Origin of the sequence: Hydrogenimonas thermophila (genome assembly GCF_900115615.1) — a bacterium.
GTDB lineage: Bacteria > Campylobacterota > Campylobacteria > Campylobacterales > Hydrogenimonadaceae > Hydrogenimonas > Hydrogenimonas thermophila.
This window is the reverse complement of record NZ_FOXB01000002.1, coordinates 57,672-115,342: the sequence shown is the minus strand read 5'-3', so window position 1 is coordinate 115,342 and position 57,671 is coordinate 57,672. Positions and strand designations below refer to the sequence as shown.

At 33.5% G+C, this 57,671-nt stretch carries 63 protein-coding genes and 10 tRNA genes (2 of these 73 cut by a window edge); 7 read left to right on the top strand and 66 right to left on the bottom strand.

Annotation, left to right across the window (positions count from 1 at the left end; genetic code table 11):
• The 18 genes from rplK to BM227_RS01205 form a co-directional block, all read right to left on the bottom strand.
• Window positions 1-234 carry the 5' portion of a 50S ribosomal protein L11 gene (rplK, locus tag BM227_RS01290; RefSeq protein ID WP_092910259.1) on the bottom strand. It extends 192 nt beyond the left edge of the window, so the window shows 234 of its 426 coding nt (coding positions 1-234); it begins with the start codon at window positions 232-234; its stop codon lies beyond the left edge, outside the window.
• A 21-nt stretch (window positions 235-255) separates the two neighbouring features.
• Window positions 256-786, bottom strand: a complete 531-nt coding sequence (gene nusG / locus BM227_RS01285) for a transcription termination/antitermination protein NusG (RefSeq protein ID WP_092910256.1) — start codon at window positions 784-786, stop codon at window positions 256-258.
• An 11-nt stretch (window positions 787-797) separates the two neighbouring features.
• Entirely contained in the window at window positions 798-977 is a 180-nt protein-coding gene (secE, locus tag BM227_RS01280; protein ID WP_092910253.1) for a preprotein translocase subunit SecE, read from the bottom strand.
• Between the two features lie 17 nt (window positions 978-994).
• A tRNA-Trp gene (locus tag BM227_RS01275) sits at window positions 995-1,070 on the bottom strand.
• A 30-nt stretch (window positions 1,071-1,100) separates the two neighbouring features.
• Window positions 1,101-1,259, bottom strand: coding sequence for a 50S ribosomal protein L33 (gene rpmG / locus BM227_RS01270; protein WP_092910251.1), 159 nt, complete (start codon window positions 1,257-1,259; stop codon window positions 1,101-1,103).
• Between the two features lie 52 nt (window positions 1,260-1,311).
• Complete coding sequence (gene tuf, locus BM227_RS01265) at window positions 1,312-2,511, bottom strand: elongation factor Tu (protein WP_092910249.1); 1,200 nt, start codon at window positions 2,509-2,511, stop codon at window positions 1,312-1,314.
• A gap of 178 nt (window positions 2,512-2,689) precedes the next feature.
• Window positions 2,690-2,764: transfer RNA gene (locus BM227_RS01260), tRNA-Thr, on the bottom strand.
• Window positions 2,765-2,854: 90 nt separating this feature from the next.
• Window positions 2,855-2,931: transfer RNA gene (locus BM227_RS01255), tRNA-Gly, on the bottom strand.
• 15 nt (window positions 2,932-2,946) lie between these two features.
• Window positions 2,947-3,032, bottom strand: a tRNA-Tyr gene (locus BM227_RS01250).
• 36 nt (window positions 3,033-3,068) lie between these two features.
• A tRNA-Thr gene (locus BM227_RS01245) sits at window positions 3,069-3,145 on the bottom strand.
• A gap of 68 nt (window positions 3,146-3,213) precedes the next feature.
• Window positions 3,214-3,570 (bottom strand): hypothetical protein, encoded by a 357-nt coding sequence (locus BM227_RS01240; protein WP_092910246.1) that lies wholly within the window; start codon window positions 3,568-3,570, stop codon window positions 3,214-3,216.
• Window positions 3,571-3,644: 74 nt separating this feature from the next.
• Window positions 3,645-5,333, bottom strand: coding sequence for a nitrite/sulfite reductase (locus BM227_RS01235; protein WP_092910243.1), 1,689 nt, complete (start codon window positions 5,331-5,333; stop codon window positions 3,645-3,647).
• A 130-nt stretch (window positions 5,334-5,463) separates the two neighbouring features.
• Window positions 5,464-6,732, bottom strand: a complete 1,269-nt coding sequence (locus BM227_RS01230) for a DEAD/DEAH box helicase (protein WP_092910240.1) — start codon at window positions 6,730-6,732, stop codon at window positions 5,464-5,466.
• Between the two features lie 245 nt (window positions 6,733-6,977).
• Window positions 6,978-7,065: transfer RNA gene (locus BM227_RS01225), tRNA-Ser, on the bottom strand.
• 56 nt (window positions 7,066-7,121) lie between these two features.
• A tRNA-Ser gene (locus BM227_RS01220) sits at window positions 7,122-7,209 on the bottom strand.
• A 20-nt stretch (window positions 7,210-7,229) separates the two neighbouring features.
• A tRNA-Cys gene (locus BM227_RS01215) sits at window positions 7,230-7,303 on the bottom strand.
• Between the two features lie 13 nt (window positions 7,304-7,316).
• Window positions 7,317-7,403: transfer RNA gene (locus tag BM227_RS01210), tRNA-Leu, on the bottom strand.
• A gap of 81 nt (window positions 7,404-7,484) precedes the next feature.
• Window positions 7,485-7,559: transfer RNA gene (locus tag BM227_RS01205), tRNA-Gly, on the bottom strand.
• A gap of 267 nt (window positions 7,560-7,826) precedes the next feature.
• Between BM227_RS01205 and ilvD the strand changes: the two genes are divergently transcribed.
• On the top strand, window positions 7,827-9,506 hold the full coding sequence (ilvD, locus tag BM227_RS01200; protein ID WP_092910237.1) for a dihydroxy-acid dehydratase: 1,680 nt from the start codon (window positions 7,827-7,829) through the stop codon (window positions 9,504-9,506).
• Between the two features lie 4 nt (window positions 9,507-9,510).
• On the opposite strand, the gene BM227_RS01195 is transcribed toward ilvD, so the two are convergent.
• The 44 genes from BM227_RS01195 to BM227_RS00980 form a co-directional block, all read right to left on the bottom strand.
• Window positions 9,511-11,286: a polysaccharide biosynthesis protein gene (locus tag BM227_RS01195; RefSeq protein WP_092910234.1), complete on the bottom strand. Its 1,776-nt coding sequence runs from the start codon at window positions 11,284-11,286 to the stop codon at window positions 9,511-9,513.
• Window positions 11,276-12,262: an MraY family glycosyltransferase gene (locus BM227_RS01190; RefSeq protein WP_092910231.1), complete on the bottom strand. Its 987-nt coding sequence runs from the start codon at window positions 12,260-12,262 to the stop codon at window positions 11,276-11,278. The genes BM227_RS01195 and BM227_RS01190 overlap by 11 nt, the downstream gene beginning before the upstream one ends.
• 33 nt (window positions 12,263-12,295) lie before the next feature.
• Window positions 12,296-14,431, bottom strand: coding sequence for an STT3 domain-containing protein (locus tag BM227_RS01185; protein WP_092910229.1), 2,136 nt, complete (start codon window positions 14,429-14,431; stop codon window positions 12,296-12,298).
• A gap of 4 nt (window positions 14,432-14,435) precedes the next feature.
• Window positions 14,436-15,254, bottom strand: a complete 819-nt coding sequence (locus tag BM227_RS01180) for a glycosyltransferase (RefSeq protein WP_092910226.1) — start codon at window positions 15,252-15,254, stop codon at window positions 14,436-14,438.
• 8 nt (window positions 15,255-15,262) lie between these two features.
• Window positions 15,263-16,159, bottom strand: a complete 897-nt coding sequence (locus BM227_RS01175) for a glycosyltransferase family 2 protein (RefSeq protein ID WP_143089671.1) — start codon at window positions 16,157-16,159, stop codon at window positions 15,263-15,265.
• On the bottom strand, window positions 16,152-17,297 hold the full coding sequence (locus BM227_RS01170) for a glycosyltransferase (RefSeq protein ID WP_092910220.1): 1,146 nt from the start codon (window positions 17,295-17,297) through the stop codon (window positions 16,152-16,154). The genes BM227_RS01175 and BM227_RS01170 overlap by 8 nt, the downstream gene beginning before the upstream one ends.
• Window positions 17,294-18,382, bottom strand: coding sequence for a hypothetical protein (locus BM227_RS01165; protein WP_092910217.1), 1,089 nt, complete (start codon window positions 18,380-18,382; stop codon window positions 17,294-17,296). Before BM227_RS01165 ends, BM227_RS01170 begins: the two co-directional genes overlap by 4 nt.
• Window positions 18,379-19,428, bottom strand: coding sequence for a glycosyltransferase (locus BM227_RS01160; protein ID WP_092910214.1), 1,050 nt, complete (start codon window positions 19,426-19,428; stop codon window positions 18,379-18,381). The genes BM227_RS01165 and BM227_RS01160 overlap by 4 nt, the downstream gene beginning before the upstream one ends.
• Window positions 19,425-20,444, bottom strand: coding sequence for a glycosyltransferase (locus BM227_RS01155; protein ID WP_092910212.1), 1,020 nt, complete (start codon window positions 20,442-20,444; stop codon window positions 19,425-19,427). Before BM227_RS01155 ends, BM227_RS01160 begins: the two co-directional genes overlap by 4 nt.
• Window positions 20,428-21,075, bottom strand: coding sequence for a class I SAM-dependent methyltransferase (locus BM227_RS01150; RefSeq protein ID WP_092910209.1), 648 nt, complete (start codon window positions 21,073-21,075; stop codon window positions 20,428-20,430). Before BM227_RS01150 ends, BM227_RS01155 begins: the two co-directional genes overlap by 17 nt.
• Window positions 21,072-21,809 carry a class I SAM-dependent methyltransferase gene (locus tag BM227_RS01145; protein WP_218147897.1) on the bottom strand — a complete coding sequence of 246 codons (738 nt, stop codon included), beginning with the start codon at window positions 21,807-21,809 and terminating at the stop codon, window positions 21,072-21,074. Before BM227_RS01145 ends, BM227_RS01150 begins: the two co-directional genes overlap by 4 nt.
• An 11-nt stretch (window positions 21,810-21,820) precedes the next feature.
• Entirely contained in the window at window positions 21,821-22,990 is a 1,170-nt protein-coding gene (locus tag BM227_RS01140) for an oligosaccharide flippase family protein (RefSeq protein ID WP_092910206.1), read from the bottom strand.
• Window position 22,991: 1 nt separating this feature from the next.
• Complete coding sequence (locus BM227_RS01135) at window positions 22,992-23,816, bottom strand: glycosyltransferase (RefSeq protein WP_092910203.1); 825 nt, start codon at window positions 23,814-23,816, stop codon at window positions 22,992-22,994.
• A 151-nt stretch (window positions 23,817-23,967) separates the two neighbouring features.
• Window positions 23,968-24,741 carry a glucose-1-phosphate cytidylyltransferase gene (rfbF, locus tag BM227_RS01130; protein ID WP_092910200.1) on the bottom strand — a complete coding sequence of 258 codons (774 nt, stop codon included), beginning with the start codon at window positions 24,739-24,741 and terminating at the stop codon, window positions 23,968-23,970.
• A 7-nt stretch (window positions 24,742-24,748) separates the two neighbouring features.
• Window positions 24,749-26,050 (bottom strand): Vi polysaccharide biosynthesis UDP-N-acetylglucosamine C-6 dehydrogenase TviB, encoded by a 1,302-nt coding sequence (gene tviB, locus BM227_RS01125; protein WP_092910197.1) that lies wholly within the window; start codon window positions 26,048-26,050, stop codon window positions 24,749-24,751.
• Between the two features lie 203 nt (window positions 26,051-26,253).
• Window positions 26,254-26,799: an AmmeMemoRadiSam system protein A gene (gene amrA, locus BM227_RS01120; protein WP_092910194.1), complete on the bottom strand. Its 546-nt coding sequence runs from the start codon at window positions 26,797-26,799 to the stop codon at window positions 26,254-26,256.
• Window positions 26,799-27,548: a tRNA (5-methylaminomethyl-2-thiouridine)(34)-methyltransferase MnmD gene (locus BM227_RS01115; RefSeq protein ID WP_092910192.1), complete on the bottom strand. Its 750-nt coding sequence runs from the start codon at window positions 27,546-27,548 to the stop codon at window positions 26,799-26,801. Before BM227_RS01115 ends, amrA begins: the two co-directional genes overlap by 1 nt.
• A gap of 1 nt (window position 27,549) precedes the next feature.
• Complete coding sequence (locus tag BM227_RS01110) at window positions 27,550-27,852, bottom strand: hypothetical protein (RefSeq protein WP_092910188.1); 303 nt, start codon at window positions 27,850-27,852, stop codon at window positions 27,550-27,552.
• Window positions 27,846-28,361, bottom strand: a complete 516-nt coding sequence (gene luxS, locus BM227_RS01105; protein WP_092910185.1) for an S-ribosylhomocysteine lyase — start codon at window positions 28,359-28,361, stop codon at window positions 27,846-27,848. The genes BM227_RS01110 and luxS overlap by 7 nt, the downstream gene beginning before the upstream one ends.
• A gap of 10 nt (window positions 28,362-28,371) precedes the next feature.
• The gene (locus BM227_RS01100) at window positions 28,372-28,797 is read right to left on the bottom strand and encodes a hypothetical protein (protein ID WP_092910181.1); all 426 of its coding nucleotides are present in this window, start codon (window positions 28,795-28,797) and stop codon (window positions 28,372-28,374) included.
• A 57-nt stretch (window positions 28,798-28,854) separates the two neighbouring features.
• Entirely contained in the window at window positions 28,855-29,817 is a 963-nt protein-coding gene (locus tag BM227_RS01095) for a thiamine pyrophosphate-dependent enzyme (RefSeq protein WP_092910178.1), read from the bottom strand.
• A 12-nt stretch (window positions 29,818-29,829) separates the two neighbouring features.
• Entirely contained in the window at window positions 29,830-31,050 is a 1,221-nt protein-coding gene (locus BM227_RS01090; protein ID WP_092910175.1) for a 2-oxoacid:ferredoxin oxidoreductase subunit alpha, read from the bottom strand.
• A gap of 12 nt (window positions 31,051-31,062) precedes the next feature.
• Complete coding sequence (locus BM227_RS01085) at window positions 31,063-31,449, bottom strand: 4Fe-4S dicluster-binding protein (protein ID WP_092910172.1); 387 nt, start codon at window positions 31,447-31,449, stop codon at window positions 31,063-31,065.
• Window positions 31,450-31,459: 10 nt separating this feature from the next.
• Entirely contained in the window at window positions 31,460-32,017 is a 558-nt protein-coding gene (locus tag BM227_RS01080; RefSeq protein ID WP_092910170.1) for a pyruvate flavodoxin oxidoreductase subunit gamma, read from the bottom strand.
• 99 nt (window positions 32,018-32,116) lie between these two features.
• Window positions 32,117-32,761: an HAD family hydrolase gene (locus BM227_RS01075; RefSeq protein WP_092910167.1), complete on the bottom strand. Its 645-nt coding sequence runs from the start codon at window positions 32,759-32,761 to the stop codon at window positions 32,117-32,119.
• Window positions 32,758-34,254 (bottom strand): peptide-binding protein, encoded by a 1,497-nt coding sequence (locus tag BM227_RS01070; RefSeq protein ID WP_092910164.1) that lies wholly within the window; start codon window positions 34,252-34,254, stop codon window positions 32,758-32,760. The genes BM227_RS01075 and BM227_RS01070 overlap by 4 nt, the downstream gene beginning before the upstream one ends.
• A complete protein-coding gene (locus tag BM227_RS01065) occupies window positions 34,251-34,658 on the bottom strand; it encodes a rhodanese-like domain-containing protein (RefSeq protein WP_177201935.1) in 408 nt (135 codons plus the stop codon). The genes BM227_RS01070 and BM227_RS01065 overlap by 4 nt, the downstream gene beginning before the upstream one ends.
• 34 nt (window positions 34,659-34,692) lie before the next feature.
• Window positions 34,693-35,082: a 30S ribosomal protein S9 gene (gene rpsI / locus BM227_RS01060; protein WP_092910158.1), complete on the bottom strand. Its 390-nt coding sequence runs from the start codon at window positions 35,080-35,082 to the stop codon at window positions 34,693-34,695.
• 1 nt (window position 35,083) lies between these two features.
• On the bottom strand, window positions 35,084-35,509 hold the full coding sequence (gene rplM / locus BM227_RS01055; protein WP_092910309.1) for a 50S ribosomal protein L13: 426 nt from the start codon (window positions 35,507-35,509) through the stop codon (window positions 35,084-35,086).
• A 106-nt stretch (window positions 35,510-35,615) separates the two neighbouring features.
• A complete protein-coding gene (locus BM227_RS01050) occupies window positions 35,616-36,110 on the bottom strand; it encodes a FixH family protein (RefSeq protein WP_092910155.1) in 495 nt (164 codons plus the stop codon).
• Window positions 36,097-36,606: a hypothetical protein gene (locus BM227_RS01045; protein ID WP_092910152.1), complete on the bottom strand. Its 510-nt coding sequence runs from the start codon at window positions 36,604-36,606 to the stop codon at window positions 36,097-36,099. The genes BM227_RS01050 and BM227_RS01045 overlap by 14 nt, the downstream gene beginning before the upstream one ends.
• A 290-nt stretch (window positions 36,607-36,896) precedes the next feature.
• On the bottom strand, window positions 36,897-37,157 hold the full coding sequence (locus BM227_RS01040) for a DUF4006 family protein (RefSeq protein WP_092910149.1): 261 nt from the start codon (window positions 37,155-37,157) through the stop codon (window positions 36,897-36,899).
• A gap of 10 nt (window positions 37,158-37,167) precedes the next feature.
• The gene (locus BM227_RS01035; RefSeq protein ID WP_092910147.1) at window positions 37,168-37,992 is read right to left on the bottom strand and encodes a cbb3-type cytochrome c oxidase N-terminal domain-containing protein; all 825 of its coding nucleotides are present in this window, start codon (window positions 37,990-37,992) and stop codon (window positions 37,168-37,170) included.
• A complete protein-coding gene (locus BM227_RS01030; protein WP_092910144.1) occupies window positions 37,989-38,204 on the bottom strand; it encodes a cytochrome c oxidase, cbb3-type, CcoQ subunit in 216 nt (71 codons plus the stop codon). Before BM227_RS01030 ends, BM227_RS01035 begins: the two co-directional genes overlap by 4 nt.
• A gap of 9 nt (window positions 38,205-38,213) precedes the next feature.
• Window positions 38,214-38,879: a cytochrome-c oxidase, cbb3-type subunit II gene (gene ccoO, locus BM227_RS01025; protein WP_092910141.1), complete on the bottom strand. Its 666-nt coding sequence runs from the start codon at window positions 38,877-38,879 to the stop codon at window positions 38,214-38,216.
• Window positions 38,880-38,890: 11 nt separating this feature from the next.
• Complete coding sequence (gene ccoN, locus BM227_RS01020; protein WP_092910138.1) at window positions 38,891-40,354, bottom strand: cytochrome-c oxidase, cbb3-type subunit I; 1,464 nt, start codon at window positions 40,352-40,354, stop codon at window positions 38,891-38,893.
• A gap of 200 nt (window positions 40,355-40,554) precedes the next feature.
• Entirely contained in the window at window positions 40,555-42,555 is a 2,001-nt protein-coding gene (locus tag BM227_RS01015) for a TonB-dependent receptor (protein ID WP_092910135.1), read from the bottom strand.
• 141 nt (window positions 42,556-42,696) lie between these two features.
• Window positions 42,697-43,824 (bottom strand): glutamine-hydrolyzing carbamoyl-phosphate synthase small subunit, encoded by a 1,128-nt coding sequence (gene carA / locus BM227_RS01010; protein WP_092910132.1) that lies wholly within the window; start codon window positions 43,822-43,824, stop codon window positions 42,697-42,699.
• Complete coding sequence (locus BM227_RS01005; protein WP_092910129.1) at window positions 43,824-44,375, bottom strand: DUF507 family protein; 552 nt, start codon at window positions 44,373-44,375, stop codon at window positions 43,824-43,826. The genes carA and BM227_RS01005 overlap by 1 nt, the downstream gene beginning before the upstream one ends.
• A gap of 76 nt (window positions 44,376-44,451) precedes the next feature.
• On the bottom strand, window positions 44,452-44,979 hold the full coding sequence (locus BM227_RS01000; protein ID WP_092910126.1) for a MotE family protein: 528 nt from the start codon (window positions 44,977-44,979) through the stop codon (window positions 44,452-44,454).
• The gene (locus BM227_RS00995) at window positions 44,976-45,419 is read right to left on the bottom strand and encodes a flagellar FliJ family protein (protein WP_092910124.1); all 444 of its coding nucleotides are present in this window, start codon (window positions 45,417-45,419) and stop codon (window positions 44,976-44,978) included. Before BM227_RS00995 ends, BM227_RS01000 begins: the two co-directional genes overlap by 4 nt.
• Before the next feature lie 29 nt (window positions 45,420-45,448).
• On the bottom strand, window positions 45,449-46,702 hold the full coding sequence (locus tag BM227_RS00990; protein WP_092910121.1) for an adenylosuccinate synthase: 1,254 nt from the start codon (window positions 46,700-46,702) through the stop codon (window positions 45,449-45,451).
• Between the two features lie 55 nt (window positions 46,703-46,757).
• Window positions 46,758-47,612 carry an ATP phosphoribosyltransferase regulatory subunit gene (locus BM227_RS00985; protein WP_092910118.1) on the bottom strand — a complete coding sequence of 285 codons (855 nt, stop codon included), beginning with the start codon at window positions 47,610-47,612 and terminating at the stop codon, window positions 46,758-46,760.
• Window positions 47,609-48,721 (bottom strand): pyridoxal-phosphate-dependent aminotransferase family protein, encoded by a 1,113-nt coding sequence (locus BM227_RS00980; protein WP_092910115.1) that lies wholly within the window; start codon window positions 48,719-48,721, stop codon window positions 47,609-47,611. Before BM227_RS00980 ends, BM227_RS00985 begins: the two co-directional genes overlap by 4 nt.
• 241 nt (window positions 48,722-48,962) lie before the next feature.
• Between BM227_RS00980 and BM227_RS00975 the strand changes: the two genes are divergently transcribed.
• Complete coding sequence (locus tag BM227_RS00975) at window positions 48,963-50,564, top strand: methyl-accepting chemotaxis protein (RefSeq protein WP_092910113.1); 1,602 nt, start codon at window positions 48,963-48,965, stop codon at window positions 50,562-50,564.
• A gap of 9 nt (window positions 50,565-50,573) precedes the next feature.
• Complete coding sequence (locus BM227_RS00970) at window positions 50,574-51,887, top strand: SLC13 family permease (protein WP_092910110.1); 1,314 nt, start codon at window positions 50,574-50,576, stop codon at window positions 51,885-51,887.
• 17 nt (window positions 51,888-51,904) lie between these two features.
• Here BM227_RS00970 and BM227_RS00965 read toward each other — a convergent pair whose 3' ends face one another.
• The 4 genes from BM227_RS00965 to BM227_RS00950 form a co-directional block, all read right to left on the bottom strand.
• On the bottom strand, window positions 51,905-52,729 hold the full coding sequence (locus BM227_RS00965; protein ID WP_092910108.1) for an HDOD domain-containing protein: 825 nt from the start codon (window positions 52,727-52,729) through the stop codon (window positions 51,905-51,907).
• A gap of 119 nt (window positions 52,730-52,848) precedes the next feature.
• Entirely contained in the window at window positions 52,849-53,625 is a 777-nt protein-coding gene (locus BM227_RS00960; protein WP_092910106.1) for a UDP-N-acetylmuramate dehydrogenase, read from the bottom strand.
• Complete coding sequence (gene fliQ / locus BM227_RS00955; protein WP_092910102.1) at window positions 53,622-53,888, bottom strand: flagellar biosynthesis protein FliQ; 267 nt, start codon at window positions 53,886-53,888, stop codon at window positions 53,622-53,624. Before fliQ ends, BM227_RS00960 begins: the two co-directional genes overlap by 4 nt.
• A gap of 2 nt (window positions 53,889-53,890) precedes the next feature.
• Entirely contained in the window at window positions 53,891-54,784 is an 894-nt protein-coding gene (locus BM227_RS00950; protein WP_092910099.1) for a menaquinone biosynthesis family protein, read from the bottom strand.
• Between the two features lie 82 nt (window positions 54,785-54,866).
• Between BM227_RS00950 and recA the strand changes: the two genes are divergently transcribed.
• The 4 genes in view from recA to BM227_RS00930 are tightly spaced (at most 5 nt apart) and all read left to right on the top strand, a layout consistent with a single transcriptional unit that may run on beyond the window.
• Window positions 54,867-55,916 carry a recombinase RecA gene (recA, locus tag BM227_RS00945; protein ID WP_092910096.1) on the top strand — a complete coding sequence of 350 codons (1,050 nt, stop codon included), beginning with the start codon at window positions 54,867-54,869 and terminating at the stop codon, window positions 55,914-55,916.
• Between the two features lie 5 nt (window positions 55,917-55,921).
• Window positions 55,922-57,190, top strand: a complete 1,269-nt coding sequence (gene eno / locus BM227_RS00940) for a phosphopyruvate hydratase (RefSeq protein ID WP_092910094.1) — start codon at window positions 55,922-55,924, stop codon at window positions 57,188-57,190.
• Complete coding sequence (locus BM227_RS00935; protein ID WP_092910091.1) at window positions 57,190-57,462, top strand: hypothetical protein; 273 nt, start codon at window positions 57,190-57,192, stop codon at window positions 57,460-57,462. The genes eno and BM227_RS00935 overlap by 1 nt, the downstream gene beginning before the upstream one ends.
• Window positions 57,459-57,671: the 5' portion of an AMIN domain-containing protein gene (locus BM227_RS00930; RefSeq protein WP_092910089.1), read on the top strand. The gene runs 411 nt beyond the window's last position; the window shows 213 of its 624 coding nt (coding positions 1-213); it begins with the start codon at window positions 57,459-57,461; its stop codon lies beyond the right edge, outside the window. Before BM227_RS00935 ends, BM227_RS00930 begins: the two co-directional genes overlap by 4 nt.

Here is a 57,671-nt window from a genome sequence, read left to right as displayed (position 1 = left end):
AAGGTCAGTTACAGGTGGTTTTTTAGTGATAAATGTAAAACTTCTGTCTGAGTAAACAGTAATTACTACTGGTATGTTATATCCCATCATATCTTTTGTTTTCTCATTGAAAGCTTTACAAAACTCCATAATATTAACACCACGTTGCCCTAGTGCTGGACCTACCGGAGGAGACGGATTAGCCTTCCCGGCAGGAATTTGCAATTTAAATTCATCAACAACTTTTTTAGCCATTGCGTTTCCCTTCTGTTAAGTTTAGATTATCTTTTCTACTTGTGAGTATAAAATCTCTACAGGTGTGCTTCTTCCAAAAATGGATACATTTAGTTTAAGTTTGCCATGTTCAAGGTCATACTCTTCGACCATACCAGTAAAGTTTGCAAAAGGTCCGTCCACAATCCTTACCATTTCACCTGTTTCAAAAGATATTTTTGGTTTTGGTGCAGCTCTGTTTTGAACTTTATCTAAAATATTTTGTACATCACTTTCATTTAAAGGTGTTGGTTTTTTTGATTCACCAATGAATCGTGAAACACGAGGTAATGATTGAATCTTTTGCCATAAATCTGTATCTAAATCCATTTTTGCAAAAGCATAGCCTGGATATAAAGATCTTTCAGTTATCTTTTTTTTACCATTTTTTACTTCAATTACATCTTCGGTAGGAACGACTATCTCTTCTATGCGATCTTGCAATCCAAGTTGCTCAGCCATAGCTTCAATAGCTCTTTTAACGCTCTGCTCGCTTCCTGCATATGTTTGTATAGCGTACCATTTTGCTGCCATATAAAATCCCCTTAAATTAGTGCAGAAAGTGATGCAGACATTATTAGATCGATCAATGCTAAAAAGAGTGAAACGACCGATACTACAAGAAATACTGCAAAGAAAGCCTGTCTAACCTGCATTTTGGTTGGAAAAATTACTTTTGATAGTTCTATTTTTGACAGGTTAATATAATTAATCATTTTTTCCATGATTTATTTCCTTAAAGTGGCAGGGCAGGAGGGACTCGAACCCACAACACTCGGTTTTGGAGACCGATGCTCTACCATTGGAGCTACTGCCCTATTTTAATAAGCTAACCCTTCTAAAAGGGATTAGCTCTTAAGTTTCACTTCTTTATGAAGCGTATGCTTGTTGCAGCGTGAACAATATTTTTTAGTCTCAAACTTTTCAGTATGAGTCTTGCTGTTCTTAGTTGTTGTGTAGTTTATTTCACTACACTCACTGCATTTAAGTCCTATATTAATTCTCATCTTGGTTTATCCTTAAGACAAGGTGGCTTTGTGCCACCTTTGGTTTAGTGTGTTACTCGATGATTTTAGAAACAACACCTGCACCGACTGTACGTCCACCTTCACGAATAGCGAAGCGAGTACCCTCTTCCAATGCGATAGGTGCAATCAACTCTGCAGTAATTTTAACGTTATCCCCTGGCATAACCATTTCTGTACCTTCTGGAAGAGTAATAGCACCAGTAACGTCAGTTGTACGTACATAGAACTGAGGGCGGTAACCATTGAAGAATGGAGTATGTCGTCCACCTTCCTCTTTAGTAAGTACATAAATTTCAGCTTCAAATTTAGTATGAGGTGTAATAGAACCTGGTTTACAAAGTACCATACCACGCTCAACATCTTCTTTCTTAGTACCACGAAGAAGAACACCACAGTTATCACCAGCTTCACCACACTCCATCTCTTTACGGAACATTTCAACGCCAGTTACTGTAGTTTTTTGAGTTTCACGAATACCAACGATCTCAACTTCATCACCAACGCAAACTTTACCACGCTCTATACGTCCAGTTACAACTGTACCACGTCCAGAAATTGAGAAGACGTCTTCGATTGGCATAAGGAAATCTTTGTCTGTTTCACGCTCTGGAGTTGGGATGTACTCATCAACAGCATCCATAAGCTCAAGAATTTTTTGTCCCCACTCACCAACTGTACCTGCTTTAGCTTCTTCAAGAGCTTTAAGAGCAGAACCAGCAATAACAGGAGTGTCATCACCTGGGAAATCGTATTCGCTAAGAAGTTCGCGAATTTCCATTTCAACAAGTTCAAGAAGCTCTTCATCGTCAACCATGTCAGCTTTGTTCATGAATACAACGATGTATGGAACACCAACCTGTCGAGAAAGAAGAATGTGCTCACGAGTTTGTGGCATTGGACCATCTGCTGCAGAAACAACAAGAATAGCACCGTCCATCTGAGCAGCACCAGTAATCATGTTTTTAACGTAGTCAGCGTGACCTGGGCAGTCAACGTGTGCATAGTGGCGGTTGTCAGTCTCATACTCAACGTGAGAAGTAGCAATAGTAATACCGCGCTCACGCTCTTCTGGTGCATTGTCGATTTGATCATAATCCATCAACTCTGCTTCACCTTTAGTTGCAAGAACAGCAGTAATAGCTGCAGTAAGAGTTGTTTTACCATGGTCAACGTGACCGATAGTACCGATGTTAACGTGCGGCTTGGTTCGTTCGAATTTTTCCTTAGCCATTATGTCCTCCATAAAAGAATTGAAATAGGGTACCTCTGCAAACATTCCATATACTAAATAGAAGGTTTACAGAGGCACCCTGCCGAATTGCGGGTTGAATTATACCAAATTTTTTGTAAAAAAGTGCTTGTGCGCTCCAATACCTTGCTGAACTCCGATAAAATCGGTGCTCGTGGCGTGGAGCCCAGAAGCGGGATTGAACCGCCGACCTCTTCCTTACCAAGGAAGTGCTCTGCCACTGAGCTATCTGGGCAAAAAATAAATATAAAAATATACTAGGAGTGAATATCAGGGTGAATCTAATTGCAAGAATCAAGAATAATATTTCAGCTCCCAGATTCAATGGAGCGGGAAACGGGACTCGAACCCGCGACCCTCAGCTTGGAAGGCTGATGCTCTAGCCAACTGAGCTACTCCCGCATCGCTTTGTGAACATGGTGGTGGGAGGAGGATTCGAACCTCCGAAGGCGAAAGCCAGCAGATTTACAGTCTGCCCTCGTTGGCCACTTGAGTATCCCACCAGTGTCACTCTGGTACAAACACTGACAAAAATAAAATGGAGCCGGTGAAGGGACTCGAACCCCCGACCTGCTGATTACAAATCAGCTGCTCTAGCCAACTGAGCTACACCGGCTTCTTTAAAATTGGAGTGCAATTCTAATATTTTTTTTTTCAAATGTCAAGAGTTTTTGGAAATTTTTTTTAAATTTCTTCATTTTCTATATTTTTATACCGTTTTCTTGTATAACTCTTCTTTCTTTTTGCCTTACGTATAAGATTTGCCTCATGCATAATTTTAGTCTTTAAATCTTCTATCTCTTGATTTTTTTCTTTTAACTCCACAGTCATAGCTATAAATTTTTCAATTTTTTCAAAATAGTCATTATAAAGCTTGACTTTATCACAGCTATTTAGTTTTTCTTGCACTTTATCTATAAATTTTACATAATCTTCATTATCAAACTCTCCATTCATTACAAAATTAACTACTCTGTTAAGATATCTTTCTAACTCTCTTTTGTAACGTGATTGAATATACTTCTCTTTTCTCTTATCCAAAACTCTCCTTTTTTTACAAATAGAAGATTTGAATTAAAATAAATCTTCTATTTGAATAATTGTTTTTGAAAATTTTACCTGACTTTTCTTTCATTTGGATTTACATGATACACTTCTTGCACATTTGTTACATGCCACATATCTCTTACTAAACTCTCTGCTGCTGCATTAAATCCTCTATTTTTTACAATTTCTATATATTTTTCATCTCCAATCTCTTCAGCCAAACTCATTTCATCTTTTAGCGTAAGCTTTCTACACTCTTCTCTTTGAAGATTTGCCAAAAACCAAAACTCTAAAAATTGTGGTGTAAATTTATTTAAAATATTTGATGAAAATGTTTCAAAATCTTTTTCTTTGCTAAGTTCAAATGTATCAATAACAAGAGATATGACTCTTTCCATCTCATCTACAGGTATACTTCTAAAAACTGCTTCCGTAGCTCTTTTGCCATACGTATACTCCCCGCCAAGAAAAATTCTTGCTGCCTTGTCATTCTTGCCAAACTTGTTTGATCTGAGTCCTACAATACCAATGTCTGCATGTTTATGTCTTCCACAACCTTTCATGCATCCAGAAAAGCCAACTTTTATTCCATGCTTTTCCAACTTTTTCTGTGGCAGATAATGTGACTCTTCTTTTATACTCCAATAAGAAAATGGACAATATTCACTACCTGCACAAGCAACTACTGTTGGAGCAACACTTCTTTGCTCAAAAGGAACACTTTTGTCTGGCAGTCCTAAAAGATAAATTTGCTGATCTGTACCAAGTCTAACTTCTAAGCAATTTTTTATAGCAAAGTTTGCTATCTGCTCTACCTCTTCAGCCTCTATCAGACCAAAATTAGTCCGATATCGATAAGCATAACTTCCATCTGCAAGCTCTTCAAAATCATCAAATATTTTTTTATTTAAAAGTAAATTACCACTACTTTGCCAGGATTTTTTGTAAAACTCGGATATTTTTGATTTAAACTCATCCATACCGATACTTTCAATCATATGGAATATACGACTCTGCATCCTCTTTTTACGGGACCCATATTTGTTAAATGCAAATATTACAGCTTCAAAGAAATCAACAACCTCATCAGGCTCTAAAAATATATCTGCTGATTGGGCTGTTTCTGTATTCTTCCCGCCAAAATATACATTAAACCCATAAATATTATTTTTTTGTGCAAGTCCAAAAAATATGTCATTAGAAAAGAAAAGAGAAACATTCTCTCTCATGCCTGTAATTCCTGTCGAAACTCTTCTAGGAAGCAAACCGACAAGATCAGAATTTCTTAGAAAAAAGTCTTGCATCTTTTTAATCAATGGAAAAACTTCTATTTCACAGCTTTTTCCTCTTCCATCAAACACATCAGTAATAACATTTCTTATGTTATCACCAAAAGTCTGCCATGTACTCAATCCATCCATTGCATTAATCTGTTTAAAAACTTCAAGGATATTATCAGGCTCTAACCCATGAAGTTGCATTCCAGATCGTGCTGTCAATATCATCTTAAGATCATGTTTTTTTACAATATCTGCAATAGCTTTAAAGTTTTCAGCATTTATACGCCCTCCTGGTACGCGTACTCGAAGCATAAAGCTCTCTTCTTCCAGCTCACTGTTAAATATCCCAAAATCTTGAAGATAAAAACGGTCACCTTCACCAAGACTCATAAAATCAAGGGTTTCAACCTGTGGAAAGTAGTCATATGGACGCAATGCAGCCTTAAATTGTTCATATTTTTTAAGTGTAAGTTTCATACCTAAATCATCCTATAGAAAAAATTGGATGATTGTACCTAACTTTTATATATAAAGAAATTGATTTTAGTCAGAAAAAGAAGTTGTTTTTGAGGAAATTATAAATACCGCTCATAAGAGCGGTAAAGAGTTATGCGTTAGCACGTCTGCTAAAATTTCTGCCTTCACGACTGCTTCTGCCATTTTGGCTTTGGTTTCCACGATTGCTAAAACTTCTGCGTCTATTCTGGCTTCTGCGCTGTTTGACAGGCTCAGATTTAATTGAAGGATCTGGGTGGAATCCATCAATCATCACCTTCTCTATGGTTCTATTGGTAAGTTTTTCTATTCTATGCAACAAATGTTTCTCATCTATACATACTAATGAATAGGCTTCACCTGCATTTCCTGCACGACCAGTTCTTCCGATACGATGCACATAATCTTCTGCAACTTCAGGAAGATCAAAATTTACTACCTGACCAAGTTTATCAATATCAATACCTCTGGCAGCAACATCAGTTGCAACCAATACACGAACACGACCATCTTTAAAAGCTTTAAGTGCTTTCATACGTGCTGCTTGTGTTTTATTTCCATGGATAGATGTTGATGGCAAACCATCTTGTGCCAATCTTTTAGAAAGCTTATCGGCACCGTGCTTGGTACGAGTAAAGACCAAAACCTGCTGCCAGTTATTTTTACCTATAAGATAAGAAAGAAGATCTGCTTTTTTTGATTTGTCAACAGGATGAACAGTCTGCTTTATACGATCAGCTGTTGTATTGTCTGCAGCTACTTTTATCATTACAGGATCTTGTAAAATAGATTTACTCAATCTCTTTATCTCATCAGAAAATGTTGCTGAGAAAAGAAGACTCTGTTTAAAGTGTGGCAAGTCTGAAATTATTTTCTTGATATCATGTATAAATCCCATATCAAGCATTCTATCTGCTTCATCAAGAACTAGAAACTCTACTTTACTTAAATCAATATGACCCTGATTAACATGGTCAAGCAGACGACCTGGGGTAGCTACAAGAATATCAACGCCATTACGAAGAGTCCTTGTTTGAGGTTGAATATTTACGCCACCATAAATTTCAGCACTTTTTAGTTTCAAATATTTACCGTAAGTTCTTACACTTTGATGTACCTGAGCCGCAAGTTCACGAGTAGGTGTTAATACAAGTGCTCTTACATATCTTTTACCACTAGATTTTTTAAGGCTAAGTTTTTGTAACATTGGAAGTGTAAAAGCTGCTGTTTTACCTGTACCTGTCTGAGCAGCTGCCAAAAGGTCTTTACCATCTAAAATAGCTGGAATTGCTTCTGCTTGAATAGGTGTAGCTTCAGTATAGCCAACTTCTTTAATGGCACGCTCGATTTGTGGGTTTAGGTTTAAAGTCTCAAATGACATATGTTTTCTTTCTGTTTTTACCCGCACAAATATTGAATATCTTGTCCGGTCTCGGGTTTAACAATGTGTTTATTTTGATTGATGAGTAGTCTAAAAGAGGAAAATTTTTTGCAGCACGTTTAGTTTACTCGCTCCGAAGAGCATTTAAAGATAGACCGAAGTATCTTTTGGTTGGTGGAAGTATAGCTGAAGTTTATCTATTTGTAAAGGTAGTAAATTATAATCTTGTTTTTTATCTAGTTAACTGGCAGAGAGGAAGGGATTCGAACCCTCGGTGGCTTGCGCCACACACGCGTTCCAGGCGTGCGCCTTCGACCACTCGGCCACCTCTCTATATATTAAAAGAAAGTTTAGTTTTTGGATAGTTAATGCTGAATTCTTTGCAAAGCTGGCCGGGAGACAGGGATTCGAACCCTGGGAGGTGTGACCCTCAACGGTTTTCAAGACCGCCGCTTTCGACCACTCAGCCATCTCCCGTCAAAGAAGAAGCAGATAATTGGAGGCGACACCCGGATTCGAACCGGGGATCAGGGCTTTGCAGGCCCGTGCCTTACCACTTGGCTATGTCGCCGTATAAAAGATTATGGTGCCCGGGGCCGGACTTGAACCGGCACGAACAAATGTTCGAGGGATTTTAAGTCCCTTGCGTCTACCAATTCCGCCACCCGGGCGGGCATATTAGAACATCTTAAATACGTATCAAAACAGTTTAAATATCATCTTTAAATATCAGATATGATTTAAATTAAAGATGGAGCGGGAGACGGGGGTCGAACCCGCGACCCCAACCTTGGCAAGGTTGTGCTCTACCACTGAGCTACTCCCGCATATTTTTGGGAGTGGTATTATAGCTCAAAAATTTTAAGTTGTAAAGGGTTTTTGCGAAATTTTCTAATTTTTACCTATAAAATCTCCTTTTTACTAAAACAAGTTCTAGCAAAAATTCCTCTTACTAAAGCTTTACTCTTACTAGTAAGAAAGAAACACTCTTGATTTTCATTCTAGTCTGTGATTTTAACTGAAAATCATGAATGTTTCTTTTCTATTAGGCAGATTTAGATACAATTAACAAAACTATTTAGTAAGGAATGTGTATGCGAAGTGATATCATCAAACGTGGTTTTGAACGTGCACCACATAGAAGCCTTTTACGAGCCACAGGGCTTAAAGATGAAGATTTTGATAAACCATTTATCGGTATAGCAAACAGTTACATAGATATTATTCCCGGTCACTTCTTTTTGCAAGAGTATGGTCGAATTGTTAAAGAAGCTATCAGAGAAGCAGGAGGCGTACCGTTTGAGTTTAATACTATAGGTGTTGATGACGGTATTGCAATGGGACACGATGGTATGCTCTACTCTCTTCCAAGCCGTGAACTTATTGCTGATAGTATTGAAACTGTAATGAATGCACATAAATTAGATGCACTCATCTGCATTCCAAACTGTGACAAAATTGTCCCTGGAATGATTATGGGTGCACTTAGAGTAAATGTTCCTACCATCTTTGTATCTGGTGGACCAATGAGAGCCGGACACCTTAAAGATGGTACACCTGTCGATCTTGCTACAGCATTTGAAGCAGTTGGAAAACGTGCCAAAGGTGAAATTTCAGATGAACAGCTTTATGAAATAGAGTGTGAAGCATGTCCAAGCGGCGGTTCTTGCTCTGGTATGTTTACAGCAAACTCTATGAATACACTTTGTGAAGCAATGGGAATTGCACTACCTGGCAACGGAACTGTTCTTGCTATGACTGAAGAGCGTCTTGAGATGGTTCGTACAGCAGCAAAACGCATTGTAGAGATGGCAAAAGCAGAAGGTCCAAATATTCGCGATATTCTAAATGAAAAAGCTATTAACAATGCTTTTGTAGTAGATATGGCAATGGGTGGAAGTACTAACACAGTATTGCATATGATGGCTATTGCAAAAGAGGCTGAAGTTGATTTTGATTTGGCTCGTATAAATGAGCTTAGCGACAGTGTAGCACACATTGCAAAAATCTCTCCATCTCTTTCAACTGTACATATGGAAGACATCAACAAAGCAGGCGGCGTTAATGCTGTAATGAAAGAGATCAGCAAACGTGGAGATGTTTTAAAACTTGATGCAATGACTGTAACAGGTGAAACACTTGGTGAACGCATTAAAGATGCAGAAATAAAAGATACCAATATCATCCACACCATAGACAAACCATACAGTGAAGTTGGTGGTCTCTCTATTCTTTACGGAAACCTTGCTCAAGAAGGAGCAGTCGTTAAGAGTGCTGGAATTGATCCAAATATGCGAAAATTTAGTGGTCCTGCAGTATGTTTTGACAGCCAGCCTGAAGCAATTACAGGTATTATGAGCGGAAAAGTTAAAGAGGGTGATGTTGTAGTTATTCGATATGAAGGACCAAAAGGTGGACCTGGAATGCAAGAGATGCTTGCTCCTACCAGCCTAATTATGGGTATGGGCTTGGGCGATAAAGTAGCACTCATTACTGACGGTCGTTTCAGTGGTGCAACAAGAGGAGCATCCATAGGTCACGTAAGTCCAGAAGCTGCTGAAGGCGGTGTCATAGGTCTTCTTAAAGATGGTGACATCATAGAGATAGATGTTGATGCACACATCCTTCGTGTAAATCTTAGCGATGAAGAGTTGGAAGCAAGACGCAAAGAGTGGAAACCAAAGAAGAAAGATATTCCAGGCAAATGGCTTAAACGATACAGCCTTCTTGTCTCAAATGCCGCTAACGGTGCAGTTTTAAAAACTGAACTCTAATCTATCAGTCCCGGTGATTAAACTCCGGGACAATCTTTTTAAGTGCACCAATTTTGTCATCTGAATTTAAAAGCTCTTCAATATTCTCTCTTAACTTTTCAATAGGATACTCCGTAGGCTTGGCTACATAGATAGACTCATATTTAGTTCTACACTCAGCTTCATCTATTAAAAGTTCCTCATAAAGCTTTTCACCTGGGCGCAAACCTGTAAACTCTATCTCTACTTCACCCTCTTTACCATAAAGACGAATCATCTTTCTAGCCAGATCAACAATTTTAACAGGCTCTCCCATATCTAAAATAAAAAGTTCTCCACCCTTTGCCATTGCACCAGCCTGTAAAACCAACTGACAAGCTTCAGGAATAAGCATAAAATATCTGGTAATTTCTGGATGTGTAACGGTAACTGGTCCACCATTTTGTATCTGCTCTTTAAACTTAGGTACAACACTTCCACTTGAGCCAAGTACATTACCAAAACGTACTGAAACAATCTCTGTTTTACCACTTGGTACATTTTGCGCATAAAGCTCTATTACACGCTTTGTAGCACCCATAATATTTGTAGGTCGAACAGCTTTATCACTTGAAATGTTTACTATCTTTTCAACACCATGTTTTATGCTTATATCTATGACATTTATTGCACCTAAAATATTATTTTTTACTGCTGAATCTATGTTACTTTCACAAAGAGGTACATGTTTATAAGCAGCTGCATGAATTACTATATCTGGCTTTAACTCTTCAAATATACTATCTAGTTTATCTCTCTCCAATACAGAAAGAAGCTTTGGAACTGCTATTTTGCTATCTAAATCTTCACATATTTTATATAGGTTATATTCTGATGATTCGACTAAAATAAGTTGTTTTGCTCCAAATACCTTACACTGCCTAGCAATTTCACTACCAATGCTACCACCTGCTCCTGTTATTAAAACTTTTTTTCCTTTTATAAAAGATTGAATAGCTGATGTATCTAAATCTTTTGGTTTCCTAGCCAACAGATCTTCAATAGCAATATCTTTTAGTTTATCTTCTTTATCTCCTAAAAGTCTTGCTATTTTAATCTCTTTAATTCCAAGCTCACTTAACATTTCAAATAGATTATCAAGCTCTTTCGATGAGTAATCTTCCGTTATAATCACACTATTCACTTTAAATGTATCGATCAATGTTTTTAGTTTGTCAAAACCATGGATTTTTATATTTGATAAATATGTTCCAACCATTTTATCTTTATCAGTAATAATCCCCACAGGATAATAATCTATTTCATTACTTAGAAAGCTTTTAATAAGATTGGATGCTTTAGAGTTTACACCTATTATCAATGCCCGTTTTAATCCAGGTTTGCGTTTTGTTTCAAGTAAAAGACGCTTAGAGATTCTAAATCCACCAACCAATATTGCAGATATAAAAAAATCAATTAAAATAACACTTCTTGGAAAAGGTACTTGAACAAATGGCAAAAATAGAATTGCAAAAATCAGATTACCCATAAATATAGCAAATATCAGTTTTTTTGCTTCTGTAAGAGAGAAAAAACGCCACACCACATGGTATATCTTCAAAAGATATAACATTAATAACTTTAATCCAATTAACAATGGAAGAGCATTATAAAATCCAACATAAAACTCAGATGAGATATAAAACCCAAGTCTAAATAGGTAAGATAAATAAAAGCTCAATGCAAAAAGTAGTATATCTGCAAAAATAAAAAATATTGTACGCTTCAATATTGATGGTGTTAAAAGTTTTTCAATGAGCATTTAAGACCTTGGTGTCAAAAGCTTTTTTTCTATCTATATAAAGTACTATAAAATATAATAGTACTATATACAAAACTGAAACAAGAGGAATAAAAATAGTATTATATGTTATTAAAATAAGTAATAAACCAATTAAATTTATACTCATTGCAAGCACTACCGTCTTTTGATGAGAAAACCCAGCTTGAACAATTCTTTGATAAGCATGTTTTTTATGTGGCTTAGAAAGTTGCTCTTTATTTTTAAATCTTCTATAGATAGTTAGAGTAGCATCAAACCAAAATACTCCTAATAGTACCAGCCAAATCCACATAGAACCTGATTCATTAGAAAAGTAAATTGTAAAAACAGCAAAAACAAATCCTAAAAATGCACTTCCAACATCACCCATAAAAATAGAAGCTTTTTGCCAATTAAATATTAAAAACCCTAAAACTGTAGCAGCTAAAACAAGTAGTATCTCTGAGTTAAAAAAGAGATATGCCCCTAAAGAGACAAAAATAGCTTGAGATGCAGCATACCCATCAATTCCATCAAGAAAATTGTAAAGATTTGTAAGCCATATAATAGCTAAAAGGAATAATGGTGCTAATAAATACCCCTCAACCCTAAAAAAATAGAAATCAAGAACAAGATGTTCTTTTAATGCAAATAGTGCCAAACAAGTAGAAACAAACTGTACAGCTAATCTGGTTTTAGCACTTAAAGATACAACATCATCTATCAAACTTACTATTACAATAGGCAATGCCGCAAGTAATGCATAAAATAGAGCTGGATCAATGCTATTAATCATATAAAAATAGAGTAATGCTCCATAAAATGAGATAACAATTGCTAAACCTCCTCCTCTTGGAGTAGGCACAGTATGAGAACTACGCTCATTTGGAATGTCCAGCAACTTCTTTTTAAGTGCAAAATGACGCATTAACAGTGTTAATAGTGCAGAAAATATAAAAACTATGATTTCAACCATTAATGTTACACCATATCATTGACATTTATGATCCTAAATTTTTAATTTATATACTTTTGCAAATGGACTTAAAATAATTGGTTCATATAAATCTTTGTCATAATTTTCCAAAACATAAAGTTGTATATATGTTGAATTAAACATCTTTTTATCAAGTACTAAAAAACGATTATAACTCTTCATAAAAATAACATATATAGGAGAGGTTGGATCTATATTTTGAATATGCTTCTGTAATTTACCAGAACGATCATACTCTGTGACTATAAATGAGTTCAACATTAAAACTTTTCTTCCTATTTGAATCTTTCCTCCATTTTTTATTATTTTTATACCATTGCCTAAATCTATTATATTTCCCAAATCTCTAAATCTCTGAGTTTTATAAAAAAAGTTTTGTGGTAATCTTTTTCCTGTAACTAAGTCCAAGTTTGAAAATAGATTGACAGTTGGAAATATATTTAACATTCTATCTGGAAGATAAAGATAAATATCTCTGGTTTTTTCAGGAAGTTTAAAATTCTTAGAATGTAGTGAATTTAAAAATTGATTGATATCATTAAATTTGTAATCTTTCATCTCTTGAATTAAATTTGATGAAAAATGCTCTTTTTCTCTTCTTTCTGTATACTCAACATCCAATCTAGCCATATTAGCAGCACTGACTTGATCTTTAGTTAGAATAAAACTAACTGGAAAATTCAGATCACCACTATGCAAACCACCATCAATTAAAGTATTTACATTTGAATAAAACCTTATTGGATAACCATAGTCCCACCAAGTTACTACATAATCATCTTTTTTTGCTATTTGACCTAATTTATCTAAAACCTTAACCTCTTGTTTATTAAATACTGTTGGAACTTTATACTGCTCTATATGCTTTATATTTGGATATAAAGCATATAGAATTGCAATAGAAATAAATATTCCTTTAATATATTTTAATGTAGTTTCATTATATATAAACGATTCAAATATTTTTGAAGATACTAATACAAAATATGAAAAACCAAATGCCATAATTGGAACTGCATAAACTGTAAATCTTAAACCTGCTTTTAAAGCAATAAATCCTAAACCGACCATAGGTAATGTTAAAATCATAATAGGGTATCTTATTAATAATAAAACATATCCAATAAGTGATAAAATAAATGTAATAGTATGACCACTTATACGATTTGCAAATACTTCAAATGGTATTTGTCCAGCTTCACGAACAGTTTGTGTTACAGCAAAATAGTGTAATTTCAAATTTTCTAAATCTGAGGCTACTGCTTCCCTAAATACATATAATTTCAAATTTGTTAATATAGGATTAAATCCTCCTGTAAATAATACCAATAAAAATGCAATAGCTAAGATATACAAACTATATGCTAATATTTTATCTTTTAAATAGTATGTTGCTAGATAGATACCAGAAATTAATAATACTTTTAACAAAATTGGAATACTTGCCATTGAAAAAAGCAATAGAGCAATAAATAGAAAGTTTAGTCTGTTTTTTCTATCTTTAAATAATATATAAATAGCAAAAATACCAACTAAAGCCAATATTAAAGAGTAGCTAGCACTATACCAATACTGATAAAGTATAATTGATATTATGCTAATAAGAGTATATTTAATATGTTGCTGTTTTATTGACAACATAAATCCAAGAATAATAAACATAGGAAAAACAATATTTAGCATATCAGTATCATAATATCCGACCATTGTCCTATTGTAATAACTCCAAGTTATACTAGACAATAGTGCGGCAATACCACCTAAATAAGTATTTCCTAAAGTTCGACCAATTAATACCATTGGTATAACAAGAAGAGAACTTAGAAAAGCTGGCATATACAATATTATAGTTTCTAAACTAAATGGTAAAATTTTTGTTAAAAAAGCAGTTAACTTTGATACAAAGGTATCAGTAGGAGATCTACTATCTGTCAAATCATTATTGAGTATATCTCTTGCACCTTCAGCAAAATAGTAACCATCATTAGTGTTAATCATTAATTCATTATTCCATTTAAATGAATCCATATCACTAAATTGATATACCCATATCATTCTGCATGCAACACTAAAAACAAATATTCCCAATATCATTAATAGTGTAGCTTTTTTAGAAAGCTTATACTCACCAATATCCAAAAGTTTCATAAGATTATCCTCTCAAATTTTTATATATAGTAGATTTTAACCAGCTTGGAGACATAAACAATATAAAATGCAAAACTGCATATATATACCCTTTAATTCCAAATGAAAAAACCTTTGTTGCTATTATTTTTAACTGCATAACCTCAACTGCTCTTTTGAAGTTTTTTCTTCTTGAAAAAAAATCATCACTAGTACGAACTTTTACCAATACTTCCTGTATATTATAAAATAATACTCCTTGAGCTAAAGCCCTAATCCAAAGATCTAAATCTTCATTTAACTTAGATGTATCATATAAACCTACTTTATGAAAAAAATCTGCTCTTAAAAAAGTTGTTACGTGAGCTATTGGATTTCTTTTTGCAAGATGGGCTATTATTTCACTATTCTTTTCGGGATATTTAATAATTTGTGATGAACCATCATCTATATTAAACTCTTCTATCCATCCACCGCAAACATCTATTTGAGGATTTTCTTCCATAAATTTATACTGTTTTTCTATTCTATCTATCATACATATATCATCACTATCCATTCTGACAATATATTTATACTGACCAGTTTCTAAAACAATATTGACTAACTCATTAAGTGAATATGCAAACCCTTTATTCTCTTCTCTTTTACCCAAATAAACTATTTTAGAACTATTTTTTAAATTATCTAAGTAACTATATAAATCAGATTTAATTTTACCATCTAACTGAACAAAAATATCAAAATTTTTTAAAGTCTGTTTTTCTAAACTTTCAAACATCTGCTTAAATTGTTCAAAAGTATCATTTTTATATACACAAATAATTACTGCTATTTCATTCATTTATATTCCTATTTAAATAACTTAACTAAATTTTTTATTTTTTTTAAATCAATTAAAGTTGCAAAAAATGATATCCAATAATAAAGATCTCTTCTACTAAAATATTTCATAGCAATTTTAGGTTCAAAATTCATAAGAAGAATTAATCCAATCTTTTTTCTTAAATCAATATTATTATTAACTTCATCTTTTAAATTATTAACTACTTCATTATTTTCAAACTCATAAGCAACTACCCCAGCATATATTGACTGTTCTTCAATCTTTTGTTTGCTAATCGACTTATTATGAACTCTGAGCTTATAAAGAGATTCTTTTAAATTTGCAATCTTATAGTGCCTCGCAATTTTTGTCCATAATCTGTAATCTTGTGAATACTTAAAGTTTTCATCATAATATAATATATTTCCTAAAAGCTTTCTATTTAACATAACACTGCCATGAGCAATACAATTTCTAGTACAAAATGTTTTTCGAATTTCACTGTCACTATATTTGGTTTTATTTTTTTCTATAAAATTTCCATATTGATCAATTTTTATTATATTTGTACCAACAAGAGCAAACTCTTTATTTTCTACCAAAAATTTAACTTGTTCTTTCAGTCTATTTTTACAACTTATATCATCTGCGTCCATTCTTGCAATGAAGTCACCATTTGATTTTTTTATAGCTATATTTAAAGACTTTGTTAACCCCTTATTTTTCTGATCTATTACTACTATTCTATTATCTTTTTTTGCATACTCATTTATTACATTTAAACTACTGTCACTAGATCCATCATTGACTATGATAAACTCAAAGTTTTTGTAAGATTGATTAAGTATAGACTCTATAGACTCATTTAAAAACTTGCTGTCATTATAAACTGACATTATTACAGATACTAAAGGCTCACTCATTACATAACTTTTTAAATATATCTTGTTCTTTTGCAACTACATTATGCAGTGTAAAATTTTTATCAATAAACTCCTTTGCTAATAACCTCATTTTTACTTCTTCATCAGGTGTTAAAGAGAGAGCTTTTATAAAAGCTTCTCTAATATCATTAGAGGATGTAGATAATGCCAATATACCATTTCCTTCTGTTATAACTTCATTTATTCCACTTACATTAGTACCTATACAAATACAACCACAGGCCATACCTTCAATCAAAGATTTTGGCATTCCCTCATGTATTGAAACAAGTGCAAAATATTTTGCTTTATTTAAAATTTCTGGCAATAAACTGTTAGAAATATTTCCTAATAGTCTAACATTATAATTATTTTCTTTTATAAAACTTTCTAGTTTATTTTTCAATGGTCCTGAACCATAAATATCTAAAGGTAAATCTACACTATGTATAGCCTCTATTAAATTAAAAATATTTTTTTCTTCTGAAAGCCTGCCAACAAATACTACTTTCTTTTCTCTTTGTTTGTTAAAATCATAAAATCTATTTCTATCTATAAAGTTATATATCACTTCAATTTTTTTAGTATCTATACTATATTTATTTACAAGATATCTTACATTATGGTTACTTGATACAATAGCTTTATCACAGTTATTATATGCAAACTTTTCAACAAGTTCTATACATTTCCTAATAATAATATTAAATCTTTTAAGATTATTTTCCAATTGTGACATCGTGTACCCGGTACGATAAAGCAACTTTTTGCCATATATTTTTTTAGATATAACTGCAGTCCAACTACCATCTGTTTGATTTGTCTTTAAGATATTAGACTTTTGTAACTCCTTTCTATAGATAAAAGGTAAAAAAAAACTATATAAATAACTACCAATTTTAGTAATATTAAAAACCTTTGGCATTTCAAATACTTCTATATTTTTATGAAGTCTATTTTCACTTTTTAATCTATTCGCTAGCTTCCTATCTTCACTTCCATATGTAAACCAATAAACTTTATCTAAATTACCTTGTTTTAAGTGCTCTTCATAAATAAGCTTTTCTCTTTCAAACAACCCTTGTTTAAGCCACTGCTCAAGCGATACACCCCTTGTAAAAAATAGAGACAACGTCATGTTCTAAATTCCTTAAACCCTAACTCATTATCTATGCCCAATATTTGTGAAACTATAGCAATTCCCCATAAGAACAGTACAGTTCCGTGTATATCTGCTTCATTTAAACCTCTTGTTATCTTAGCCCCATAATACCTCTCGTTAGCATTAAAAGGAAAAAAACTAAAACCACCTTCTTCTTTTTTATAATGAGCTTTATATTTTACAAGTCTGTCTAATGCAAATTTTTCTATCTCATTTTGTCTATAATCTCTACCAAGCAGTTTACTAGCATAGTTTAAAACCAGAATAATGTTAAAGTTATCACAAGCATGCTCATCATTTGTAGCTTTTAGGCAAGTATCTACTAACTCTTTTGCATAATCAAATGTTACTTTATCAACTGCTATTAATCCTGTAATAATTTTCATAGCACCATTTACTATAAATCTATCTGACTGTTTACCTTTGTACCATCCTCCATCATCTGGATGTCTTAATTTATCTATCCAGTTTATTGCATATCTAGTTAGACTTTCAAACTCTTCATCTGTAATTAAATTTACTTTTTTAGCAAGTCTATAAAAAAACATTAGATGAGAAAAATGACTGCCAGCACCCCATGGCTCATACCAATTTAGATTAGATAAATAAGTATCTATTTCATTTTCATCTTTAGGTATATCTATATTAATCTTTTTAGGCAACTCATCATAAAGCATTAAAGCACTATAAGATTGTCTAGTTTCTGCTCTTTTATATTGTTCATTAAACAGATTTGCAAAATTCTTATGTTTTATAGAAGATAATAAGTTTCTAGCGAACCCTTTTTTAAATATAAAATCATCATATATTTGACTATCTTTATGATAAAACGATTTTATATAATTTGCTACTTCTTCAATTTCTCGATTCTTACTAACTCCTAAAGTATAATAAATTTTTAAAGCAAATACGCTGCTTCCTACATTCCAATGTATTGAATCATCATATAAATCACCGCTATAAGAGTATTTGTAGTACCCTTTTACTTTTTTACTTTTTTGGTGCTCTAAAAAGTCTAAAACTTCATCTTTTAATGTATAGATCCAATTTAATTCTTTCATCTAAAAAACCTACTTATTATTCCTTTTATTTTTTCATTTATTTTCCAAAGTATTAAAGTTTTTTTGATAACTAAATTATCAACTAAACTAAATTTTTTTGGCTTGTAGTTTCCAGTTTGTTGCTCTTTATAAATCATTTCCAAAAACTCATAATACATTTTACCTACTTCATCAATAGTTGGTAAGTTAATATTATTTTGGTAGTTTTCATAATTATTTACAATTTTTTCTATAGATTTTAAAATCTCTTCTTTAGTATCAAAAACTTCTCCACCTTTGCCTATGATCTCTGGATGTCCTCCATCATTTAGACCTATAGCTGGCAATCCACAATGCAATGCTTCAATAAGTGAATTGGAACAAGGATCTTTTTGTGAAGCAGTTATAAAAATATCGTGCTGCTTTAACTCTAATGCTAAATTTTCACTATTCATTGGTTTTTTATAAACTATATTTTTAAACTCAACTGGGCTATTCCCCACAAAAGTCATCTCATACTTTGAAAAATCAAGATTTTCATCTAACCATTTATAAGTTTTAAATCCTTTTTTCCAATTATTAGACCAACTTGTAGCAATTATTTTTATTTTTCTGTTTTTATTAAAAGGGATTTTGTTATTTTTATTAAAAATATTAGGATTTGGAGCATTTAAAATAGTAGTTTCAAAGTTATTTTTTTCTAATCCTAATCTATAATTTTGATCTTTACTCCAGTTTGATTGAAAGATTGTACCATCACAAATTGAGTAATTAAATTTATAAAATGAAGTATCTATTTCTAAGTCTTTATTCCTAATTAGAAAAACAGGACCATCTATACGATTTATTACAATTAAATTTGGGTTTTGTTTTTTTAATTTATATACTTTAGATAATAATAATAACAGTAACGCTGATGGACTAGAGTTAAAAAGTATAATATCTGCCTTATTCTCATCTTCTGTATATGCATTTAATGATATAAAATAATTTTTTATTGCCTTTAAAAATTGGTTAGCTCCACCCCAAGGACCATCAACAAATGGATACAATATATGTATTTTCATTCAATTGCCTTTAAAATATTTTCTACTCTATTTTTAAAATTATCAAAACTGTAAAATTGATGTACTTTATGATTAAACTCTATATTATTATCAATCACATTATTTATTAATTTTACAGCTTCATAGCTATCTTTGTAGATAGCTTTATTATCTAATAAGTCCTTAGCGAATCCAACATCTGTAGAAATAATATTTGTTTGACATAAAACTGCTTCTGGAACTGCTTTAGGCCCTCCTTCAGATTTAGAAGATACAATATATAAATCTATCAAATTATACAAATATGGCATATCTTCAATATTTAAAGCATTTACCAATAAATCATCTTGATTTTTGTCAATATAATCTTCATTACCAATAAAAAAATAAGGTATGTTGAACTCTTTACATTTTTTAATTATATAATGTCTTCTTGGCCCAGCTAAAAGTAATAAATATTTATCTTTATCAAGCTTATTAAGAATTTCAAGCAATAAATCAGGATTTTTTTGCCATTTTGGTTTCATTAAATCAGTGCCTAAACTATCCCGCTGAAAACTTCCAATTAATAACTTATCTTTTATTGTTTCATACTTAATATTGAACTTTTTTGCCAATTCATACTTTGAAAAATTCAATTTCTTAAAGATTGTTTCGTCTACATAGAAAGGATTAAAGAACAATTGTTCTTCTTTAACTCCTAATTCAAATAATTGATCTTTTTGAAAACTATTCGCATATACAAATATATCTGCTAAACTTAAAATACTTTTTATCTCTTTTTGTTGATGAGCTAAATCATTTGTTATGCAAGCAATAACTCTTTTTTTAAAAAAAAGATTAAATATTCTAAATTTATAACTTAATAATTGATTCCACCAAACTGCATATATGATATCAGCTTTAAAAATATTATCTACAACTTCGTATCCATCAATATATTTTATAGCTTTAATAGTATATTGTCTATCTTTATCTATTGACCAACCAGTACTGTCACTTCCTAAAACATATACTTTTTTACTTTTTTGCTTCAATATAATATCCTGTAGTTATAGTAGTACTTTTATAACTATACTTATTATCTAACCACATAAATATTTTTGCTATTAGTGGCATAATAAGTTTATTTATCACTCTATTTTTTAAAGCATTTCTATTTTTTGATGCCATACCAAGAGATACATATAAAAGATCATAAATTACAGCAAATATGCTGCCCATTGGTATTATTACAATTTCTTTAAAACCAAGCTTTTTCATCTCATTTTCAAGTTTATAATCTGTCCATCTTTGAAAATCATAAGGATCTGCATGTTTAGAATATAAAAATGGCATAGTTATAACTATTTTGCCATTTTCCTTTAAAACTCTTTTACACTCTTTTAATACCTCTATTGGATTTTCTATATGTTCTAATACTTCAGCCAATAAAACAATATCAAAACTTTCATCTTCAACAGGAATATCATCTGCACTGCATAAATAATCTGGGTTAGTAGATTTATCAATATTCAAATACTTCCAACTATCAACTTTATCTAATGGTGGTCTGAACTTTCCTCTTTTATTCTCTTTTTTGCCACCAACATCTAAAACTTTTCCATAAAACTGTGTATGCAATAAGAGGTCATCTAAATAGTATCTGCGAAAGGTTATAAAACTCACTTACTTACCTTTGATACACTATATTGAAGCATTAAATATTTAAATCGACTATTAAACCCATAAAAAGGATTATATACAAAAGAAATTATGTTCATTATTACCCTAGCCCATTGCTTATTGAAATATTTAGCTTGATATATCTCTTCTAAAGCTAACGGATGTGAATAGTAATATTTTGTATTTTTAAACTTTTGTTCTATGACTTTCTTATATTCATCCTGAAACCACTCTATTATATGTTCTTTATCAAGAGGGTATTCTGTATATTTAATAGGTGTACTGATTACAACTATACCATTATTCTTTACAACTCTATTTATCTCAGATAAATACTTTGGTACATCTTCAAGATGTTCAATAACATCTGATGATATTACTATGTCAAAGCTATTATCTTCAAATGGTAGTTCATATGCACTACCTTGTCTAAAATCAATATGAAAACTTTTTGTTTTTTCTTTTGCAAACTCAATTGCTATATCAGAATAGTCAATTCCAAATACAATTGCTCCTTCTTTTGCAAAAAAGTATGACAAAACTCCATCTCCACATCCTATATCTAAAACCTTTTTTTTATTTAAATTTCCACATTCACTTTTTGCTAACCTTAACATATTTTTGTATCTAGCTATTACAAATGAATTACGTTTTATAGGATGTATACCTATTTGTTCCCAGTGATATGCTCCTCTAGTTTTATATTTTTGGAACTCTTTATTAATTTTAATACCCAAATCTATTCCTTTCAATAGAGTTTATTAAATTCTATAGTTACTAATATAAATCTTATTGTTTCTACAATTAAAATTGAAGCAATTGCTCCTAAAACACCATATAATGGGATTAAAACTGATACTAATACAATTTTTAATGTATTTGAAATATTATTAATTTTATTAAACACATTTGTATATTTACTTAGAGCCATACTACTCATTTTCATATTTTCAATAAATTTAAAGACTAATGGAATAGAAAGTAACTGTATAATCATAATTGAATCTTCATATTTAGGAAAAAAATTTATAATTATTATTTCTGCCATAAAATATATTGCAACATAAAGAAGTATTCCAGCTATCCACATAATATATTGGTACTTTTTTATCATTGATTTATAATGTTCAAAACCTTTTGAAGCCCAAAAATTTAATGTAGGTATTAAAATAACTTTAACATTATCTTTTATTACTTTAGGAAATAGCTGTCCAATAGTAAAAATAGCTAATGAATTTATATCTAAAACTCCTAATATAACTTTTTCTGACCAGTTAGCTAAAATATTATAAGATGAAGAGAGTGTAGTTAAAAATCCTTCTTTTATTATAAAGTGTTTATCAAATATATTATTACTTATTTCTAAATATCTTTGACTGTATAAAATTCTTCCTATTAATATTGCAATACTTGCTGCTGTAAAAACAATTATATAAGTTTCTATACTAAAATTAATCTCAATAGCAATTAATACTATTATTAATATAAAAACTTTTGTGTATAGATTTAAATATCTTAACTGCTTAAATTTTAATTTAGAATTTAAAATAGCATTTGTCTTATCAAATATTCCGATACTCGTAATGATAGCCGCATAGAAAATTAATTCTCTATTTTTCTCTAAAAAAAAATAGATCGCAATTGAAATAATAGTCAATAAAATTAATGAAAAAGGCATAACATTCTTTAGTAAATATTTTACTATATAGTCATTTCTTTTAAATATCTGTTTTTGAATAGTTATATCAAACCCTGATAAATAAAATATAGTAAAAACCCCAACTAAAGTTAATAAATATTGTAATTTTCCAAAATCCTCAATTGAAAAATAATTTGATAAGAGAAAAGTTGTAAAAATCCCTATAGAAGTACTTACTAATGAAAAAAATAAAAAATATATATTCTCTTTTTTTAACATACTATTTCAACTTCTCATTATTAATTATTTTATAGCAAATATTTATCCACTCTCTCTTTTCTTTAAAACCTATATATTTACGAATCAATCTTGAAACTAATGGTATTTTAAACCACCATTTATTATTATATTTAGCAACTCCACCACTACTACCTCTTCCAAAATGACAACATATCAACTTATTATTTTCTGTATAATATTCAGCACAATATATACTTTTAAATGGTCCATTTTGAAATTCTTTTGTATTTTTTGCATAAAAAAGTTTTGATTTATATCCTGCATTTAAATATTTTGGCTTCCATTGCCAACAAGTATCTTTATCTGTTAAATTCTCAGGCATACAGGAAATATTCAATAACTTATAAGTTTTTGTTTCAAAAAATACTGCAAACTGAAAAGGAAAATCATTAGGCTTATGTCCTACTCCCTTGACTGATGCCATTTGAGTACCTATTACTTTAACTTTATCATTTAACTCATTAATACAATATTCATCCCAATTTTTCATTAAAAAAGTACAATCACTATCTAAAATTACAAAATATTTTGTATCTACCATATTTATTAAAATATCTAATGCTTCAGCATGAGCATATGAAGCTTCTTTTCTTTTTGAAACTCTATAATTAACTTTAAGATATTTTTTTTCTTTTTCTAATTTTTTTAACTCTAAAATATCATTTTTATTTGAACCATTATCATTGATAATAACTTTAAATGAATTTTTTATTAAATTTTCAATTGAAAATAAATTCAATTTTATAAAATCTACAGTATTATAGTTAGTTATTAAAATTGTTATTAATGGTTCATCAATTTTCACTTTTTAAACCTTCTGATCATTTATTACAACAAGATAATCTCAAATATTCATTGAGACAATATCTAAATTTAGTACATATCTATTTTAAAGTAAATTAACTAAGAACCTTCAAGTCCTGTTCTATTATAAATTCTGCCAAATAATTCTTGAATTACCATACTTTCCAAGGTGCCTGTTTTGATTCCCAGAGCTTTTGAAGTTGCATTTTGTCTCTTAAGGTATCCATGGGTTTCCAAAAACCTTTATGTTTATAAGTATAGATCTCTCCATCTTTTGCCAAGTTTTGTAAAGGTGACTGCTCAAACACTGTACTGTCTCCCTCTGTAATATAGTCAAATACCTTTGGCTCACAAACAAAAAAACCTGCATTTATCCATCCACCATCACCTTTTGGTTTTTCTAGGAAGTTTGTTACTTGATTTTTTTCATCTATATTTAATGCTCCAAATCTTCCTTCTGGCTGAGCTGATGTCATTGTCATTGCTTTACCATGTGATTTATGAAATTCAACAAGCTTTTTAATATCTATATCTGCCACACCGTCACCATATGTAAGCATAAATGGCTCATCACCTACAAAGTTTTGTGCTCGTTTTATTCTTCCTCCAGTCATTGTTTCTAAGCCAGTATCTAAAAGTGTTACTTTCCAAGGTTCACTTGAGTTGTTTAAAACTTCCATTTTACCAGTAGCAATGTCAATAGTAACATCACTCTGATGAAGAAAATAGTTTGCAAAATACTCTTTTATATAATACCCTTTATAGCCAAGAAGAATTACAAACTCATTAAAGCCATAGTAAGAATATATCTTCATTATATGCCATAAAATTGGCTTTCCACCTATCTCTACCATCGGCTTTGGGCGTATATCTGTCTCTTCGCTTAGTCTTGTTCCAAAACCACCTGCTAATAGTAGTACTTTCATAATCTAACTATAACCTTTCATTAAAATAATTCAATGTACTTTTAATATCATAAATAACTAAAGAATCTTTTATATTATGGTTTAAATTTTGAATCATATCATCTAACTCTTTAAACTCATTATGAGCCACTGCAAGCACAATTGCATTATAATCTTCTATCTTACAGCTTCCATTTTCTAATAAATCTAAGCCATACTCATCTTTAACCTCTTTAGCATCTGCCCAAGGGTCGTGTACATCTACATTGCAACCAAACTCTTGAAGCTCTCTTATGACATCTATTACTCTACTGTTTCTAATATCTGGGCAATTCTCTTTAAATGTTATTCCAAGTACCAATACTTTGGAGCCTTTTATAGTGTGTCCTTTATGGATCATAAGTTTTACAACTTTGTTTGCTACGTGTACTCCCATATTGTCATTTATTCTTCTACCTGCTAGGATGACTTCTGGGTGATAGCCTACCTCTTTTGCTTTGTATGTTAGATAGTATGGATCAACTCCTATGCAGTGACCACCAACTAGTCCCGGTTTGAAAGGTAAGAAGTTCCATTTTGTTCCTGCAGCTTTTAAGACATCGTGTGTATCTATGCCCAGTTTATCAAATATAAGGGCCAGTTCATTTACGAATGCTATGTTTATATCTCGTTGAGCATTCTCTATAACTTTAGCAGCTTCTGCTACTTTTATGCTTGGTGCTAAATGGGTTCCTGCTGTGATTACACTTTTATATAGTTCATCAATATATTTTGCAACTTCTGGAGTTGATCCAGATGTCACTTTTAGGATTTTTGTAACTGTGTGTTCTTTATCTCCTGGGTTAATTCGTTCAGGTGAGTATCCACAAAAGAAGTCTTCATTAAATTTCAATCTACTTACTTTTTCTAAAACAGGTACACAATCTTCTTCTGTAGCTCCTGGATAGACAGTTGATTCATAGATTACAATATCACCTTTTTTCAGAACTTTTCCTATGGTTTCACTAGCTTTAAGTAGTGGTGTAAGGTCTGGGGTTTTATGTTCATCTATTGGGGTTGGGACGGTTACTATGTAGATATTGCAATTTTTAATATCTTCAATTTTGTTTGTAAACTCCATTCCATTAGAGATAGCTTCTTTAACTTGCTCTTCACTTAACTCTAAAGTTCTGTCATAACCATTTTTAAGTTCATCTATTCTGCTTTGAGCAATATCGAAACCTACTACTTTGTATTTAATGCTGAATGCATGGGCAAGAGGAAGACCTACGTAGCCTAGGCCTATTATTGCTATTTTTGGATTTTTTATATTGAAAATTTGATTATTCATATTTTATTCCTCATATTATTTCAATAATAGTAAACTTTTATTTTCATCTTATAGATTATACTTGTTTTAACATCAAAGATCATATAAATTTTTGTTTATATTAAAAAATAATAGAAGAAAAATAGAAAATTAGAATATTTTTTTGCATTAAAAACTCTTTAGTGAGATATTTTCAAAGTAAATAAAATAGGCTATAAAATAAATTATTCACAAAATTTTTCAACCTGATAGACAAAAATCTGAGGATGACACTCCAAACAGTTTTGTTGTAAGCCTGCTTTTAAACACAAGTGTGCAAAAAATTGATAAAAATCATTTAACTGCTCCCACACTTGTGGTAAAAATGTTGCCTGTCTACCATTACATTGCAAAATAACGCCATCAACTCCCGGACGAATTTTAGATTTCAAATCCTCTATGTCGCTATACTCCAAAAACTCTGGAACACTCAAAAGTGAAACTTCTATCTTTACCTTTTTAAACTCTTCTGGTGTTAAAGGTGAAAATCTAGGATCACCAAAAGCTGCGGACTTTGCATTTGAAACAATATCGTTCAATAGTGGTCTATGTGGAATAATAGAGCCTATACACCCACGAAGCTGACCATCAATAGTCAAAGTTACAAATGTAGCTTGCTCTTTTTTTAGTTCAGGATATTTTTTTTCTAGTTCTTCAACTTCTATCTCATTCACTATACCAAACTCTGAAGCAATTGCTTTCCTAGCAATTTCAATCAGTAATTCGCCCATTATTGTTCCTTAAAATCTTTATCATATAAAGGAGCTGCATTTGGATTACGCTCTTTTTTTAAAGCCATATCTATTTTATTTAGTGGTAGATTTGAAGATGGTGAAGCTATGGTACCGCTTCTTACACCTGAAGATGGTGGTTCATAAACAAAAAGAGAGTTTTCTACCATTCCCATACGTACAGGAGTTGCTGAAGAGTATGTAGTTACAATGGCATCATTTGTTAAATGCTTTGACAAATCTGCAAAATACTCTTTAGTCCAAAGTAGTGGATTCTTTTTAGGGCTAAAGGCATCTTGATAGACAATGTCAAAGGTTAAATCTGTCCTTTTTAGAAACTCTCTTGCGTCGCCAAAAACAACATTAATACGAATATTCTCATCTTCATAACAGCCATTTTTTGAGATTTCACTGACAATTGGTTTAAATGATTGCAAAGGCTCTGGATAAGGAAATTTATCAAGAGAACGAACCAAAAATTCATCAAACTCTGGAGATACAATATGGAGTTTATAGTTAAAAACATTTTTATTTACATAGTAGAGTGTTGTAAGAGTATTGTAGCCTAATCCAAAGCAGATATCTAAAATTGTCAACTCTTTCTTTGAAGAGTCAATGAGAGTAAATGCTGGCTCTATATGCTTTTTCAATGACTCTTTAAAAGCACCATCTTTTGTGGAGTGGTAACACTCATCAAACTGTTCAGAGTGACAAGTATAGCTTCCATCTGCAGTTTCGACAAACTCCATTTTAGAAACTCGCTTCGTGAAGCTCTTTAAACTTAAATCCCTCCATAACTTCATCAATACTTGCACCCTCTCTGGCAACAAGTACAAATATATTCTCTTCTATCATTGGCCAAATAGGTTCTCCCTGCTTGGCAACAATAGCATAATCAACCATCTCTTCAATATCTTCTCTTGAATCATAAAATTCAACTCTTTTAACTTCACCCTCATCAAAATCTATAAGACCCCAAACTAAAGCATCATCCATAGTAGTTAGCCAAGCTTCATCAAGGTCTCTGCTACTTAATGGTAATTCTATTAACATACACTCCCTTTTATTTTTTCAGGATCAAGCTTTAAATCTTCATTATGCATTACACCAATGCCTTTTTTCAAAACATCTTCAGCAATCTCTTTTGCCTCTTCAAGTGAATGCATTTTACAGTTTCCACACTGATACTCGTTCAATTCAGGTATATCAGACATACTTTTAACTGCCAGTATATCTCTCATCGACTCTTCCCAAGCTTTTACTAGCCGGCTCTCTTCAGGCTCACCTATAACACTCATATAAAAGCCTGTTCGACAACCCATTGGAGATATATCAATAACTTCAACATCATCAGATACAATATGCTCACGCATAAAACCTGCAAACAGATGCTCTAAGGTATGAACACCTTTTTCACTCATCTCTTCTTTGTTTGGTCTGCAAAAACGCAAATCAAATATAGTTATTGTATCTCCACTTGGTGTCTTCATAGTTTTAGCTTTTCTAACAGCAGGTGCTGGCATAATAGTATGATCTACTGTAAAACTTTCTAATAATGGCAATTTACTCTCCTTATCTTATATCTGAATCATCTTCTATACGATTCTCATTAAACTCTTTTGCTTTTGATAATGCATAAATTGAACCTGCAACAACATCTATGTATTTATCTTTATCTGATTTTTCTCTGCAAGAAAGTCCCATATAAAAACGGGTAGTTGGAAAATTATTTTCTAACAGAACCAATAAATTTTCAGCTGCTTTAAACCCTTTACTACACTCTTCTATGAAAGGGAAAAAAATTGCTACCAAATTTTCTTTTATAGAAAAAACTTTATCTGTCTGACGAATTTTTGATTCAATTGAAGAGATCCAATCACACTCTGTAGAACTTTCAATTAGAAGAAAGCAGTAAGGCACACCGTATCTATTGTAAGCATACTCTAAATCACTAAGCATAGAGCCACATTGTTCAATAATATCTTGACGAATTATCAAAACATATCCTTATAACGGGTACTTAACTCTAGTACCCGTTAAATCTCTACTTAAATATTAGACACTTGCCTCTTCACGACGTTGTAAATATTCCCAATAAGCATCAACACGCTTCTGCCACTCATCAATCAAATACTCATATTCCGGCTTAAATAGATGCTTGAAACGTCCTTGCGCACCAAGGTAATCACGTACAGGAACTTTATTTTTAGGTCGGTATGTGATTGTCAACTTAGTTCCATTTTCTATCTCATAAAGAGGGAAAACAAGAGAGTCTGTTGCAAGATCAGAAACAGCGATTGTATCATCCGGTGCAAACTTCCACTCTGTTGTACAAGCACTCATCGCATTAATAAAGACAGGACCTTCAGTTGCAAATCCTTTTTGGATCTTTTTAACCATATCTTTCCATTTGTTTGGAGCAACCTGTGCAACATATGGAGCACCATGAGCAGCCATAATCTGAACAATATCTTTTTTATTCATCTTCTCGCCATAGCTTACACGACCTGCTGGAGAAGTTGTTGTACTAGCACCAATTGGTGTAGCTGAACTTCGCTGACCACCAGTATTTGCATAAACTTCATTATCCAAACAAACATACATCATGTCATGCCCACGTTCAAAACATCCTGAAATCCACTGAAAACCAATATCATAAGTTGCACCATCACCACCAAATGCTACAAACTTAGGTGTTTTACCTTCACAAGACTCAGGAAGTTTACCTTTACGCTTACGTGCTTTATACATTGCTTCAGCACCGGCAATTGCTGTTGAACTATTCTCAAAACCTATGTGAATCCAAGAGTTATCCCATGATGTATATGGATATACTGCTGTACATACTTCCAAACATCCTGTAGATGCAGATAGGATCAAAGGATCGTTAGTTGCATTTAAAACTTCACGAACAATAATCGAGTGTGCACATCCTGGGCACAAAAGGTTAGCACCCTCGAAACGGTCTGCAGAGGTTGAAAACTCTTTCAGGTTTTTAATTTTTTTCATTTCACTCATCGTGCACTCCTCTTAATAAAACGACAATTTAGGACCACGAAGCCCTACAAACTGCTGTAATGGTGTTGTTAGTTTACCTTCTTTTGCATTGGCATCCAACTCTTTATAAATCTCTTTTGCATGATCAATTGTAAAGTCACGTCCGCCAAGACCATAAATATAGTTAGAAATAACTGGATGGTTTTCACCCTGATATAAAGATGCTGTTACTTCATTATAAAGCATACCAAGTGCACCGTTTGGACTACTTCTGTCAAGACAAGCAACTGCTTTAACTTTTGAAAGAGCTTTTTTAATCTGCTCATATGGCCAAGGTCGAATTAAGCGTGGAGAGACAACACCTGCTTTAATCCCCTCTTCTCTCATCATATTTGCAACCATTGTTGCAGTCTCAACAGTTGTACCAAGAGCAACTATAGCTACTTCAGCATCTTCCATCAAATACTCTTCAACAATGTTATATTTTCGACCTGTCTTCTTTTCAAAAGCATCGAAAACTTCTTCAACTTTTCCAAATACTTTTGTCATCAAGTCTGCATGCTGGCGTGCTTTATGCTCAAAGTGCCAATCTTCTTCTGTTTGTACGCCATATGTTACAGGCTTTGAAAGATCAAGCATTGCATTCATTGGTTTATATTCACCAACAAATTCATATGCTTCGTCATCACTCAAAGGATGTACATTTTCAGCAGTATGTGAAGTAATGAATCCATCCTGATGAACCATAACAGGCAAGCGGATTTCATGATCTTCACCTATTCTAAATGCCATTAAAGTCAAATCATATGCTTGCTGTGAATTGTAAGCATCAAGTTGAATCCATCCACTATCACGACCAAGATACATATCTGAATGGTCACCATTAACATTCAAAGGTGCAGCCAATGCACGGTTTACAACTGCCAAAACAATTGGAAGACGCATACCACTTGCTTGATAAAGAACCTCTGACATTAATGCAAAACCTTGCGAACTTGTAGCAGTAGCAACACGTCCACCTGCAGCAGCGGCACCAACACACCCACTCATAGCAGCATGTTCAGATTCAACCATAACAAATTCACCATCAATATAACCGTTAGCTAAGAACGAACTATAGTTCTGTACTATTGGCGTAGATGGTGTAATTGGATATGCTGCAACAACATCAATCTGAGCCTGGCGCAAAGCCTGGCTTGCAGCCATATTACCGTCCCATACCTCTACTTCATTTAATTCCATTTTTTCAGCCATCAAACTCTCCTATTACTCTTTCTCAGGCCACTGTGCCAGAGCTTCATCATTATCTATACGCTCTTCAAACATCAATAGTGATTTAGGGTTGGTTGGACATACTTCAACACAAATACCACACCCTTTACAATGGTCATAATCAACACCAATCATCTTTTTATCTCTTGAAATAATCGAAATATCAGGACAATAGATCCAGCAGAACTGACAATCTATACAAAGATCACGGTTATAAACAGGTTTTAAAACTCGCCAATCTCCAACATATGCTGTATAAGAGTTTGTTTCTGCATATGGTCTATCTTCTGGTAAAATTTCTGATGCATCCTTTTCAAGTTCTTTATCAAATGAAAAGAGAATAGCCCCCGGGACAAGTTCATCCCATCCAAGATATTTCATCGTCTCTCCCTTACTTAACTGAATTATACGCATTCTCTATCGCAGCCATATTGGCATCGATAATCTTTTGCGGGAATTTTGCCAAAACACTCTTCATTGCATTTTGGAAATAGTCCAAATCAAACATACCAGAGACTTTCATTAAAGCACCAAGCATAGGTGTATTAGGGATAGCCCGACCAATCGTGTCAAGTGAAATTTGCATACAGTCAACAACATATACATCTCTGCCTTTTAATTTTGGCTGACTTTCAAGCAATTCCTCTTTACTAAGATGCGTTGTAATAATATATTTAGTTGCATCTTTCTCATTTGCTGTAATATCTGCAGTATATGTTAATCCTGGGTCAATTACAAGTACATAATCTGGATGCATAAATTTTTCATGATTCAAAATTACTTCATCATCAACCCTATTATAAGCAGTCATAGCCGCACCACGTTTTGCTGATCCATAAAAAGCAAAGGCTTGTACATGCTTACCAGTTCGCGAAACAACATCCGCCAAACCTTTAGCACCTGTAACCGCACCCTGCCCTGCACGAGAGTGCCAGCGAATTTCCAACATCGATTCTCCCTTTCAAAACGTAAAACCTTAGACTAGGTTTTTACTACGTTTATTATTGAACTTCTAAGGTAGCCTAATTGTAATCAAGCGGTTCTTAAATCAAGCTTTTTTTTCATCAATGATTTCAATTGCACTGAATACATTTTCAACAATGTGTTCACAAGAATCACATAATTCTTCTTTTTTTCCATAGCCACAGGTTAAAGCAATAGGAGTAATATTTGCAGATTTTGCAGATTGAACATCCAAAAGAGTATCACCTATCATCCAACAAGTTTCATCTTTAACATTCATATATTCCAATGCTTTCAAAATAGGTTCCGGGTGAGGTTTTGGATTGATTACATCTTCTCGACCTATTAGTATTTCAAAATATTGCATAAGGTTTAAATGTTCCAGCAACTCCCTTGAATAGCGACCTGTCTTAGTAGTAACTATTCCTAAACGTGCAAACTCTGATGCCTTTTTTACAGCACTTTCAGCACTTGGAAGTAAGATGGTTTTTTGGCAACTAATTTTCCTGTAATGCTTCTTATACTCTTGTACAAAATTGTCTGCAATTTCCTCTTCTATTCCAAGGCTAATAAACATTACATCAAGAGGGTAGCCTATTAAAGATTTAATCTTTTCCTGATCTGGGACTGGCTTATTAAAAGATTCAAAAGCAACTGAAAAACTTTCTAAAATTGCCTTAGTAGAGTCAATTAATGTACCATCTAAATCAAAAAGTATGATCGTTTTCATGGTTTAATCCAATTAATTTGATTATGCATAATACCTGTAACAGAAGGAATAATTGGGGTGATTTTACGATTTACTACAGTTATAGAGTCAGGTATGTATAAAAATATATAAGGTCTATCACTAGCAATTATCTTAAACATTTTACGGTAAAGCTTTCCAACTTCAGCCATATTAGTTCTCTTTTCTGCTTCTTTAATAAGCTTGTCTACTATTGGGTTTTTGTATCCAACAAGATTGAAACCGCCTGGCTTATCAGATTCTGAGTGCCAAAGAGCATAGGCATCAGGTATAAGCCCTAAACTCCATCCTAGTAAAATAACTTCAAATCGTCTTGGAGTTACTACAGTATTCAAAAAAGCCTGCCACTCCATTGCTCTTATTTTTACCTTTATGCCAACTTTGCTTAATTGGTACTGAATAATCTGAGCAGCATAGAGTCTTGTACTGTTATTTGCATTTGTTGATATTGTAAACTCCAAAGGGTGACTTTTGTCATACCCAGCCTCTTTAAGAAGCTCTTTTGCTTTTTTTAGATTAAACTCACTCTTTTGAGGAGTTTTTGGATAAGCAAATGTACCTGGCATAAAAGGACCATAACAGATTTGTCCATAAGAGAAAAAGAGTATTTTTATTATCTGTTCTTTATCAATTGCTAAGTCTATAGCTTCTCTTACTCGCTTATCTTTGAACTTATCAAGAGTTAAATTAAATCCTAAATAAGTATATCCGTGACCTGGTAAGCGAACTACTCTATAATGCTCTTTAAACTCTTTGTCAATCTGTTTTTCAATCTGTAGTGGAGATAATGATCCAATATCAAGTTTATGTGCCTTAAACATCATAAATTGTGTAGAAGGGTCTGGAATAAAGTGATAGTGAATTTTTTCTATATTCGGTACATGTTCAAAATAGTCTTCATTGGCAGTTAAAACAATATCACCAGAATTAGAAATGCTTTGAAGCTTGTATGGACCAGTACCTATCGGCTCTCTATTTAACTTTGATGTCATTGGATCTTTTTCATTTTTCCACAAATGTTTAGGCAAAATACCAATCATCCAAATTGATACAGCCTTGTAATAAGGAGTTTTGTATGTTACTTCTACACTATATTGATCTATAGCGCGAACTGACTCTACATACCTAAAATCACTGCTATAAGGAGTAAAAATCTTTGGTGACTGTGATAGCTCATAAGTAAATACAACATCTTCTGATGTAAAAGGATGCCCATCATGCCAAACTACATTTTTTCTAAGTTTGAATATTAGATGAGTTTCATCCTTAAAATAATAAGAACTGGCAAGATCTCCAACAATGTTAGCATCTTTATCAAACTTTACAAGACCATTAAATATCCAGTTTGTTATCTCACCACTGGCACTGTCTGTAGCCAGCAGAGGATTAATTCTACTTGGATTTGCTCCAATACTAAGATGAAGAGTAGACGAAAATGAAAAGAGAGGTATTAATAAAAATATTAACCGTATCATTTATGATATGGTTTAAGCGGTTTTCCATGAGCTTTCCAATTGATTATACCGCCTTTGAGATGATAGACCTCTTTATAACCCAATTTATTAGAAAGAAAATTACCTAACAATTTTGTTCTATTTGATGAACGGCACACCAATACAAAAGGCTTGTCTCTATCAATACCAAGTTTTTTTAGTCTATCTAAAAATTGCTCAACATTATAACTTCCATCTGGATGAAAGAACTCTATTGTTTTACTGTTATCTATAATACCTGTCTCTTTCCACTCTTGCTGAGTACGAATATCTATGACAGGCACCCCATTTTGTTTCATATTTTCAAAAGTATTAATATCTATATCTTTTACTTGTGCAAAAAGGAAGTATGGTAAAAAAAGGATGAATGTAATAAGTTTTTTCATTTTGAGGCTCCTCCCGGGAAACCCGGGAAAAAAATTAACGTTTAGAGAACTGAGGACTTCGGCGAGCTTTATGTTTACCATATTTTTTACGCTCAACAACACGTGAATCACGTGTAAGAAGTCCATGTGGCTTAAGGATTTTTCTAAACTCTTCATCATATGCTACAAGTGCTTTTGAAATTCCGTGTTTCAATGCATCAGCTTGTGCAGAGTATCCGCCGCCGAGTGTCTGAGCTACAATATCAACGCTTGCTTCTTGCTTTGTCAAAAGAAGCGGTTGCATAACTTTTCGTTTAATCGCTTCATGTCCGCCTAGCCACTCATCAAGGCCCATACCGTTAATTGTCATCTTTCCGCTACCAGGCTTCAACCAAACCTTTGCGACAGATGTTTTTCGTTTTCCGGTTGCATAAACGTTTGCCATCTTAGTTTTCCTTTGCTTTTACTTGCGCTGTATGCGGATGCTCACTACCTGCATATACACGGAGTTTTTTAAGCATTGCACGTCCAAGTTTTGTTTTTGGAAGCATTCCGCGAGTTGCAAGTTTGAAAAGTTTCTCAGGGTTTTTTTGTACGAGCTCGCCCAGCTTTTCACTTTTTACACTGCCGAAGTAGCCACTATGTCTGTGGTACTGCTTGTCTTCAAGTTTATTTGCACCGCTGAACTTTACTTTTGATGCATTGATAACGATTACATGATCGCCACAATCTACATGAGGTGTAAAGTAAGGTTTATGTTTTCCACGAAGATAGGTTGCAATTTCAGTAACCAATCGTCCGAATGTTTTTCCTTCTGCATCGAGTACGATCCAGTCACGCTCTACTTGAGCGCTGTTTACCATCTTTGTCATTTTCATGGCAGCTTGACCTTTTAAAAGATTTGAACGAGGGGATTGTAGGGTAATATAGTTTAAAAGTTGCTTAATTTAAGACATCTGTAAGCTAAATAAGCAGTAATTACTTAACAAACAGTTTATAAGTTTTATATCCAATATCTTCACCTATTTTTACTCTAACTTCAATATTCCATCTACCTCCATTTTTTACTTCAAATTCTTCACTTATATAACTTTTACCATTAAACTCAAAATTATTTAAATGAATATCATATTGAGTAGTTGTTGGTCTTGTAACAACAACAGTAATTTCAGGATTATTAATTATATTGCTATCTTTTGAAATCAAATTTACTACTACTTTATTTTTGCCAATTTTCAACTTATTGCTACTTAAATCAATTTGATACTTTAAGTCAAAAAGTTTCTGTTTAGCCATTATTTCATTGATATTTTCATCAACATCCTGATACTTCATCATATAGCTATTATCTAATTGTACAGGATTGTTTACTGCAACTTTGATTGTCCAAATACCTAAAATTACTACTGTCAGGATCATCCCGACAATAGCATATGGCCAATAATTTATCTCTTTTTTATTATTTTGTTGCATTCTTTTTCCTCTTTAAAATAAATTGCAAAATTATAAATGCAAGTATGGCATAAAAAATAGTACGAACTATTTGAAAAGTTGATCTACTCTCACTTCCTATACTTGATGTAAGTTTAATATCTTTGCTCTCAGCAACTTGATCAACAATATCAGCATATCCATTAAAGATTGCAACTTCCTGCTTTACACTGTCACTTTTACTAAATGCTGGACTCATAACTGGTCGAATTGTACCCCTCCATGGAAGAGGACTCAATATCTGATCAATATCAATCAGCTTTTTAGCATCTTCAGAAGCAAAAATATTGACAGCTGTAGGTTTTACTGAAAAATAGAGTAAAATATATGTTGGGTACTCTTTTTTAATTTTATTAAGAAGATCAACTGGTCGTGTATTATTTAAATCACCAACTGCTGCAACAAAAACTGGAACCTTCGTTTTTTCATAGAGCTCAGTTCCCATTTGCTCAATTTTATCAACTTCTTTAGGAGGCATGACTCCATCATTGACCAAAATAAAATTAACTTGTGCAAATAAGAATACAGGAGATAAAAAAACTACTAGTAGAAAGAAAGGGCTAAAAGCCCTTTTAAAAATTGTAACCATATGATTAATGATTAACCTACAAATGCATGATTTGCAGTTGTTACTGCCCAAAGTGTATATGCAGCTAATATAACCATGCCCCATCCGAGTACTTTATCCATAACTTGAATCATATGACTCTCCTTTTATTCTTGAAAGACAACAAACTTAAAATAATAGCTTGTTGTCTTTTTCAATTTTTAGTTTTCAAATTTATATTTATGTAATGAATCGCCACCTACAGGAGTACCATGAATAACAAGTTTCTCCTCATTAGAAAGGTTATCACCTCTCATTTTTATAGAAAGCGGATCTTTTATCTCATAAGATTGTTGAGCAGTTGCTTGTTGTGTTACAAGCGCAGCAGTAGTTAAACCTGCAAGTATCGCTAATAACAAAACTGTTGCAACTAACATACCACCTATGCCATGAATTCCAAATGCACTTCCTTGTTTTTCCATTACCTACTCCTTATTCGCCACGTGCAAGGCTAAGAATATAGCTACCAACAGCTTTTTCTTGCACTGGAGTCAATCTTCCTTTAAAGCTGACCATCTTACCAATATACCCTTTTTTACCTCTTTCAAGTACATCAGCAACAAAAGCAGGAGTTCCATACTTAGTAAGGTCTGGAGCCATTCCACCCATACCTTTTCCATCTGCTCCGTGACATCCAGCACAAGTTGCAAATTCAGCAGGTTGTTCACCTTTCATTCCATTAGCAACATATTCAGCTACTTTTTTTGCAGCATCGCCGCTTAGCATACCACCAGGCATTTCACCCATTGGATACCCTAAACCTTTTGATCCATTTTTAATAGTTTCAAGAACACCAGCAGCAGAACCCCATACAGTTAAGTCTGCAGCTTTTCCACCCATTCCATCACCTGCAATACCATGGCAAGGTGCACACTGAACTAAATAAACACCTTCACCCATCTCTTGTAATGTTTGTTTATCAGCACTAGCCCATTTACTTTCAAAAGTTTTTTGGTGAGCAGCAACTTCTTCATTATATTCACCAATTTGAGAGTAAGCATTTACAGGATAACCTGCTGTCCAATACCATAATGCCCATACCATTGTTCCAAGAAAAGTATAAGCCCAACCAGCAGGCAACTCATTTTTATATTCACCGATTCCATCCCAATTTTCATCAGCAAGCTCACCTGTAGACTTGTCGGTTTTCATCTGCTTAATATATTTACCAGCAACAAATACCGTCAAGAAGAAAATAATAACCGCTGCTAGCAGGGAGAGCTGGTTAATATTGTCTTGTAAAATATTACTGTTCATGACTGCTCCTTGTTTTCTTTCATCTCTTCCTTCGGCTCAACTGGCGCAGAATCAAGTTCATCATCTAATGCCAGTTTACCGTACTTCTCATAATTCCGAGTACCCTTCTTTTCTGCACGGTAGAGATGCAGGATATAGGCATACAGAATCACTGTCAAAAAGACAGTGAAGAAAAAGTAAGCATATGCCTGCAATTCTCTAATATTTTCCACGTTTTCACCTTACTTTAGACTATTCATATAAGCAATAAGTGCAACAATCTCTGGAATCTCTCCGCGTGCAACAGCATCTTTAACATCTTGATTTTTCATATCTGCTGCAATTTTTTTAGCATCTTCAAGTGCCTGTTTTTTTGCCTCTTCCCAGCTTCCAAGTTTTGTAAAACCTGGTTTGTCATATGGTACGTTAAATACTTTTTTTACTGTCAATGCTTCAGCATAAGCAGTTTCCAAGTCTGCATTTTGTGTAAACATATGTTTATATGGAGGCATAATTGATCCAGGTACTACAGATGTAGGCTCCCACATATGGTTTTCATGCCAGTCAGTTGTACGATACTGTCCAACACGGTGCAAATCTGGTCCTGTTCTTTTTGAACCCCAAAGGAAAGGTCTATCATATGCATATTCACCACTTAAACTGTAAGGACCATAACGATCAGTTTCAGATTTAAATGGTCGAATTAGCTGTGAATGACAAGCATTACAGCTATCTTTTATATAAACATGTCGTCCTGCAAGTTGAAGCAGTGTATATGGCTGCTTTCCTGTAACTGGACGTGAAGCCTGAGCAAAGTCAGGCACAATTTCAATAAGACCGGCAAAAGCAATTACCAGAAAAACACCTACTGAGAATAAAAACGGTCGTTGTTCTAACCAATGAAACATTCCAAACCTCCTTATGCGCCCATCGGCGATGCAAATGCAGGTTCTTTTTCAAGAACTTTACTGTTTGTCATCGTTTTATAGAAGTTGTAAGCCCACATAAATAGACCAACAACAAAGAGAAGACCACCGATAGCACGAATTGTATAGTATGGATGTAGAACTGTTACAGTATCGATAAATGAGTAAGCAAGGTTACCATACTGGTCAACTGCACGCCACATCATACCTTGAGTAATACCTGCAATCCACATACTTGAGAAGTAAAGAACAATACCAGTTGTTTGTACCCAGAACTGCATCTCCATTAATTTTTTACTATAAATCTCTCGCTTATAGAAGCGTGGTGCCATATGAAGAGTAGCTGCAATAACCATAAATGCAACCCAACCAAGAGTACCATCGTGAACGTGTCCAGGAATCCAATCTGTAAAGTGTGCAAGAGCATTAACAGATTTAATAGACTGAATTGGTCCTTCAAGAGTAGAAAGCATATAGAATGTAGATGCTAGAACCATAAACTTAATAAGTGGAGACTCTTTAAGCTGATTCCACTCACCTTTCATTGTAAGAAGCATATTAATAGCTGAACCCCAAGAAGGAAGAATAAGCACAATAGAGAAAACAGAGCCCATTGTCTGCATCCAATCAGGAACAGTAGAATAGATCAAATGGTGTCCACCAGCCCAAAGATAAACAAACATCAATCCCCAGAATGAAAGAAGAGAAAGTTTATATGAGAATACCGGCTGACCAGACTCTTTTGGAAGATAGTAGTAAATCATAGCAATAATAGGAACAGTAAAGACAAATGCAACAGCGTTGTGTCCATACCACCATTGAACAAGCGCATCATTTGTTCCAGCATACATTGAAACAGAGTGATACCATTTACCCATCCCTGTAACAAAGTATGTTGGTACTTCCATATTGTTAAATAGATAAAGCATTGCAACGCCAAGGAAGAATGCAATGAAGTACCACATTGAGATGTAAAGAGTTTTTTCTCTTCTCATACCTATTAGTCCAAACATTGCCATACCAAAAATAACCCATACAACAACTGTAAGAACATCAAGAGGCCACTCCATCTCTGCATATTCTTTAGATGTTGTAATACCAAGTAACTCAGTTACAACTAGCAATGCTGCAAGAATTAAATATAGCCAGAAATGTAACTTTGCAAGACCATTTACAAAACTATTCTCTTTAAGAGAAACTTTTAATGTTCTTTGTGCAATATAGTACATTGCTGCCCATATACCACTTAAAGTAAATCCAAATGCTACAACATTAGTGTGTAGAGGACGTAATCGACTAAATGTACCATACTGTCCAAACCATTCGTTCATACTAGGAAACGCCAATTCAAAGGCAATGTATGTACCGATGACCATACCGACAATACCGAAAATAATGGCTAAATAAGTAAACCATTTTGCAACGGTATAGTCGTATTCCAACGCTGCATTTTGCATGCAAACCTCCTTAATTTGATTATCTTGATACTACTCAAGAGAATATTACAAGATTATTACAGTGACATCATAGTGACATTTTTTTGAAAATAGGCTTAAAATCTGTTAACTTAGAATTAATTTTTTAATTAAGATTGTTTTTATTATTAGAATGTGTCAGGAAAATGTTCTCCTAACACATTAAGAAGTAGCTTTAAAAATTAAAAGTGGTATTTTAAATTGCAGTAGTAATATCTTCCAGGCTCATTAAGAAGCATAGGTTCGCCACCAGTAACTAATGTCATATCGGCATAAGTATTTGTTATGGCATATGTTCGATCAAAAATATTATCTATACCTGCAGTAACTTCAAAATGCTTTGTTACATCCTTTTTAACTTTAAAATTAAATACGGTGTAACCAGATAGCTCTTGCTCTCCATTGTCGCTATCATAATCATTCCAGCCACTTGCAGCTACCATACTTAGTTTAACCATTAAAGAATCATCATAATCATAAATAACAGCTACATTACCCTTTAATGGAGTTATATTTGGCATATCAGTATCTGTTTGACCAACTAGAGGTTCATCTTTTTTACCACGCAAATATGCTACTCCAAAATCTGTATAGATGTTTTCAGTAATAGTGTATGTTCCATCAAAGGAGAGACCATAAAGTTTTGCATCTACATTTTCATACTTGTTCTCTGTTTTACTACTGTTAAAAGCAATAAAATCTTTTAATATGCTGTAAAAGAATTTTCCTTTAAATGCTAAATTTGCAAAATTGTGTTCAACACCAAAATCTGCCTCATAATTTTTTGTCTGGTCAAGATCTGATGTTCCAATGTAGAGACCTGTTTTATCTTGAAAATATAGCTCTTTACCATCAGGAACTCTAGAAGATTTACCTAAACCTGCAAAAAGCTTTGTTCTATTATTTAGAGTATATGTACCAAATAGATATCCATTAAAGGAATTATAATCTTTTGAATTAATTACAGGATCTTCATTACTTACAGATGTATCATCATACCTTAAACCTATCTGCATATCTAAATTGCCAAAACTTTTATCATACTCTGTAAATAGTGCACTGTTTTTTGTTTCAGAATAATTAATGCTTAACACTCCTGTAGGATCACCATTTTTTAAATACTCTCCATTCCATTTTCTCTTACTTGCATCAATGCCATACGTTAATGTTCCTCCGGCAAGATCCATACTATTTTTGACTTTTCCACCATATATTCGTGAATTCATTACATTTTCCATAATACCCATACTTGCAACAGAGTCACGATAATATGTTCCCATTGGATGATAAACCCATGAATTGTAAAATTCAAAATCTAGCTCTTTAGAGTATTGTCCCAAGTTATGAATTGTATATTTAGCATTAAAAAGATCAGAGTCATCCTTGAGAGCATCCATTTTCGAATTTGGATAAAGCACATCACTACTTCTATTTAGTGTATAGCTTAATTTAAGCTCTTGATTATCTGTTACATTAACATAAAGCTTAACCATTGCACTCTTTTTATCGTATGCTTTCATATCATGATAAGCAGGTGCATATTTTGATCCTGCAACTGCTGGATTGGCTTCTGCATAATTATCAACCTGCTCTGCCAAAGTATTTCCATCTCCATCTTCATACTGCCCACTGCTTTCAGTAGATGCACCTACAAAAACTCTGACTTTATCATTTCCTCCACTAGCCTGAGCTCCTATTTTTCTATAGCCCCAGCTTCCTACATTTAAGTAACCTTCACCGTGAAAGCCTTTACTTGGTGGTAATGTTTCAACATTTACAACACCACTGAGTGTCCCAAAGTTCTCAACATCATAAGGACCCTCTTTTACTATTATATTTTTAACATTACTTGCAAGAACATGCGATAAAGGAGGATCCATTCTATTTGGGCATCCACCATAAATCTTTCCTCCATCTATCAATACATTAATATTATCTTTACGCAAACCACGCAAAATAATGTCATTTGCGATCCCGCTTCTTCTTATTAACTGAATATTTGGGTCTATTTTATACAAAGCATCTGCTAAGTCAGCAGATCTAACCTCTTCACCGGCAACATCTTTAACGATAGTTATATTTGCACTCTCTTCTACATCAATTGCCTGCAAATCAAAATCTTGTGCTTGCAAACATAACACTGCTGCCATTGACAACATACTTATAAATGGTGTTTTTTTCATAATATACATCTTTCATAGTGGATTACCGCTTCGTGTTAAGGAGTAAGAATGAAATTAATACAGAAGCGGTTATGTGAGATAATTATAAAATAGAAGTGTTAATTTAGTGTTAATAGTCAGGAGTAAGAAACTCCTAACTATTTATCTTTGAATCATTTTTAAAAATTCATTAAATATATATCTGCTTTCATGTGGACCAGGTGAACTTTCAGGGTGATGCTGAACAGACATTATAGGGCTATCTTTATATTTAACACCTTCTATAGTTCCATCAAAAAGGTTTGTATGGGTAACTTCAGCAATTTCAGTAATTTCATCAGGCACATTATAGTTATGGTTTTGCGCAGTTATCTCTACTGCTCCTGTTGCTCTATTTTTTACAGGGTGGTTGCCTCCATGGTGACCAAATTTTAGTTTATATGTCTCATACCCATGAGCAATAGATAGAAGCTGATGTCCCAGACAAATACCGAACATTGGAACTTTTGCTTCAATCAATTTTTTTATCTTTTCCTGTTCAGACTTAAGAATCAGAGGATCTCCTGGACCGTTGGAAAGAAAGACACCATCAATATCACCACTTTTGAATCTTGAAATGAGTTCATCAGCATCTACACTGTTTGGAACAACTTCTACTTCCATACCAGCTTGTGTAAGCTCATTAAGAATATTACGTTTTATTCCAAAATCAAGAGCTACAATCTTTGCTTTTGGTTCAGGAGCATCGTTATAGCAGTAACGCATTGCATCGTAATGTCCGCTTTTATGAATGTATGGCTCTTTTGTACTAACCTCTTTTATGTAGTTAACTTCACTAATATGAGGTGCATTTTTAAGCATTTCGGCAAGTTTCTCTTTTTCACTTACCTCTGTTGATGCTATCATCATCATAGCACCCTCTTCACGAACCATTTTTGTCAGAAAACGCGTGTCTATGTCACATATTCCAAGTACGCCAAAACGCTTTAAAAGCTCATGAAGAGGCTCTTCACTTCTAAAGTTGGAAGGAACATCTTGATATTGACGAACTATAATTCCCTTACACCAGGCTCCCTTTGACTCCATATCTTCAGCATTGCAACCAACATTACCAATTTCTGGCATTGTAAAAGTTACAAACTGTCCAGCATAACTAGGGTCAGTTACAATCTCCTGGTAACCTGTCATTGATGTATTAAAAACTATTTCACCAACACTTGTTCCACAGCTTCCAAAACTTTTTGCTTCTAAAAATGTACCATTTTCAAGATAAATATATATTGGTTGCATTACATCATCCCTCGTTTACGAAGCTCTTCTTCATAAAGACGCTCAAAAATAAGATCATACTCTTCTGTCCCTGGAATCAATTTTCTTTTATAGTGTGAAATCTTTTCCAGTACAATATCTTCAATCTGCTCAAAAGATTTCATATAATCTTCAATCGCTTTAAAGATGACACCTCTAACCTGATTTTCACTTACACTGTAATCAATAAGATCCTCTTCCCAAAGCTCATTCAGGATTTTATGAGAGATATCACTATAACGCTCTTCATAATTTAGAATAACACCATATTCAGGTGCTAATCTTTTCTTAATCATCCAAAAAAGCTGGCGCACATCAGCACGCATGAACTCAATCTCATCCTCTTTCTCTTCAATAAGTTCATTAACGCGCTCTTCAAGTGCCCGCTCATTTTTAACATCTTTTTCAATAACCTCTTTGGCTTTTTCGATCACCGGCTCAATTCCACGGATAATCTCTACAAAAGATGCATTAGCCAAATCTATTCCTATTTTATTGGCTATATATGGTGCATGTGCAGAACTCAACTTCATAACGCGCCTTTATCCAGTTCACTTAATCTTAGTAAACATAATTTCTTTGTAGTTTATCTAAAGTTTGATAAAACTATCATTTTCTTTTCTTTGATTTCTCATCATTTTGAAGCAAAACAGTAATTTCAGAAGCTTTATTTGGACTCATTTTTGCTAAAATCTGTCCTACTGTTTTAGGCTTCAATGATAAAAGAATATTTGCAGCTTGCTCAGGCTCCATCTGTTGTAAAATCTGTGCAGCAGCTGATGCTTTCATCTTTGCATAAGTTTGTGAAATTTTATCTGTTTTAGCTTTTTTAATCTCTTCTAAAATCTTTTTATTTTGCTCTATTAAATCTTCAATAGCTCTTCGTTCAGCTTCTATCTTCTCTTTTGTAGCATTTAACTCTTGCTCTTTTTTCAGAAGCTGTTCCTCTTTACGTTTCATCATAGCTTCTGTAGCCTCTTTAAGAGCTTCATATGCCTGTTGCTGTTCATCTATAGCTTCAAGCTTTAATTCTAATTCATGTTTTCGCTCTTCAAAAATTTTGTTACACTCCAACAATTTACTATTTTGTGCATAAATTAAAACAGGCAAAAGAAACCACAAAAATCCTAATCTCATTCGACATCCTCCATCCTAACCCCTACATTATCTCGCCAAAAACGCTGTGATGCAATCTCATCTAAACTGTTTTGGATATCACGCTTCTCTTTTTCAACGATTTTTTTAACATAATAAGCTTCTATTGCCTTTGCCTGCTCATATGCAATACTAGCTTGTTTAAGTGCATTCTCTTTCTCTTTTTTTGTACGCTTAGCTGCTTCTATTTGAGCTTCACAAGCCTCAATTGCTCTTCTCATTGCCTCTTTTTGTGCCATTAGCGCAGCTAACTGACCACCTTTTCCAACAGTTGGTAAAGCTATGCTATAAGACTCCTGCTGCAATTTTTCCTTTTGCTGTTGCAACTTTCTAACCATTGCATTAGCAGATGCCAAATCTTGTTCAGCTTGATCAAACTGCTGTTTTCTTAATTTAACAAGTGCCTTATAGTTGTTTAGCATCACCAACCTTCACTGAAAAAGCCTAACTATTAACTCCTAACAATAGTATCGTTTCTATCAGGACTAGTAGAGATGATTCCTACTTTTACGCCACTTACTCTCTCTATTGTTTCAATATATGCTTTTGCTGAATCAGGAAGTTTGTCATATTCGCTGATCCCTTCTACTTTATCCCAACCAGGGAATGTCTCATATATTGGCTTGACATGCTCTAAGTCATAAGGAACATAGTCAATTACTTCTCCTTCAAACTCATACCCAGTACAAATTTTGATCTCATCAAAACCGTCAAGTACATCAAGCTTCATCAATGAAATCTGATCACAACCATTTAATGCACATGCATAGCGTATGGCAACTGCATCAAACCATCCACATCTTCGTGGACGACCTGTTGTTGTACCAAATTCATGTCCTTGCTGTCGCAAACGTTCACCATCAGCACCAAAATCTTCACTAGGAAACGGACCATTACCAACACGTGTACAGTAAGCTTTTGCGATTCCTGTAACTTTACCAATCTGTTTAGGTGAAAGTCCCATTCCTGTACAAGCACCGCCTGCTACAGTATTGGAACTTGTAACATATGGGTATGTACCATGATCAATATCAAGCATAGTTCCCTGTGCACCTTCAAGAAGAACCTTTTTACCCTCTTTTAGGTTTTTTTGGATCATCTGAGTAGTGTCAGTAATAAACGGCAAAAGCCCATCCCGATAACGTTTTAAATCATCTTTTAAAGAGGCTTCATCCGGAATCTCTACACCCATAGCATCAAGCAAAGGTCTGTTTTGCTTCAAATACTCCAAAATCTTTTCAAACAGAGTATCTATATCTTTCAACTCTCCAACACGATGTCCTGAACGGGAAATTTTATCGGCATAAGCAGGTCCAATTCCACGACCTGTTGTTCCGATCGCCTTATCTCCTCTCATTCTCTCTTTAGCCTGATCAACCAATTGGTGATATGGCAAAATAAGGTGAGCTTTGTCACTAAGCCATAGACGACCTTCAAGGTTTTCAAACTGTGACATCTCTTTCATCAAGTTGGTTGGACATACAACAACACCATTGCCTATGATATTTACTGCATCAGGATTGAGTATGCCTGAAGGTATTAGGTGCAATGCATACTTTTTGCCATCTGTAACAATAGTATGACCGGCATTGTGACCTCCTGCAAAACGTGCCACTACCTCATACTCTTGAGCCATCATATCGACAATTTTACCTTTACCTTCATCACCCCATTGAAGTCCTACAATAAGATCTGCCCTATTCATTTTCTACCTTTTTTAAAATTACCAAATTTTACTAAAATCAAATTCTAAATCTTTTTTATACAAAGTTCATATTCCTAATGTGCTCTATCAGAGCATCTGTATAGAGTGCAAATCCGGCTGCTAAAATTTCATCATTATTAAAGTGTCCACCACTTGCAAGTGGTGTATTGTTTTTAAAACATTGAAAAAATAGACCATCATAGTAACGCATCTTTGCATAGTAAAGAGGTGCTAGCACTGTATGTTCATAATGTATAGACTGCTTTAGCTCTCTCATCTTCTCTAGTTCTGGTCGAAGAACTTCAGGAACATTTTGTATAACACTATCTAACTGGTCAAGAGTTTGGACACGTACCAAATTTTCAAGCCATTTATATTCTGTTCCTAAAAGCTTTTCAATTTGCATACAGGCAAACCACTCTAAAGGAATACCAAACTCTAGTGAGATGATCACTGGAATCTGAATATTTGAGATTTGTAATACAGGGCTAATACCTAACTCTTTAAATATTGACATAGTAACATCAAGTACATCAGACAACTTTCCATCTAACCACTCAGCACCAATTTGATTGATCTCATTCGTTGGGTATCGATAAACAGGTTGAATATAAAACCACTTCTTCTGAGCAGTTGTACGTCCAAGCCGCTTTGTAACCAGACGAACTACATCTATTGTACTGTCTGCTCTTAGCGTTACTTCACGATTTTGCGGATCACTTATACGTATAAGCTCTTTATTGTCGCGAATACTTTGATGCTGATGGTAAGAAAAGAGTGGAGTAACGATCTCTTCAAACCCTTCACGCTCCAGTATCTCACTGGCAATCTGCTCTATCTTTCGTTTTACCCTGGCACTCTCACCAAAATAGAGACGGCTTCCTGCAGGAATTTCGTGTTCAAAAATCATTGCTTCTCGTTTTTAAAATAGACTTCATTAAATACTTTTGATGCCAATCCATCATATGGACGACGATCTAACCGCTCATATGCCCACTCAATAGCATTGACAACCCAAGCACTCTCATAAACAGGAATCAAACCCATCTGATTGATGCGGAAAAGTTTACCTTTAAGATGATCTTGACCACCTGCTATATTGACACCAAACTCAGTTTTGAGAATAGATCTAATTGCATTTGCGTCTTCATCATAGACTGCACTCATAGAGAGAGCCGGTATTTTAGGGTACAGTTTACAACCTATCGCTTCAAGTGCTGCTCTAGTTGCCAAAGCACGTGCTTTTGTGTCTCTATAAAACTTATCATACCCTACAGTTTCAATCAGCTCAAGCATCTTGTTCAAACCAATGATCAGTGTAGTAGGAGCAGTATATGCAGTAGTGTTTTGACGCTGTTTCTTTATCTCACTTGCAAGATTAAAATAGTACCCGTCACCATCACCAATTTTTTCAACTGCTGTATCACTTAAGCCAATCATTGCCATTCCAGGAGGAAGCATTAATGCTTTTTGACTACCAGCAATCAATGCATCAATATTTGTCGTATCAATCGGCTCTACACCAACTGCTGTAATACCATCAGCAATAACCATTATCTCAGGATTAATCTCTTTTATGCAAGCAGCTATCTCTTCAACAGGATGTCGCAAACCACCTGCACTCTCACTTACCTGAATGCAGAAAGCATCAATATCAGGATTTTCTGCCAATGCATTTTTAACATCTTCAACACTTGCAGGAGTATCCCAAGAGTACTTTAACTCTACATGCTCAAGACCAAAAGCTTGAACAATCTTGCCAAAACGCTCACCAAACTTACCGGCATTGACAGTAAGAACCTTTTTTGCAGATAAATTTGTTACACACGCTTCCATCGCACCTGTGCCGCTAGATGCCAGCATAACACACTCATCCATACCAAAGAGCCGCATCAAACGTTCACGAGCCTCTTTGAAAATAGCTTCAAATTCTGGTGTTCTATGATGAACAGTTGGACCTGCCATCGCCATTCGGACAGCTTCTGGAACCGGAGTAGGACCGGGAGTAAAAAGCAGCATTCGCCTACCTTTGAACAGAAATTTGAGCTGATTATATCAAATGTAAGCTTATAACCACTCTGAGTATGTCATTTTATGTAAAGAAATATTCATAATTTTCAGACTAAGCTACTCAATTAAAATATATTAAATTATTAAGTATAAATTAATAATGCATTAATCTAATATTAATATAATTATAAAGTTAATTGTAAGTTATAAGCAAACATCAAATTTAACAATAATAAGGAATAATATAATTATGATAAAAAAAAGTGGTTCAGTTAGAAGTAAATTTTTAATTAGTTTAGCAATAATTATATCTATATTAACTTTGATCATAACTGTAATATCTTATAAAAGCAGTAAAGATGAGTTGCAATCTTTTGCCGCTAAAGATATGAGTATTATGACCGAACTTGTATATCAATCTCTTACAAATGCTATGATGTCAGGAAGTTCTGAAATTGTAAAAGAGGCAGAATCATCAGCAAAAAATATAAAAGGTATAAAAAATTTACATATTGAAAAATCACATAAAGTTATTGAAATTTTTGGCGGTAATAAAAGCTCTAAAACAAACAATGATATAAAAGAGGCTTTTATAACAAAAAAGAGCAAAATAATAAATGATTATACAAATAATGAACATATTTTAAGAGTAGTAAAACCATTTATTGCAGAAAAGCGATGTCAACAATGCCACTATAATGCAAATGTTGGTGATGTTCTTGGAGTATTAGAATTAGAAATTTCTCTAGATGAAATGGATGAAAATATATCTAATATAACAATATTAATTGTTTTAGCATTATCACTTATTGCCATTATTATAGGAGGAGTTGTAACATATTTACTAAATATAATTGTAATAAAACCGTTTAAAGAGTTAAAAAATAGTTTTGGAGAGTTACTAAATCATTTTAAATATAGTAGTGGTGATTTACAAATTGAACTAAGTAAAGTTAGTGATGATGAAATAGGTGAAATTGGTAAATTATTTAATAAGCTTATATCTGAAATAAATATCAATATAAATGAAGATAAAAAAATTGTCAATGAAGCACTTGTTGTTGCAGAATCGGTAAATAGGGGTGATTTTAGTAAGCGTATTCAAGCATCTTCTTCCAATCCAGATATAAATAATTTTAAAGATGTATTTAATCAAATGTTAGAAAATATAAAGTTTAATATTGATCAAATATTAAAGGTTCTTGATGATTATTCAAAAGAAAAATTTGATTCAAAAATATTACTAAGTGACAATATACAAGCAGATATGCAAAAATTAACAGATGGAGTAAATTCTCTTGGTGAATCCTTAAAAATGCAAAAAGAGAGAAATATTAAACAGACTGAGCATATTAATGAAAGAACAACTTTCCTAAAAAATGCAATCTTAAATTTAAAAGAGAATAATTTTAAAAATCTTGGCATATTAATAGAAAAAGTATCTGATGAAATTATAGAAGCAAGTACAAAAGAAAATGAGCAAGCTGTATCTTTAAAAAATTTAAATGAGCAAGCAGAAGAGACTGTTAAAACTCTTGAATTTATAGAAGGTGTAATTGATCAAACAAATTTACTAGCACTTAATGCAGCAATTGAAGCAGCTAGAGCAGGAGAACACGGAAGAGGATTTGCTGTTGTCGCTGATGAAGTTAGAAATTTAGCTGAAAAATCTCAAAAAGGTTTAGATGAAACTTCTATTGTAATTACAACAGTAACTCAACAAATAAATTCAACTTCTCAGATTATAGTTGAGAATGCTAAAAATATGGAAAATCTTGCTCAAGAAATAAGGAATTTACGTCAAAGTATGGATGAAATATTGTCAATATTAGATGAGATATCTGAAAAATAAGGTAAAATCATGTTTACAAAAGAGGTAAAAGGTATTTTAATTGCTATTGCAATTTCTATATTGGCTTATTTTTTAAGTGGACTAGTTTTTAATGATATCGAGTCTAAATTAATAGCTGTAGTTGCCTTACTTGTAACACTATGGACTAATGAGGCATTACCATTGGGAGTAGTATCACTGCTTCCTATTGTTTTGTTTCCAACACTTGGAATACTTGATCCTAAAAGTGTCTCCGCAAACTACTCAAAAACAATTATATTTCTCTTTTTAGGTGGTTTTTTACTTGCAATAGCAGTAGAAAAAACTGGATTGCATAAAATCATAGCAAATAAATTATTGAATATTTTTCCAAAAACAAATAGAGGAATAATATTTTCATTATCTATTACATCAGCTCTTTTAAGCTCTTTTTTATCAAATACAACAACAGCTCTTTTGTTGATGCCAATAGCACTCTTTTTAACTGATGAACATAATTTAAAAATTAGGTTTGTTCTTGCAATAGCTTACGGAGCTAGCATAGGAGGTATAATTACTCCTATTGGAACACCTCCAAATCTAATTTTGATGGGCTTTTTGCAAGATAATAATTTAGAAAGCCTGTCGTTTGTTGTATGGATGGCAAAAACTCTACCTCTTGCTATAGTTATGTTAGTTATAGTTTCATCTATTTTGTCACTTGGTTTAAAAAAGAGTGGTATAAATGTTTCAGAATCTGTAGTAAGATTAAATATTGATCAAAGAAGATTAAAAAATATTTTACTACTTTTAATAGCTATTTTATTAGTTAACTCTTTTTTAAAATTTAATGAATCAGTAATACTTCTAAGTTTTGGCTTGGCTATGTTTTTACCAAAAATCGGTTTTTTGATTTGGGATGATGCAAAAAAAATACCGTATGAGATTATATTTTTATTTGGTGCCGGATTTTCTATTGCTTCTGGATTTTCAAGTACAGGCTTGGCAAAAGATATATCAAATATGCTTTTAGAGCTAACTACACTACCACCTATTATGCTAATTTTAATTGTTGCTACATTAATAACTTTTACGACAGAAATAACCAGCAATACAGCACTTACTTCTATAGCATTACCAATTATTTATGCATTAGGAAAAGTTTCAAGTATTGATACTTACTTGATCTTAATGGTAGCTACAATATGCGCAAGTTATGCATTTATGTTGCCTATTGCCACTCCTCCAAATGCTATTGCAATGAGTAGTGGTGTTTTAACTATTAAACAGATGGCAAAGTTTGGATTTGTGTTTAATATTATTGCTATTGTTTTAACTAGTACCATAGCTCTAATTTTATGGTAATAGTTGAACAAAATATTTTAGCTAGCTATTAAGGATTTTAGTGCCTTGATTTCACTATTTAAACTTTGATAATCCAACTTATACTCTTTACATTTTTCTAATGCTAGTCCAATAGATTTTTCACATAATGGAGATGTTACTGGTATTGCCTCTTTAGCTACCCTTAAAATCTGTGTATGCTTTTTAACATCTTCATCTGCTTTTTCAGGCTCTACAATATGTTGCATGATTTCAATCATTGTCTCGCTAAATTTCCAATGTTTAAACATCATTGCATTTATTTGTTCACTAGAAATTGATAAAAACTCTTTTTCAACACCTAGTATCTCTTTATAAGTTCGTACTTTTGACATTTCATCTTTAAAAATCTCTGTTTTATTGTTCTCTTCAATAATTTTTGCAGCTATCATTTTTCCAAGTTCCATAATTAAAGAGAGGGTTGTCATCTCATCTTTATATGTAAATACTTGAAATTTACCCCAATTACATATTAGCGCATTCTGCATAGTTGAAACATTAGTTAAATCATTTGAATTTATGCCATATACTGAAAGATCAACAGAAAAACTTTTCCTCATCGCATAAGCAATTGCAAACCCTTGTATTGTCCCCATTCCAAACAGTGATACTGCCTGATCTATAGATGCTATCTGTTTACTGAAACCATAAAGAGGAGAGTTTGCAGCTTTTAAAATATCAGCTGTAAACATTGGATCCTGTTTTATAACAGGAATCAAATCTTTTACAGTACCTTCAGGATTAGAACAAACTTCTCGTACTCTTTGAACGCTTTCTGGAAGAGGAGGAAGAGATCTTATTTTTTTTATAATTTTTTCAATCATTAGAATACTCCAACTTTTTTTAATTCAGTTTTACTACCTTCACTCCTACACTTATTGCAACCTATTTGTGAACCAGTGATAAAATTAAACCTAAATTATTATATCATTTTTATAACTAATCATATTATCTTAATTTCAATTTCTAATTCAATATTAAACATATCAAAAACTCTTTTTTTAGCAAGCTCAATAAGAGTTATGGCATCATCAAATATACCACCACCAAGATTAACAAGAAAATTTGCATGCATATCACTCCACGCCATATTGCCTATACGCTCTCCTTTCAGCCCAACTGCTTCTATAAGGCGACCTGCATAATCACCCGGAGGATTTTTAAAAGCACTACCTGCACTTGGCAATTGTGGTTGATTTGTTCTAAGCTGCAAAAGTTGTTCAGCAAGATTTTTGTTAAATCCTTTTTCAAACTTAAAAGTACCCTCCAGTGCAATACCAGGCAGATTGGCATAACGATATCCATGCTCAATCTCTTCTTTGGCAAAAGTGCCAATATCAGTTTTAACCTCTAAAAGAGTGTTAAATGTTTCATACGATTTTACACCTGCATTCATAGCAAGCATCCCACCAAGCGTACCTGGAAGTTTTGCCACATACTCAAATCCGCCAATATCAAACTTTTTACAAAATGACAAAATCTTTCCCGTTGGTGTTGCAGCTCCAATTATTAAGCGTTCATCTTCAATTTTAATATAGTCAAAATCTTTGCCAAGCATCATCAGTTTTGGAGGCATGGGACTTATTAACAAATTATTTGCATGACCTATAAGTAGATGATCTTTTGGCAGTACATCGCCTTTTTCAATAACAGTAACATCTACAACTGGTCCTATTTTTATGCTTGAAAATTTTGAAAAATCAATACTTCTCTTTTTCAAAAAGGGAAATCCTTAATCATGTTAAAAAGACGAACTGTAAAATCGATCAATGTATTCATCATCCAAGGCATTATCATAATCATAACTACAGCAACAATCAAAATTTTAGGAATAAAACTAAGCGTCATTTCATTAATCTGAGTAGTTGCTTGGAATATACTGATTGCCAAACCTGCAATCAATCCACTTAGCAGCATTGGCAGAGAGAGAGTTAAAGCAATTTTTAGTGTCTCTACACCAAGTGCAACAAATTTTGCTTCCATATTTACCCCCTGCTATCCATATATTCGTGAGGAATCATAAAATCTCGTGCTTGTATTGGACACTCATAAAAGTTATGTTCATATCCTATTTGAAAAAGCCTATCAAGTGCTTCTAATTGAACATCATTCATTGTAATAGATTTATCATTTGCATAAAGGTCTAGATATTTATCTAAAGTAGGTGCATCAATGCGTACAAGATCACGTTCTAAAAGCATTTTTGCTAGCATTGCCCGATGGGTATTTGCTACCTCAACAGCTTTTATAAGTGCTTTTTCTATAGCTATTGCACGAGTTAATGGAATAGATCTTCTCATAGCCATTCCTCCAAGAGGCAGAGGAAGCTCTTTTTTTGCTAACTCTAACCATATATCCCATATTTCACACTCTACTTCCAAACTTTCATCAAAATCCAAAATACTTTCATGGATCAAAACCCCAGCATCAACCTCTCCATCCAAAACAGCTTTTTCTATATCCAGAAAGTTTTTATAAATAATTCTTGCTTCAGGGAATGCAATTTTAAAGAGCATAGCATTGGTTGTATGGCGACCGCTGAGAGCTACTTTAAAGTTACGACGAAGCTTTTTGTCTCTTTTTTTAATGAGTTTTGGCCCATACCCCTCTCCAAAACTTACGGCAGTACGAAGCAATGCAAAATCTTCACATATTTTAGGGTAGAGTGCAAAGCTGATTGCTGTAACATCATATGTCCCTTCTATGGCAGCCTCATTGAGTGTTTCTATATCTAGTGCAATATTTTCAAATGGAGCTGGAGTAGTTACCCATCCAAATTTAATTGCATAATACATGAAGATATCATCTGCATCAGGTGAGTGAGCGATTTTTATAGATGTTGAATGTTTAGTGTTAAATATTGAATTTTTTTTGCTCATAAGTGGGCAACCCTATCTTTTTTGCTTGATTTTATCGAAATAGTGTTAAAATATCTCTAATTTTAATTTAGGTGAGGTATCTATGGGGATCGATCCAAATAAACAAAAAGCGCTAGATGTTGCTTTAAAGCAGATCGATAAAGCGTTTGGCAAAGGGGCGTTGGTGCGCCTTGGTGATAAAGAGATAGAGCCAATTGAAGCTATCAGTACAGGTTCGTTGGGACTTGATATGGCTCTTGGTATTGGTGGTGTTCCAAAAGGGAGGATGATCGAGATTTACGGACCTGAAAGTTCAGGTAAAACAACATTGGCACTTCAAATTATCGCTGAAGCACAAAAAGATGGCAGTATTTGTGCTTTTATAGATGCAGAGCATGCTCTAGATGTACGTTACGCAAAAAATCTTGGTGTAGATGTTGAAAATCTTCTTGTAAGTCAGCCAGATTTTGGTGAGCAGGCACTTGACATTGTAGAGACTATTGCCCGTAGCGGTGCGGTAGATGTAATTGTTGTAGACTCTGTTGCAGCATTGACTCCAAAAGCTGAGATTGAAGGTGATATGGGAGATACGCATGTCGGACTTCAGGCACGTTTGATGAGTCAGGCACTGCGCAAGCTTACCGGTGTTCTTCATAAAATGGAGACTACTGTCATTTTCATCAACCAGATTCGTATGAAGATTGGAACTATGGGATATGGAAGCCCTGAAACTACGACTGGTGGAAATGCTTTAAAATTTTATGCTTCTGTCAGGGTAGATGTTCGCCGTATTGCTACTTTGAAGCAGGGTGAAAATCAGATAGGAAACCGTGTAAAAGCAAAAGTTGTCAAAAATAAAGTTGCACCTCCTTTTAGAATTGCTGAATTCGATATTATGTTTGGTGAAGGGATCAGCAAAGAGGGTGAGATTATCGATTATGGTGTTAAGTTGGATATAATCGATAAAAGCGGAGCTTGGTTCAGTTATAAAGAGACAAAGCTTGGTCAGGGACGAGAAAATGCCAAGCAGACACTTAAAGATAATCCAGAACTGGCTGCCCAAATAGAAGAAGAGATTAAAGAGGCATTAGGTATTGGAAGTACTATGCTTGAAATGAGTGAAGAAGAGATTAAATTAGCGGGAGAGGAGTAATTACAATGGTATTTATTGATGATATTAGAGCTGATGAAGTAATGGATAGTCGTGGTAACCCTACAGTTCGAGCTACTGTACATTTAAGCGATGGAACAAGTGCTGATGCAATCGTTCCAAGTGGTGCAAGTACTGGTAAACGTGAAGCTTTAGAGTTACGTGACGGTGGCGATCGATATATGGGTAAAGGTGTTTTGACTGCATGTGATAATGTCAATATCAAAATTGCTGATGAACTGATTGGAATAAGTCCATATAATCAGAGTGAAATTGATGCAATTATGAAAGAGATTGACGGTACAGACAATTACGGCAATATTGGAGCAAATGCCGTTCTTGGCGTATCTATGGCAGTAGCAAGGGCTGCAGCAAAAAGCCTAAAAATGCCTCTTTACAGATACCTTGGTGGTGCAAATGCACTGGTTATGCCAACACCAATGCTAAATATCATTAATGGTGGAAGCCATGCAGATAACAGTGTTGACTTCCAAGAGTATATGATCATGCCAACAGGATTTGAAGAGTTCTCTGAAGCGTTGAGAGCTAGTGCTGAAGTTTACCATAATCTAAAAAAGATTTTAAATGAGATGGGACACAGTACTGCACTTGGTGATGAAGGTGGTTTTGCACCAAATCTAAGCAGTAATGAAGAGCCAATTGAAGTAATTATGAAGGCTATTGAAAAAGCAGGTTATAAGCCTGGTGAGCAAATCTCTATTGCTCTTGATGTTGCAAGCAGTGAACTTGTTGCTGATGGTGGTTACCGTCTTGAGAGTGAAGGACGAACTTTAACAAGCGAAGAGATGGTTGAATACTATGAGCAGCTAATTGCCAAGTATCCTATTGTAAGTATTGAAGATGGTTTGAGTGAAGATGACTGGGATGGATGGAAAGTTCTTACAGAACGTATTGGTAAAAAAATTCAGCTTGTTGGAGATGACTTGTTTGTAACCAACGCATCTATTCTTGCTGAAGGTATCAGTAAAGGTGTTGCAAACTCAATCCTCATCAAGCCTAACCAAATCGGCTCTGTTAGTGAAACAATGCAGACAGTCCGCCTTGCTCAACGCAATGGCTATACTTGTGTAATGAGCCACCGAAGTGGTGAGAGTGAAGATAGCTTTATTGCAGATTTTGCAGTTGCTCTAAATACTGGTCAAATTAAGACAGGCTCAACTGCTCGAAGTGAGCGTATTGCAAAATATAACCGTCTTCTTGCTATTGAGCGAGAACTTGGTTATTTTGAATATCTTGGCAAAGAGATCTTTGGGTAATGCCCAAAATTGACGTTCCCGAAACAGGGGGACGAGTACCAATCGCCTTTTTAGGTATTCCAATCCAGCGTATTATTATTGCGCTGGTTATTGTTATAGCATTGGGAATTTATGCCGGTGTGCTGCTCTTTGGACCCAATTCGCTAATGGTGTTGATGGGTATAGAAGAGCAGCGTTCATCATATGAATGGTATATAAAGACGCTCAAATCAAAAAATGCAGCATTGCAAAAAGAGTATTTTGAGCTAAAACAGTTGGAGCCAGAACCTTGAGATTTTTAACTATTTTAATAGCTCTGTATAGCTTGACGTTGGCAAGACAGAATCCTTTTAAGCCTGTAATTGATGAAACTGTCTTACCCGTAACTGCCAATAAAATTGAAAAAGTACCTGATTTTAAAGAGCTGCGTATTAACTTGCCCAGTGATGCCAGAGTTTTAAAATCAGTTACTATTTTTTATCAATCTATAGATGGCTCTGTA

Excerpts from the sequence above, each read along its gene's own strand:
- BM227_RS01170 (WP_092910220.1), bottom strand. The coding sequence starts at position 17,297 with ATGACGTTGTCTCTATTTTTTACAAGGGGTGTATCGCTTGAGCAGTGG.
- BM227_RS01165 (WP_092910217.1), bottom strand. The coding sequence starts at position 18,382 with ATGAAAGAATTAAATTGGATCTATACATTAAAAGATGAAGTTTTAGAC.
- BM227_RS01005 (WP_092910129.1), bottom strand. The coding sequence starts at position 44,375 with ATGAAGTTGAGTTCTGCACATGCACCATATATAGCCAATAAAATAGGA.
- recA (WP_092910096.1), top strand. The coding sequence starts at position 54,867 with ATGGGGATCGATCCAAATAAACAAAAAGCGCTAGATGTTGCTTTAAAG.
- BM227_RS01190 (WP_092910231.1), bottom strand. The coding sequence starts at position 12,262 with ATGGTTGAAATCATAGTTTTTATATTTTCTGCACTATTAACACTGTTA.
- BM227_RS01050 (WP_092910155.1), bottom strand. The coding sequence starts at position 36,110 with ATGCAACAAAATAATAAAAAAGAGATAAATTATTGGCCATATGCTATT.
- BM227_RS00970 (WP_092910110.1), top strand. The coding sequence starts at position 50,574 with ATGTTTACAAAAGAGGTAAAAGGTATTTTAATTGCTATTGCAATTTCT.
- ccoO (WP_092910141.1), bottom strand. The coding sequence starts at position 38,879 with ATGTTTCATTGGTTAGAACAACGACCGTTTTTATTCTCAGTAGGTGTT.
- rpmG (WP_092910251.1), bottom strand. The coding sequence starts at position 1,259 with ATGAGAATTAATATAGGACTTAAATGCAGTGAGTGTAGTGAAATAAAC.
- BM227_RS01070 (WP_092910164.1), bottom strand. The coding sequence starts at position 34,254 with ATGATACGGTTAATATTTTTATTAATACCTCTCTTTTCATTTTCGTCT.
- ccoN (WP_092910138.1), bottom strand. The coding sequence starts at position 40,354 with ATGCAAAATGCAGCGTTGGAATACGACTATACCGTTGCAAAATGGTTT.
- BM227_RS01075 (WP_092910167.1), bottom strand. The coding sequence starts at position 32,761 with ATGAAAACGATCATACTTTTTGATTTAGATGGTACATTAATTGACTCT.
- carA (WP_092910132.1), bottom strand. The coding sequence starts at position 43,824 with ATGCAACCAATATATATTTATCTTGAAAATGGTACATTTTTAGAAGCA.
- amrA (WP_092910194.1), bottom strand. The coding sequence starts at position 26,799 with ATGGGCGAATTACTGATTGAAATTGCTAGGAAAGCAATTGCTTCAGAG.
- tviB (WP_092910197.1), bottom strand. The coding sequence starts at position 26,050 with ATGAATAATCAAATTTTCAATATAAAAAATCCAAAAATAGCAATAATA.
- BM227_RS01235 (WP_092910243.1), bottom strand. The coding sequence starts at position 5,333 with ATGAAACTTACACTTAAAAAATATGAACAATTTAAGGCTGCATTGCGT.
- BM227_RS00980 (WP_092910115.1), bottom strand. The coding sequence starts at position 48,721 with ATGCTGCTTTTTACTCCCGGTCCTACTCCGGTTCCAGAAGCTGTCCGA.
- BM227_RS01115 (WP_092910192.1), bottom strand. The coding sequence starts at position 27,548 with ATGGAGTTTGTCGAAACTGCAGATGGAAGCTATACTTGTCACTCTGAA.
- BM227_RS01140 (WP_092910206.1), bottom strand. The coding sequence starts at position 22,990 with ATGTTAAAAAAAGAGAATATATATTTTTTATTTTTTTCATTAGTAAGT.
- BM227_RS01185 (WP_092910229.1), bottom strand. The coding sequence starts at position 14,431 with ATGAAACTTTTGGATATTGGTGAGTATAAGCTTTCTAAAAAAGCTACA.
- BM227_RS01095 (WP_092910178.1), bottom strand. The coding sequence starts at position 29,817 with ATGAGTGAAATGAAAAAAATTAAAAACCTGAAAGAGTTTTCAACCTCT.
- BM227_RS01090 (WP_092910175.1), bottom strand. The coding sequence starts at position 31,050 with ATGGCTGAAAAAATGGAATTAAATGAAGTAGAGGTATGGGACGGTAAT.
- BM227_RS01230 (WP_092910240.1), bottom strand. The coding sequence starts at position 6,732 with ATGTCATTTGAGACTTTAAACCTAAACCCACAAATCGAGCGTGCCATT.
- BM227_RS00965 (WP_092910108.1), bottom strand. The coding sequence starts at position 52,729 with ATGATTGAAAAAATTATAAAAAAAATAAGATCTCTTCCTCCTCTTCCA.
- secE (WP_092910253.1), bottom strand. The coding sequence starts at position 977 with ATGGAAAAAATGATTAATTATATTAACCTGTCAAAAATAGAACTATCA.
- BM227_RS00935 (WP_092910091.1), top strand. The coding sequence starts at position 57,190 with ATGCCCAAAATTGACGTTCCCGAAACAGGGGGACGAGTACCAATCGCC.
- BM227_RS01195 (WP_092910234.1), bottom strand. The coding sequence starts at position 11,286 with ATGCTCATTGAAAAACTTTTAACACCATCAATATTGAAGCGTACAATA.
- BM227_RS01085 (WP_092910172.1), bottom strand. The coding sequence starts at position 31,449 with ATGAAATATCTTGGATGGGATGAACTTGTCCCGGGGGCTATTCTCTTT.
- BM227_RS01000 (WP_092910126.1), bottom strand. The coding sequence starts at position 44,979 with ATGAGATTAGGATTTTTGTGGTTTCTTTTGCCTGTTTTAATTTATGCA.
- BM227_RS00950 (WP_092910099.1), bottom strand. The coding sequence starts at position 54,784 with ATGAGCAAAAAAAATTCAATATTTAACACTAAACATTCAACATCTATA.
- BM227_RS01110 (WP_092910188.1), bottom strand. The coding sequence starts at position 27,852 with ATGTTAATAGAATTACCATTAAGTAGCAGAGACCTTGATGAAGCTTGG.
- rpsI (WP_092910158.1), bottom strand. The coding sequence starts at position 35,082 with ATGGCAAACGTTTATGCAACCGGAAAACGAAAAACATCTGTCGCAAAG.
- BM227_RS01040 (WP_092910149.1), bottom strand. The coding sequence starts at position 37,157 with ATGGAAAAACAAGGAAGTGCATTTGGAATTCATGGCATAGGTGGTATG.
- rfbF (WP_092910200.1), bottom strand. The coding sequence starts at position 24,741 with ATGAAAGTACTACTATTAGCAGGTGGTTTTGGAACAAGACTAAGCGAA.
- tuf (WP_092910249.1), bottom strand. The coding sequence starts at position 2,511 with ATGGCTAAGGAAAAATTCGAACGAACCAAGCCGCACGTTAACATCGGT.
- rplM (WP_092910309.1), bottom strand. The coding sequence starts at position 35,509 with ATGACAAAGATGGTAAACAGCGCTCAAGTAGAGCGTGACTGGATCGTA.
- BM227_RS00985 (WP_092910118.1), bottom strand. The coding sequence starts at position 47,612 with ATGATTTTTGAACACGAAATTCCTGCAGGAAGCCGTCTCTATTTTGGT.
- BM227_RS01160 (WP_092910214.1), bottom strand. The coding sequence starts at position 19,428 with ATGAAAATACATATATTGTATCCATTTGTTGATGGTCCTTGGGGTGGA.
- BM227_RS00975 (WP_092910113.1), top strand. The coding sequence starts at position 48,963 with ATGATAAAAAAAAGTGGTTCAGTTAGAAGTAAATTTTTAATTAGTTTA.
- BM227_RS01175 (WP_143089671.1), bottom strand. The coding sequence starts at position 16,159 with ATGAGTGAGCCTTTAGTATCTGTAATAATGTCAGTTTATAATGACAGC.
- nusG (WP_092910256.1), bottom strand. The coding sequence starts at position 786 with ATGGCAGCAAAATGGTACGCTATACAAACATATGCAGGAAGCGAGCAG.
- ilvD (WP_092910237.1), top strand. The coding sequence starts at position 7,827 with ATGCGAAGTGATATCATCAAACGTGGTTTTGAACGTGCACCACATAGA.
- BM227_RS01045 (WP_092910152.1), bottom strand. The coding sequence starts at position 36,606 with ATGCCTCCTAAAGAAGTTGATAAAATTGAGCAAATGGGAACTGAGCTC.
- BM227_RS01035 (WP_092910147.1), bottom strand. The coding sequence starts at position 37,992 with ATGAACAGTAATATTTTACAAGACAATATTAACCAGCTCTCCCTGCTA.
- BM227_RS01065 (WP_177201935.1), bottom strand. The coding sequence starts at position 34,658 with ATGAAAAAACTTATTACATTCATCCTTTTTTTACCATACTTCCTTTTT.
- BM227_RS00995 (WP_092910124.1), bottom strand. The coding sequence starts at position 45,419 with ATGCTAAACAACTATAAGGCACTTGTTAAATTAAGAAAACAGCAGTTT.
- BM227_RS00990 (WP_092910121.1), bottom strand. The coding sequence starts at position 46,702 with ATGAATAGGGCAGATCTTATTGTAGGACTTCAATGGGGTGATGAAGGT.
- BM227_RS01180 (WP_092910226.1), bottom strand. The coding sequence starts at position 15,254 with ATGAATGAAATAGCAGTAATTATTTGTGTATATAAAAATGATACTTTT.
- BM227_RS01080 (WP_092910170.1), bottom strand. The coding sequence starts at position 32,017 with ATGTTGGAAATTCGCTGGCACTCTCGTGCAGGGCAGGGTGCGGTTACA.
- fliQ (WP_092910102.1), bottom strand. The coding sequence starts at position 53,888 with ATGGAAGCAAAATTTGTTGCACTTGGTGTAGAGACACTAAAAATTGCT.
- BM227_RS01015 (WP_092910135.1), bottom strand. The coding sequence starts at position 42,555 with ATGAAAAAAACACCATTTATAAGTATGTTGTCAATGGCAGCAGTGTTA.
- eno (WP_092910094.1), top strand. The coding sequence starts at position 55,922 with ATGGTATTTATTGATGATATTAGAGCTGATGAAGTAATGGATAGTCGT.